General features: G+C 38.6%; 57 protein-coding genes, 2 pseudogenes and 1 riboswitch (1 of these 60 running past the window's edge). Of the genes and pseudogenes, 39 read left to right on the top strand and 20 right to left on the bottom strand.

Annotated elements, in window-relative coordinates:
* Both ACINWC141_RS05515 and ACINWC141_RS05510 read left to right on the top strand, forming a co-directional pair.
* Positions 1 to 816, top strand: partial view of a catalase family peroxidase gene (locus ACINWC141_RS05515; RefSeq protein ID WP_009389036.1) — the 3' portion only. The gene continues 249 nt to the left of window position 1, outside the view; the window shows 816 of its 1065 coding nt (coding positions 250-1065); its start codon lies off the left edge, out of view; it ends in the stop codon at positions 814 to 816.
* Between the two features lie 12 nt (positions 817 to 828).
* Complete coding sequence (locus tag ACINWC141_RS05510; RefSeq protein WP_009389086.1) at positions 829 to 1419, top strand: cytochrome b; 591 nt, start codon at positions 829 to 831, stop codon at positions 1417 to 1419.
* A 93-nt stretch (positions 1420 to 1512) separates the two neighbouring features.
* On the opposite strand, the gene cuyB is transcribed toward ACINWC141_RS05510, so the two are convergent.
* The 6 genes from cuyB to ACINWC141_RS05480 form a co-directional block, all read right to left on the bottom strand.
* Positions 1513 to 2238 carry a cysteate racemase gene (gene cuyB, locus ACINWC141_RS05505; protein WP_009388762.1) on the bottom strand — a complete coding sequence of 242 codons (726 nt, stop codon included), beginning with the start codon at positions 2236 to 2238 and terminating at the stop codon, positions 1513 to 1515.
* A 1-nt stretch (position 2239) separates the two neighbouring features.
* Positions 2240 to 3262 (bottom strand): D-cysteate sulfo-lyase, encoded by a 1023-nt coding sequence (gene cuyA, locus ACINWC141_RS05500; protein WP_009389113.1) that lies wholly within the window; start codon positions 3260 to 3262, stop codon positions 2240 to 2242.
* Positions 3263 to 3279: 17 nt separating this feature from the next.
* Positions 3280 to 4071, bottom strand: coding sequence for an ABC transporter ATP-binding protein (locus ACINWC141_RS05495; protein WP_009388980.1), 792 nt, complete (start codon positions 4069 to 4071; stop codon positions 3280 to 3282).
* Complete coding sequence (locus tag ACINWC141_RS05490) at positions 4071 to 4850, bottom strand: ABC transporter permease (protein ID WP_009389095.1); 780 nt, start codon at positions 4848 to 4850, stop codon at positions 4071 to 4073. Before ACINWC141_RS05490 ends, ACINWC141_RS05495 begins: the two co-directional genes overlap by 1 nt.
* Positions 4851 to 4859: 9 nt before the next feature.
* Entirely contained in the window at positions 4860 to 5939 is a 1080-nt protein-coding gene (locus ACINWC141_RS05485) for a taurine ABC transporter substrate-binding protein (RefSeq protein ID WP_009388825.1), read from the bottom strand.
* A gap of 277 nt (positions 5940 to 6216) precedes the next feature.
* A complete protein-coding gene (locus ACINWC141_RS05480) occupies positions 6217 to 6654 on the bottom strand; it encodes a DUF2147 domain-containing protein (protein WP_034677780.1) in 438 nt (145 codons plus the stop codon).
* Between the two features lie 511 nt (positions 6655 to 7165).
* On the opposite strand from ACINWC141_RS05480, the gene ACINWC141_RS05475 reads away from it, so the two are divergent.
* Positions 7166 to 7636 (top strand): Csu type fimbrial protein, encoded by a 471-nt coding sequence (locus tag ACINWC141_RS05475; protein WP_009388794.1) that lies wholly within the window; start codon positions 7166 to 7168, stop codon positions 7634 to 7636.
* 129 nt (positions 7637 to 7765) lie between these two features.
* Here ACINWC141_RS05475 and ACINWC141_RS05470 read toward each other — a convergent pair whose 3' ends face one another.
* From ACINWC141_RS05470 to ACINWC141_RS19395, 3 genes and pseudogenes are all read right to left on the bottom strand, one after another.
* A complete protein-coding gene (locus tag ACINWC141_RS05470; protein ID WP_009388808.1) occupies positions 7766 to 8794 on the bottom strand; it encodes a MerR family transcriptional regulator in 1029 nt (342 codons plus the stop codon).
* A gap of 140 nt (positions 8795 to 8934) precedes the next feature.
* Positions 8935 to 9633, bottom strand: coding sequence for a DUF1826 domain-containing protein (locus tag ACINWC141_RS05465; RefSeq protein WP_034677749.1), 699 nt, complete (start codon positions 9631 to 9633; stop codon positions 8935 to 8937).
* A 48-nt stretch (positions 9634 to 9681) separates the two neighbouring features.
* Positions 9682 to 9867: pseudogene (locus tag ACINWC141_RS19395) on the bottom strand (hypothetical protein); the annotation flags it as partial.
* Positions 9868 to 10190: 323 nt separating this feature from the next.
* On the opposite strand from ACINWC141_RS19395, the gene ACINWC141_RS05460 reads away from it, so the two are divergent.
* Entirely contained in the window at positions 10191 to 11561 is a 1371-nt protein-coding gene (locus ACINWC141_RS05460) for an EAL domain-containing protein (RefSeq protein WP_034677747.1), read from the top strand.
* A 78-nt stretch (positions 11562 to 11639) separates the two neighbouring features.
* Here the strand turns inward: ACINWC141_RS05460 and ACINWC141_RS19390 are convergent.
* Both ACINWC141_RS19390 and ACINWC141_RS05455 read right to left on the bottom strand, forming a co-directional pair.
* Positions 11640 to 11818: pseudogene (locus tag ACINWC141_RS19390) on the bottom strand (NUDIX hydrolase); the annotation flags it as partial.
* Between the two features lie 67 nt (positions 11819 to 11885).
* Positions 11886 to 12455 (bottom strand): HD domain-containing protein, encoded by a 570-nt coding sequence (locus tag ACINWC141_RS05455; RefSeq protein WP_009388806.1) that lies wholly within the window; start codon positions 12453 to 12455, stop codon positions 11886 to 11888.
* Between the two features lie 811 nt (positions 12456 to 13266).
* Between ACINWC141_RS05455 and ACINWC141_RS05450 the strand changes: the two genes are divergently transcribed.
* The 18 genes from ACINWC141_RS05450 to ACINWC141_RS05370 all read left to right on the top strand — a co-directional run bounded on the left by ACINWC141_RS05450 (position 13267) and on the right by ACINWC141_RS05370 (position 30218).
* Positions 13267 to 13821, top strand: coding sequence for a TetR/AcrR family transcriptional regulator (locus ACINWC141_RS05450; protein WP_009389016.1), 555 nt, complete (start codon positions 13267 to 13269; stop codon positions 13819 to 13821).
* Between the two features lie 92 nt (positions 13822 to 13913).
* Positions 13914 to 14471 (top strand): hypothetical protein, encoded by a 558-nt coding sequence (locus ACINWC141_RS05445; RefSeq protein ID WP_034677745.1) that lies wholly within the window; start codon positions 13914 to 13916, stop codon positions 14469 to 14471.
* A 2-nt stretch (positions 14472 to 14473) separates the two neighbouring features.
* Positions 14474 to 15166 carry a hypothetical protein gene (locus tag ACINWC141_RS05440; protein WP_009388974.1) on the top strand — a complete coding sequence of 231 codons (693 nt, stop codon included), beginning with the start codon at positions 14474 to 14476 and terminating at the stop codon, positions 15164 to 15166.
* Between the two features lie 159 nt (positions 15167 to 15325).
* Entirely contained in the window at positions 15326 to 15643 is a 318-nt protein-coding gene (locus ACINWC141_RS05435) for a hypothetical protein (RefSeq protein ID WP_009388789.1), read from the top strand.
* A 187-nt stretch (positions 15644 to 15830) separates the two neighbouring features.
* On the top strand, positions 15831 to 16025 hold the full coding sequence (locus ACINWC141_RS19380; protein ID WP_009388782.1) for a hypothetical protein: 195 nt from the start codon (positions 15831 to 15833) through the stop codon (positions 16023 to 16025).
* Positions 16026 to 16273: 248 nt separating this feature from the next.
* Positions 16274 to 16732: a hypothetical protein gene (locus ACINWC141_RS05430; RefSeq protein WP_009389037.1), complete on the top strand. Its 459-nt coding sequence runs from the start codon at positions 16274 to 16276 to the stop codon at positions 16730 to 16732.
* Positions 16733 to 17043: 311 nt separating this feature from the next.
* Complete coding sequence (locus tag ACINWC141_RS05425) at positions 17044 to 17388, top strand: hypothetical protein (RefSeq protein ID WP_009388836.1); 345 nt, start codon at positions 17044 to 17046, stop codon at positions 17386 to 17388.
* Positions 17389 to 17576: 188 nt separating this feature from the next.
* Complete coding sequence (locus ACINWC141_RS05420; RefSeq protein WP_034677742.1) at positions 17577 to 18521, top strand: DUF4424 family protein; 945 nt, start codon at positions 17577 to 17579, stop codon at positions 18519 to 18521.
* Positions 18522 to 18613: 92 nt separating this feature from the next.
* Positions 18614 to 19411, top strand: coding sequence for an SDR family NAD(P)-dependent oxidoreductase (locus tag ACINWC141_RS05415; protein ID WP_009388815.1), 798 nt, complete (start codon positions 18614 to 18616; stop codon positions 19409 to 19411).
* A gap of 126 nt (positions 19412 to 19537) precedes the next feature.
* Positions 19538 to 20449, top strand: a complete 912-nt coding sequence (gene mumR / locus ACINWC141_RS05410; protein WP_009388805.1) for a LysR family transcriptional regulator MumR — start codon at positions 19538 to 19540, stop codon at positions 20447 to 20449.
* A gap of 343 nt (positions 20450 to 20792) precedes the next feature.
* Positions 20793 to 22046, top strand: a complete 1254-nt coding sequence (locus ACINWC141_RS05405) for an NRAMP family divalent metal transporter (RefSeq protein WP_081399177.1) — start codon at positions 20793 to 20795, stop codon at positions 22044 to 22046.
* A 34-nt stretch (positions 22047 to 22080) separates the two neighbouring features.
* Positions 22081 to 22845: a LamB/YcsF family protein gene (locus ACINWC141_RS05400; RefSeq protein ID WP_009389012.1), complete on the top strand. Its 765-nt coding sequence runs from the start codon at positions 22081 to 22083 to the stop codon at positions 22843 to 22845.
* Positions 22846 to 22847: 2 nt separating this feature from the next.
* A complete protein-coding gene (locus ACINWC141_RS05395; RefSeq protein ID WP_081400030.1) occupies positions 22848 to 23663 on the top strand; it encodes a putative hydro-lyase in 816 nt (271 codons plus the stop codon).
* 32 nt (positions 23664 to 23695) lie between these two features.
* On the top strand, positions 23696 to 25279 hold the full coding sequence (locus ACINWC141_RS05390) for a 5-oxoprolinase subunit B/C family protein (RefSeq protein WP_009389094.1): 1584 nt from the start codon (positions 23696 to 23698) through the stop codon (positions 25277 to 25279).
* Positions 25279 to 26997 carry an acetyl/propionyl/methylcrotonyl-CoA carboxylase subunit alpha gene (locus tag ACINWC141_RS05385; protein WP_034677739.1) on the top strand — a complete coding sequence of 573 codons (1719 nt, stop codon included), beginning with the start codon at positions 25279 to 25281 and terminating at the stop codon, positions 26995 to 26997. Before ACINWC141_RS05390 ends, ACINWC141_RS05385 begins: the two co-directional genes overlap by 1 nt.
* A gap of 302 nt (positions 26998 to 27299) precedes the next feature.
* Positions 27300 to 28520 carry a chloride channel protein gene (locus ACINWC141_RS05380; protein ID WP_009389069.1) on the top strand — a complete coding sequence of 407 codons (1221 nt, stop codon included), beginning with the start codon at positions 27300 to 27302 and terminating at the stop codon, positions 28518 to 28520.
* Between the two features lie 207 nt (positions 28521 to 28727).
* Complete coding sequence (locus ACINWC141_RS05375; protein ID WP_034677737.1) at positions 28728 to 29036, top strand: hypothetical protein; 309 nt, start codon at positions 28728 to 28730, stop codon at positions 29034 to 29036.
* Between the two features lie 627 nt (positions 29037 to 29663).
* A complete protein-coding gene (locus ACINWC141_RS05370) occupies positions 29664 to 30218 on the top strand; it encodes a TetR/AcrR family transcriptional regulator (protein WP_009389038.1) in 555 nt (184 codons plus the stop codon).
* A gap of 54 nt (positions 30219 to 30272) precedes the next feature.
* Here the strand turns inward: ACINWC141_RS05370 and ACINWC141_RS20375 are convergent, their stop codons facing one another.
* The 3 genes from ACINWC141_RS20375 to yddG form a co-directional block, all read right to left on the bottom strand.
* Positions 30273 to 30506: a hypothetical protein gene (locus ACINWC141_RS20375; RefSeq protein ID WP_034677735.1), complete on the bottom strand. Its 234-nt coding sequence runs from the start codon at positions 30504 to 30506 to the stop codon at positions 30273 to 30275.
* A gap of 349 nt (positions 30507 to 30855) precedes the next feature.
* Entirely contained in the window at positions 30856 to 31287 is a 432-nt protein-coding gene (locus ACINWC141_RS05360; protein WP_009389103.1) for an SRPBCC family protein, read from the bottom strand.
* Positions 31288 to 31416: 129 nt separating this feature from the next.
* Positions 31417 to 32349 carry an aromatic amino acid DMT transporter YddG gene (gene yddG, locus ACINWC141_RS05355; RefSeq protein WP_009388830.1) on the bottom strand — a complete coding sequence of 311 codons (933 nt, stop codon included), beginning with the start codon at positions 32347 to 32349 and terminating at the stop codon, positions 31417 to 31419.
* 203 nt (positions 32350 to 32552) lie between these two features.
* On the opposite strand from yddG, the gene ACINWC141_RS05350 reads away from it, so the two are divergent.
* From ACINWC141_RS05350 to uca, 5 genes are all read left to right on the top strand, one after another.
* Positions 32553 to 33503: a 3-hydroxyacyl-CoA dehydrogenase NAD-binding domain-containing protein gene (locus tag ACINWC141_RS05350; RefSeq protein ID WP_009389005.1), complete on the top strand. Its 951-nt coding sequence runs from the start codon at positions 32553 to 32555 to the stop codon at positions 33501 to 33503.
* Between the two features lie 237 nt (positions 33504 to 33740).
* On the top strand, positions 33741 to 34904 hold the full coding sequence (locus ACINWC141_RS05345; RefSeq protein ID WP_009388756.1) for a zinc-dependent alcohol dehydrogenase: 1164 nt from the start codon (positions 33741 to 33743) through the stop codon (positions 34902 to 34904).
* A gap of 189 nt (positions 34905 to 35093) precedes the next feature.
* Positions 35094 to 35189: riboswitch (guanidine-I (ykkC/yxkD leader) on the top strand.
* A 28-nt stretch (positions 35190 to 35217) separates the two neighbouring features.
* Positions 35218 to 35958, top strand: a complete 741-nt coding sequence (locus ACINWC141_RS05340; protein WP_009389089.1) for an urea amidolyase associated protein UAAP1 — start codon at positions 35218 to 35220, stop codon at positions 35956 to 35958.
* Positions 35959 to 35973: 15 nt separating this feature from the next.
* Complete coding sequence (locus ACINWC141_RS05335; protein ID WP_009388760.1) at positions 35974 to 36627, top strand: urea amidolyase associated protein UAAP2; 654 nt, start codon at positions 35974 to 35976, stop codon at positions 36625 to 36627.
* Positions 36628 to 36629: 2 nt separating this feature from the next.
* Complete coding sequence (gene uca, locus ACINWC141_RS05330) at positions 36630 to 40235, top strand: urea carboxylase (protein WP_009388813.1); 3606 nt, start codon at positions 36630 to 36632, stop codon at positions 40233 to 40235.
* 41 nt (positions 40236 to 40276) lie between these two features.
* Here the strand turns inward: uca and ACINWC141_RS05325 are convergent, their stop codons facing one another.
* A complete protein-coding gene (locus tag ACINWC141_RS05325; RefSeq protein WP_009388792.1) occupies positions 40277 to 40813 on the bottom strand; it encodes an NAD(P)H-dependent oxidoreductase in 537 nt (178 codons plus the stop codon).
* Positions 40814 to 40906: 93 nt separating this feature from the next.
* Here ACINWC141_RS05325 and ACINWC141_RS05320 point away from each other — a divergent pair, with 93 nt between their 5' ends.
* The 6 genes from ACINWC141_RS05320 to ACINWC141_RS05300 all read left to right on the top strand — a co-directional run bounded on the left by ACINWC141_RS05320 (position 40907) and on the right by ACINWC141_RS05300 (position 45461).
* Entirely contained in the window at positions 40907 to 41266 is a 360-nt protein-coding gene (locus ACINWC141_RS05320; RefSeq protein WP_009389115.1) for a winged helix-turn-helix transcriptional regulator, read from the top strand.
* A gap of 76 nt (positions 41267 to 41342) precedes the next feature.
* A complete protein-coding gene (locus ACINWC141_RS05315) occupies positions 41343 to 41882 on the top strand; it encodes a hypothetical protein (protein ID WP_009388986.1) in 540 nt (179 codons plus the stop codon).
* Between the two features lie 171 nt (positions 41883 to 42053).
* A complete protein-coding gene (locus ACINWC141_RS19370; protein ID WP_001000625.1) occupies positions 42054 to 42179 on the top strand; it encodes a hypothetical protein in 126 nt (41 codons plus the stop codon).
* A 4-nt stretch (positions 42180 to 42183) separates the two neighbouring features.
* Positions 42184 to 42618, top strand: coding sequence for a CopG family ribbon-helix-helix protein (locus ACINWC141_RS05310; protein ID WP_001118705.1), 435 nt, complete (start codon positions 42184 to 42186; stop codon positions 42616 to 42618).
* Positions 42619 to 42630: 12 nt separating this feature from the next.
* Positions 42631 to 44442, top strand: a complete 1812-nt coding sequence (gene atzF, locus ACINWC141_RS05305) for an allophanate hydrolase (protein WP_009388833.1) — start codon at positions 42631 to 42633, stop codon at positions 44440 to 44442.
* Entirely contained in the window at positions 44439 to 45461 is a 1023-nt protein-coding gene (locus tag ACINWC141_RS05300; protein ID WP_009389067.1) for an ABC transporter substrate-binding protein, read from the top strand. Before atzF ends, ACINWC141_RS05300 begins: the two co-directional genes overlap by 4 nt.
* 51 nt (positions 45462 to 45512) lie before the next feature.
* On the opposite strand, the gene ACINWC141_RS05295 is transcribed toward ACINWC141_RS05300, so the two are convergent.
* The 4 genes from ACINWC141_RS05295 to ACINWC141_RS05280 all read right to left on the bottom strand — a co-directional run bounded on the left by ACINWC141_RS05295 (position 45513) and on the right by ACINWC141_RS05280 (position 49167).
* The gene (locus ACINWC141_RS05295) at positions 45513 to 46394 is read right to left on the bottom strand and encodes an ABC transporter ATP-binding protein (RefSeq protein WP_001000088.1); all 882 of its coding nucleotides are present in this window, start codon (positions 46392 to 46394) and stop codon (positions 45513 to 45515) included.
* The gene (locus tag ACINWC141_RS05290; RefSeq protein WP_009389057.1) at positions 46394 to 47338 is read right to left on the bottom strand and encodes an ABC transporter permease; all 945 of its coding nucleotides are present in this window, start codon (positions 47336 to 47338) and stop codon (positions 46394 to 46396) included. Before ACINWC141_RS05290 ends, ACINWC141_RS05295 begins: the two co-directional genes overlap by 1 nt.
* A 94-nt stretch (positions 47339 to 47432) precedes the next feature.
* Positions 47433 to 47834, bottom strand: a complete 402-nt coding sequence (locus ACINWC141_RS05285; RefSeq protein ID WP_009388975.1) for a hypothetical protein — start codon at positions 47832 to 47834, stop codon at positions 47433 to 47435.
* A complete protein-coding gene (locus tag ACINWC141_RS05280) occupies positions 47827 to 49167 on the bottom strand; it encodes an MFS transporter (RefSeq protein WP_009388788.1) in 1341 nt (446 codons plus the stop codon). The genes ACINWC141_RS05285 and ACINWC141_RS05280 overlap by 8 nt, the downstream gene beginning before the upstream one ends.
* A gap of 98 nt (positions 49168 to 49265) precedes the next feature.
* Here ACINWC141_RS05280 and ACINWC141_RS05275 point away from each other — a divergent pair, with 98 nt between their 5' ends.
* From ACINWC141_RS05275 to ACINWC141_RS20470, 6 genes are all read left to right on the top strand, one after another.
* A complete protein-coding gene (locus ACINWC141_RS05275; RefSeq protein WP_009389032.1) occupies positions 49266 to 50162 on the top strand; it encodes a LysR family transcriptional regulator in 897 nt (298 codons plus the stop codon).
* A gap of 103 nt (positions 50163 to 50265) precedes the next feature.
* Positions 50266 to 53133 carry a type VI secretion system Vgr family protein gene (locus ACINWC141_RS05270; protein WP_009388827.1) on the top strand — a complete coding sequence of 956 codons (2868 nt, stop codon included), beginning with the start codon at positions 50266 to 50268 and terminating at the stop codon, positions 53131 to 53133.
* Positions 53134 to 53135: 2 nt separating this feature from the next.
* Positions 53136 to 54815: a polymorphic toxin type 15 domain-containing protein gene (locus ACINWC141_RS05265; protein ID WP_009389059.1), complete on the top strand. Its 1680-nt coding sequence runs from the start codon at positions 53136 to 53138 to the stop codon at positions 54813 to 54815.
* On the top strand, positions 54812 to 55498 hold the full coding sequence (locus ACINWC141_RS05260; protein ID WP_009388771.1) for a GAD-like domain-containing protein: 687 nt from the start codon (positions 54812 to 54814) through the stop codon (positions 55496 to 55498). The genes ACINWC141_RS05265 and ACINWC141_RS05260 overlap by 4 nt, the downstream gene beginning before the upstream one ends.
* 84 nt (positions 55499 to 55582) lie before the next feature.
* The gene (locus tag ACINWC141_RS05255) at positions 55583 to 56287 is read left to right on the top strand and encodes a hypothetical protein (protein WP_009389023.1); all 705 of its coding nucleotides are present in this window, start codon (positions 55583 to 55585) and stop codon (positions 56285 to 56287) included.
* Entirely contained in the window at positions 56235 to 56624 is a 390-nt protein-coding gene (locus ACINWC141_RS20470) for a hypothetical protein (RefSeq protein WP_081400029.1), read from the top strand. Before ACINWC141_RS05255 ends, ACINWC141_RS20470 begins: the two co-directional genes overlap by 53 nt.
* Positions 56625 to 56662: 38 nt before the next feature.
* Here ACINWC141_RS20470 and ACINWC141_RS05250 read toward each other — a convergent pair.
* Positions 56663 to 57671, bottom strand: a protein-coding gene (locus ACINWC141_RS05250) for an IS3 family transposase (RefSeq protein WP_155757872.1) whose coding sequence is annotated in 2 segments (ribosomal slippage) — positions 56663 to 57486 and positions 57486 to 57671 — 1010 coding nt annotated over the 2 segments. Because the reading frame shifts where the segments join, the coding sequence is not laid out codon by codon here. This gene is flagged as partial in the annotation.

The raw sequence follows: 57671 nt of genomic DNA, 5'->3' as shown, positions 1-57671 counted from the left end.
GCCACTGTATTTGCCAAGTCTGATATACCAGCAATTGGCCGATTTTCTATTGGAACCGGTAACCCGCATGCGGCAGATAATTCGACAGCAACAGTGAGTATGGCTTTATTACTTTCCGCAGCTGATCATTCGCAGTGGCGCATGAAATTAAACAACTTTCCCTATTTCCCTACGCGTAATGCTGAAGGTTTTTTGGCGCAGCAAAAAGCATTTAAACCAGTTCCAGCTACTGGCAAACCTGATCCAGCCCTTGTTGAGGCTTTTTTAAAAGAATATCCCGAAGCGCGTAAGTCTATTGAGCAAAAGGCAAAAATGCCATTAACGGGTAGTTTTAGCGGTGCAGAATTTTATGTCGTAAATGCCTTTATATTGCGGGCAGCCAGTGGACAAGAACAGCCAGTCCGTTGGTCTATGCGTCCTCATTCAAAATTTATTAGTCTGACCAAAGAACAACGTGATCAAGCTGATCATGATTTCTTATTTAAAGACATCAAAAAACGTTTGGCTGAAGGGCCGCTCTATTGGGACTTAGTTTTGCAACTTGCCGAGCCGGGAGATCCAGTGAATGACCCATCTCAGCCTTGGCCAAAAGACCGTAAAGAAGTTATAGCCGGAACATTAGAAGTTAAAAATGTGACTGAACAGGTAAATGGCGCTTGTCGTGATATTAACTTTGACCCAACACTAGTTCCATCAGGAATTGAGTTATCAGATGATCCGGTACTCGCCGCACGAGCAAGCATCTATTCACAATCTTACAATGCTCGATTACGTGAAATTGGATTTGGCAAAGCAACGGATGCCGTGGGCAAATAGGAGAGATGAACAATGCAAAATAAATCTAACGATAATGCTCCACGTCATTTTAATTTAACTGCGCGAATACTACATTGGGCTATGGCAGTAGCGATTTTGGCCATGCTATTTATTGGAGTAGGAATGACCACTTCAATCACTTGGCGTCCGTGGTTAATCGATATCCACCGTCCTTTAGGAATCGCAATCTTATTATTGGTCATCATAAGATTAATAAATCGACTCTGTTATCCAATTCCACCTTTGCCGCCGACTGTACCACGCTGGCAGGCGTTTCTTGCCCATGCATCACATTGGCTACTTTATATTTTGATGTTTAGTTTGCCATTGCTCGGATGGGCAACGTTATCGGCAGGTAATTGGCCTGTCACTTTATTTCCGGGTTGGGACCTTCCGCCTATAGCACCAACCAGCTCTACGCTTTACGCTTGGTTTCGTACTCTACATGGAATTTTGGCTTGGCTGCTATTTGCTGTCGTTATTGGTCATCTGTCCGCTGCATTATTACATGCATGGATTTATCGCGATGGCGTATTTTCGAGTATGGCTTTGGGGTCTTCTGCTGAGTCAAATAAACATAATGAAAAAGAGGGTGCTGATTGAGAGGGAAGTTATTCGACTTTAGAGTTTGAAGCACTCACTCAGAATATATAGACAGTGTATTAGCCAGATTAGAAGCAGTGTTGGAACATCTTTTTAGCGCTGCGTATTTCGATAAAACCAATTTACACAAGCATCTGCCAAAATTTGTGTGGTATCAAAGCTCACATTTAAAATTAGAGACTGGATTGCATGTAATCCAATCGGAATTTCTGTACAAGCTAAAATAATCGAACCAGCACCTTTATCTATGAGTTTTTGGCTTAACTCTTGAAAAACGATACCCGCTTTAGCCGACTCATTACGTTTTACAGCATAAACAGCGGGCATAAATTCCTGTTCAATTTCTTCATCCGAATTAGTGACAAAAGGAATGTTATGCTTGCTTAACTCACGTTGATATAGCTGAGTAGAAAGGGCACCTTTGGTTGCCAATATTCCGACTTTATCACCAGATTGATAATTTTTTAAAATCTGTTGCACCGTAATTTCAACCATATTTAATATTTCAATAGGGGTGTGTTGCTGTAAATCAGAATGCCAAAAGTGTGCGGTATTACATGGAATGGCTATTTTAGAAACACCACTACGCTCTAAAATTTTTAGTCCATGTAACATGGCATTTAAAGGGCTTTCACCTAGGTTTTTAAGTGCAAGTTGTCGGTCAGGAATACCGCCGTGATTCCAAACGATCGTGGGAATATGTTCCTGATCTTTGGTTGCAGGGCTTGCATCGAGCAGGCGCTGTTGAAAATCAACAGCAGCACCCGGTCCCATACCACCCAAAATTCCAAGGGTGGGGAGTTCTGAAAATTCTGTCATCTTACAAACGGTATGCATCTTTGTTAGAGAAAGTTTTACGATAACCGAATAAGCCTACGGCACCGCCTGTATGAAGGAAGATCACTTTGTCATCTTTAGTGAAATGACCTTGACGAATAAGGTCTACTAAACCCGCAAAACCTTTACCCGAGTAAACAGGGTCAAGCAAAATACCTTCAGTTCGAGCCAGAAGTTCAACTGCTTCAACCATGCTATCAGTTGGAATACCGTAGCCATCGCCAACATAGTCACTATTGGCAATCACTTTTTCACGGGCAATAAGATCTGCGCTTAAACCTAAATGTTCTAAAGTTGCACGAGTAAGTTTATAGACGTTTTCTTCTTGTTTAGATTTTTCAGCACGAACGCTAATCCCGAGTACTGGTAAGTTTGAGTGAGTTACCGCAATACCTGCTAAAAGGCCAGCTTGAGTACCCGTGCTACCTGTTGCATGTACAAGATGAGTCGGAGCCAGTTGAATCTGGTTAAGTTGGTTAATTAACTCAATTGCTGTTGAGACATAACCTAAAGCACCAATAGCGTTTGAGCCACCGCCCGGAATAATGTACGGACGTTCACCTTGTAGTTCTAATTCTTTTGCTTTGGCTTCTAAAGCCGCCACCATATCTGTGCCACCCGGAACAACCTCAATTGATGTTGCACCTAAAATCTCGTCGAGTAATAAGTTTCCATTGTTGTAATATTCATCTGCACCATCACTAACACGTTGTTCGAGTAAAACAGATGCCTTTAAACCAAATTTATTAGCTGCTGCAATCGTTTGACGAACATGGTTAGATTGAGTTGCACCTTGAGTGAGTACATGTGTGGCACCTTTTGCAAGCGCATCACCAATTAAAAACTCTAGTTTACGGGTTTTATTGCCTCCTGTAGCCAGACCCGTAGCATCGTCTCGTTTGATGTAAATCTGGGGACCATTTAACGCTTTAGTTAAGTTAGGTAAAAACTCTAGAGGAGTAGGTGCATGAACCAGTTGAACGCGCGGTAAATGACTTAATAACATAATAGTGTCCTAAAAATTTAATGTATGTAATCAATCATGCGACTTACTTCTTTGCGCATAATTTCTAAAATGTGTTTTTTGGTTTCAATAAATTCCTGCTGTGGCGCAATATTTTCAATGGTGCGGGCACGAGATAAATTCACTTGAATATCTTCAGCAATACGCCCGGGATGGCCTGCCATTAAAATAATGCGATCTGCTAAAAGTAGAGATTCATCAATATCGTGAGTCACAAATAAAACGGTAGTTTTATTGTCTTGCCAAAGCTGTATCAGTGTTTCCTGCATCAAAATACGTGTTTGCGCATCTAAAGCCCCGAAAGGCTCATCCATCAATAAAATCTTTGGCTTCATAACCCACGCTCGGGCAAGGGCAACACGTTGTTTCATACCACCTGAGATTTGCCAAATTCGATGATTTTCAAACTTCTTTAAACCCGTTTTTTCTAAATAATATTCAGTTTGTTTAGCAATATATTGAGGTTCAGCCTTTGATTGCCTAAGTGGAAATTGAATATTTTCTTTTACTGTAAGCCAAGGAAATAATTGAGCTTGTTGGAATACAACAGCTCGGTCAATGCCCGGTGCTGAGATGGTTTGACCATCTACATAAATCTCACCTAAAGTTGGTTTTTCAAAACCAGCAAGTAAGTTCAAAATAGTTGATTTACCACAGCCAGAAGGCCCAAGTAAGCAAACAAACTGACCTTCAGGAATTTTCAGATTAATATCTTCTAAGACCGTATTTTCCGTTTTGTTTTGTTTAAATATTTTCTGAACATTATTTAGCTCAATAAATGGTTGAGTCATTATGCTTTTCCTGTCCAAGGGGCCCATTTTTGCTGTGCTTTCACAATGAGCCAATCTAAAATAAAGCCAATTGTTCCAAGTAAAATAATCCCGACAATCACAACATCTGTACGTAAATAAGAACCTGCATTAATAATCATCCAGCCCAAACCCGAAGTTGCTGCAACCATTTCTGCTGCAATTAATGATGTCCAGCCAATACCAATAGATAAACGGATGGTGGTGAAAATTTCAGGAAGTGAAGAGGGTAAAATGACACGGAATAAGATTGCTGTTTTTCCTAAGCCCATGGTTTGTGCTGCTTGAATCAAACCATATGGAATGTTTTGGCTTGCTGCTGTTGCACCCACAATGACACTAAGTAAAGTCGCAATAAAAATAAGGAAAAATTTAGATTCCTCACCAATCCCTAACCACACAACCACCAATGGAATGAGGGCAATTTTAGGAATTGGACGTAAGAATTGTACAAATGGATCTAAAACGGCATTAAGTACAGGACTACGGCCCATTAATAATCCCAAAGGCACACCAATAATGATTGCAACGAAGAATGCAAAGAAGGCACGCGCCGTGCTGACTAAAATGTGCTGATAAAAAGGAGCATCTCGGTAACCGTTTTTAAATAAATCTAAAACTGTATCTAAAATCTGTAGAGGAGAGGGCAACAAAATTGGTGAGACAAGTTTAAATGTACACACAAGCTGCCAAATAATCACAAAAGTGATTAGTGATAATGTACTAATCACTTTTACTTTAAACGGGTTCAACTGAATCATCTCACAACCTTATTTTGTCGCTTCAATAAGGTATTTACTGTTGATATTAGGCGCATAGCTTTTTGGAACATCAGATTGTTTCAACTCGCCAATACTGACCAAAAACTTAGCAATATCTTGAGTTGCTTTAGCCAAACCTGAGTTTTCATCGTTTGATGTCGCACCTAAATATTTTTCAGAGACTTGATCTTTTAGTGGAATATATTCGATACCCGCAAGTGTGGTTTCGACTTGGTCATATGGAAGACTTAAGTATTTAGAAATTTTTTCAGAAGCCGCTTTAGGATCACGTTTATATTCATCAACTTGATCTTGGTAAGCCTTCAAGAATTTAATTACAAGGTCAGGGTGTTTTTCTGCAAACTCTTTACGGACCGCGAAGTTGTTATAAACCAAAATACCTTTTTCATTCAGCGTCGTTGTACGATAAATTTCTTTACCGCCTTCTTTCTCTAGCTGTTGAGTAAATGGTCCCCAAACATAGGCTGCATCAATATCACCACGAGTCCATGCAGAAACAATTTCAGCAGGCTTAAGTGGGATTAATTTGATTTTTGTTTTATCAATTTTATTTAATGCAAGCGCTTGTTCTAAAGCATATTGCGCGGTGGAGTTGGCAGGGAAGGCAACTTTTTTACCAACTAGATCTTGTAGGTTTTTAATATCAGGACGAACAATTAAACGTTCTGCACCAGAAATTAGACCTTCCAAGCCAATAATTTCAATTGGTAATCCGCGAGTAATACCTGCAACAGCTGGACTTGAGCCAAAACGAGCAATATCAATTTCATTTGCGGCGAAGTAATTAATTACATCTGCACCCGAAGCAAATTCGACCCACTTAATTTTTGTACCTAAAGCTTTTTCAAAATCTCCATCAGCTTTACCAAGAACCCAAACTCGTGGGCCGCCACCCCAAGCAAAACGTACTTCTTTAGGCAGTTCAGCGGCAGGCGCCGTTTGGGAAGCTTCTGCCTTAGTTTCATTATTTTGCTGTGAATTATTTCCACAACCCGTTAAAAGTGCAAAGCTGAGAACCCCTACTGATAAGACAGCATTTTTTAAGTGAAAATGTGTTGCAAACAACATTATATTTCCAGTAATTTTCGAAATTTATTCGATCTTAGTGAAAATTTATGATTAATAAAAATATGAAAAAGTGGAATGGATATATGCAAAGCTGAGTTTATGTTTATGAATAAAAACGAATTATTTATCACTTAAAATTGGTAGTTACACTTTGAGTTAAAATTGGTGCTTAAATAGAGTTATAAATATTTTCAGAAAATTGCATGGCCATTGAGATAAATTAATTACATCAAAACCATGCAATTTATAAAATAAAAAGTTTTAAAGCTCTCGAAGCTTATTTAATTCGATACCATGTTTGGTTCCGACCAATTGCAGAAATACCAATGTATCCACGAGCGGTAAGTTTTTCGCCATCTGGTGATACGGTTACACTAAATTTATAAGTCTTATCTGACTGTGGGTCGAGGATAGATCCTTTGTCATATTTGTTTTGGCCGACACTTTTTAAGTTTTTGACGATGGTTAAACCAATTAAAGATTTGTTTTTATAAGTACCTTCACACATCGTACATTTGTTGGCTTCACTTGGAACGAGTATTTTTTCGATGTTGGCAGAGAGGTTACCGTTTTTATCTTCGCTGAATTTTACCAGTGCTCTTGGTTGATTGGTGGCGTCATCAATTGTTTTCCAAACACTGCCATGGAGTTTGTCCGAAGCAAATGAATGCATCGAATAAAAGCTGAGTAAAAGTAAGAGTAAATATTTTTTCATATCAATCATTTCTCAAATTAAAAATGGATGGTTTTAAAGGTCTGAATTATTCATTTTAAATTTAACTTCACAGTTTTCTTAGCATTGAATCTATAAGCTAAACAATATGTAAAATTATAATCTATTTGTATGGATATTATTTTGAACAATATATTTATGCAATTGCGAGAAAGGACAGAATTATCAAATACGGTATTAAAATCTAATGATTAGAATTATCAACAACTGTTAAATGTAGAGACCTGTTAAATAGATATACAGGCGGGGGAAGTGATAAAAAATATGTGCATAACCGAAATAAAATGATTAAATATTTTTTAAATTAGTTAGATTGTGTGTTACTCATCACAAATTATAAAAATAATATGGAAATCATGTGATTAGTGTTGATTGACAGTGGGCAATATTAAGTTTTATAACTAAAAGAACCTGAAGCTGTTTCTTTAACTAGAACAGAAAAAACACAATATAAAGATGAATAGACATTAGAACAAAAAGTTAAGGAGAAGAAATGAAAGTCCTTAAATACACTTTATTTTCTCTTGTGGGAATGCTGATAATAAATAGCGCAGATGCTGGAAATACATCTACCTCATTAAGGGTCAGTTTAACCATTATAGAAAGTTGTGAAGTTTCAACACAAGGAACTTTAGATTTTGGCGCAGTTGTACGTTCTCAACCCGTTGCTCCTGCAACAACGAATGTATCTGTTCAATGCACCCAAAATACACCCTATCAATTGGCTGTCACTTCAGACAATAACTTTGAGCTTAAATCTGCTGCAAGCCCAGCATCTGTTGCATATGTACTATTTCAAGATGCGAGCCATACTCAAATTTGGGGAGGTTCAGGAAGTAAAGTAGACTCAAGAATCGCAACGGGAATGAAAGAAAATATTCCTATTCATGGCGCAATTACATCAAGTACCAATGTTCAGGCCACTAAGTATGAAGATTGGGTGCGGGTGAATGTCGTATATTAATAGTGAAAAAAGGATAATAATAAATATCAAAAACTTAATTTAGAAAAAGAAAAATCTTTTTTTATGGATGATTAGAATATTTTTAAAAAGCTACACCAAATTATGGTGTAGCCAGCTGCTTCGATAAAATTAAGCATCACGCATTAATGCTGCTACTGCTTTCTCTAGAAATTGTAGTGTAACTGGCTTTAGCCAAGTTCCGTCAGCAAGGCTTGGTTCATTTTGCATTGCAGTACGGATTTTTCCTTGAGTACTTGGATTTTTGCCAGCATAGCCTTGTAGCATAGAAAGCCATTGTTGTGCCAAACGCTTTGCTCCTTCACTATCTGGTGGGACCTCAGCATCAATCAATTTTTCAATATCGACCAATAATTGAGGCCATTTTTTCATCTCACGAATGTAATTTTCTTTTAGAAAAGCAAACTCATCGTCAGATAAATAACGGGCAAAAATACTCAACTTACTCTCAGAAAAGGCTTTAAGTAAAAACTCAACAACTTCTGGCGTTACCCCCAATTTTTCCTGAAATTCAGGCTCGGCTGAATTTATGGTATTTAATTTAACCAGCCATTCAGGGTTAGCTCGCGTATTGTGCTCAAGAGTTTTCATCCACTTTCGAGCCAAGTCTTGAACGGCTTCGCTGGCAGATGATTCGCCAGCATTAAATAGTGCATTTGCTGCTTGAGTTAACTCTTGCCATTCTTGGTGACTTTTACTGCCTGTTTGTAAGAAAGTCAGTTTTTCAAGCTCTTCTTTTGTAAAGTATTTCTCATACATTGCTATAAGCTCCAGCGTTTTTAGCCAATCCTCCAAACCAAGCTCTTCACTATTTATGATCTGAGATTTAATTTTGCTGAGCTGATTTCGCAATTTCTTTTGCTCTGTCAGCCTTTGATCAATTGCTTGAATCTGCTGATCAATAATCGGTAAAAGTGCAAGATTTGGGTCTTCAAGAACCGTATGGATTTCGGCTAACGACATTCCCAGTCCTCGTAATGCTTGAATCTGATGCAAACGAGTAATGTCTTTACGGGTATATAGTCGATAACCAGCATCGGAACGGACCGAAGGCTGAAGTAAACCGATATCGTCATAGTGATGAAGAGCACGGACAGTAAGTCCAGTTTGCTTAGCCAATTCACCAACTTTTAACAGCATCTTTTTAGCTCCTTATTCCTTAGGCGTGTTTTATGCTAGAGGCTTACGTTACGTGAGGGTCAACTACTTTAAATCATAATTTTTTATTATTTTTGCTTTAGTAAATATTCAAATTTATTCCATTCATTGGGGGAATATATTTAACAAATCAACAGCAACCGATACTCGCCATCCTTTTCAACAGGTGCTCGATGGACACAAGGTAAAACCGTTTGAGTTGGATGATCTACTGCCAAGCGCCACAAATGTCCTGTGCCTAAATTTACAGGTTGAGCGTTAGATTTAGGCTGATAATGCAAATCAAAAAAATACTCTGCCAAGAAGGCTTCAAATTCAGCATCTGAGCCATCATGTAATTCTTTGAGTTTTTCTCTAATTTCTGGGATTAAAACTTTTTGTTCAACCTGATCATTGGGCACAATATCGCTAGCAATGCCGTGATAAGTACATAAGAATGTATCAGTTTCAATTGGGGAACGATCAACATGAAACGAATAGACATCTGTTGAAATGAAATCTAGCTCGTCATCACGTTCGTAATATTTAAGTAAATTCAGTACGGGTGATGCACCGAAATCAGATAATTGCTGGATATCTTCTAAAATAGTTTCCCTTGCCAGATTGCCTTGTTCTGAGAGCTGTAGCGCTAAAAGGTCTTCAACAGTAACTTCTGTAATATTTTCTTTTAAATGAAGTTTATTCACAATTTCTTTAAAGTCACCAGTCAAATTTCTGTGCCAACACATCGCATTTGCCTCTCCTTGGAACTTTGTACTTATAAGTTCGGAGAAACTAGAAACTTGTCTAATTTGATTGCTGTCAGAAAACGGATTCTTCATTTAAGAATTAAATAAATAATAGAGCATGTCTAATATTATAGCCTGAGCTTAGGCGAAAATATTCCATGCTAAATGATAATTCTCATTAAATAAATTATTAAGATGAAAGTTGAGCATAAGATTATTGTTCACCTTATAACGTGCCATTAAGTCGACTAAAGCGTAACTTTCTTGAGTAAATCGACCCGTTGCAGAAACTGCATTTTTCTCGTAAATCTCACTTTGCCAACGGCACAGAGTTAAAATATTCTTAATATAGTAATGATAATTATGAGTATTAATAATGAAAAATATATTCTAAAAATTTTGATACGCTAATTTTTCACGATTTAACGCTTGTACCTTAGTCGCAGAGGCATGTATCGTTAGGGGTGACACTTTAAAATTATAGAGGCCATTGAAAAGTGATGTTTTTTAACCACATTTATTAAACAAACGGACTTTGCTAGCAATAGTGAAAAAACACCTAATCTAAAAATAATAATATAAATAACAAAGGTGTAAGACATTAAATTTTATTGATTGGATCCTGAAATGGATAATCAATATGGGGGACTATCAAGAAATATTTTACGGTTGATTTTATGATTGCTTTGTCTTACTTAAAAAAACACAAGAAAAACTACCGTGCCATAAAGGACCAACAACTTACAATTGCTGCTAAAGCAAATATATTTATTTGTATTATTTTTTGCTTGTTTTGGACCATATATTTCGCATTTGCACAAATGTGGCTGATTGTTTATATGGATGTGTTTTTTACACTAGTATCCATATTTAGTCTTTTTTTAATTTATATACGTCGAATTTCAGCTGGTATTCTTCTATCACAAATTGTTCTTTTGGCTTTTCCTGTGGTTTTTTGCCTAATTTTTGATGTAGCCACATTGGATCGTCCTCGGGTAGCTCATTTGTTTTTACCCGCTGGAGCCATATTAGGATATTTAAATTACCGCAGAGATCCGAGCTTTTTACAAATCGTTTTAATTATCTTATCGATCGCGTGCTTTATATTTTTTAGTGGAAGTTCTTTTACGCTCGATAGTGCAATACCTTTATCAGAAAATATTCGTGACCATGGCGGGTGGATCGCGACATGTGTTGCTACCCTCATGATTTGTATTTCAATTTATGCCATGCAATTAGAGATACAAACAGAAAACACCATGGTGCAAGACTTACGCTTAGCACTGGCTAAAGAACAATTTGAGCTTTTTTATCAACCGCAAATGAATTCTTCTGAAAAAATTATTGGGGCAGAAGTCTTGTTGCGCTGGCATCATCCAGTTTTGGGATATGTACCTACAAAAGATTTTATTCCGGCTGCTGAAACTTTTGATTTAATGCCTGAAATTGGGGAATGGGTATTGGTTCAGGGGGTTAAAGTATTACAAGATTGGAGTGAAAAAGAAGCGACGAAAGATCTCACACTTTCTATTAATATTAGTGCTGATCATTTCATGCAACCAAACTTTGAGCAGACTGTGATTGCCATGGTACAAAAATATGAAGTTAATCCAGCTCAACTCATATTAGAAATAACCGAAAGTATTGCTTTAAATAATTGTGTGAGCGTCATCGAAAAAATGCATTTCTTGTCTAAACATGGAATTCAGCTTTCTCTTGATGATTTTGGTACGGGGTATTCATCTTTAAGCTATTTACAAAAAATGCCCATTAGACAAATCAAGATTGATCGTAGCTTTGTGCAAGCAGCTTTGGATGATAAACGTAGTAATAAATTAGTCACTGGTATTATTAAAATTGGACTAGATTTGAACCTTCAAGTGTTAGTAGAAGGGATTGAAACTGCTGAACAGTTTAGCGCTTTTAAAAACAATGGCTGCACAGAGTTTCAAGGCTATTTATGGGGATGCCCGATGCCATTAAATGATTTTCTGAAGCAATTGTCACATTTCAATCAATAGGCAAAAGGGTAATTTGACAATCTTAATGTTGTGGCAGAACTCCAAATATAAGAGATCTGCCTTACAGTGAGTTCTTAATTAATCAAATTGAGTAACGTCTGGTATTACTCTCAATAATCAAAAAATTGCTGTATTTGTTCTTCTGTTACTCGTGCTGTAGAAATAGGCGGTAACTCATCTCTACCAAAGAAACCAACTTCGGGCGTTTCAATACTTGGTGTCAGTTCACCATCAATAATTTCACACCCGAAGAAAGATTAGACTAGCGATTTATATAGTAATTTTTACTATGCATCCTCTTAACAGAATGCACGGTAAACTAATTTATTGTTTATTAGCTCTTTGTAGAGTTTCTTCATTCAAAATTGCTCTAATACTCTTAAATAATGGGTGCTTATCTGTGTATTTTTCACCATAGGTAAGATTAAACTCATAATTAAAGTCTTCTGGATTAATACCTTGATTATGTTGCAGAATTGTCTCTAGTTTATCTAAAGCTTTTACAGCAATAGCTTCTTGAGTTTGTCCTGCTTCATATTCTTCCCATAGTCCTAATAGGTCACTTCTAAGTGGTTCGTCCAAGGAACTGGTAAGAATGATTAAATCATTACGTTCCTGAATATCTTTATTAGGATAATTTTGCTTTTCGATTGCAGGTACGTCTCCGCTCAGTGTTTCACCAAGATCATGTACAAGACACATCTTTAGAACACGTGAGAAGTCGAGATACTTAAGCTCATCTTCAAAAACTAAAGCAAGTAAAGCGAGTCTCCATGTATGTTCTGCGGTACTTTCATTTCTTCCACTTGAAGTATGAGAACTGCGCATAACATTTTTTAGATTTTCTGCTTCTTTTAAGAAGAGTAGACGACCTTTAATAGTGTTGGTATTCATTAAGATTTCCTATTAGCATCAAAATTTAAGAATTTTTTGACTGAGAAATAGAATTCTGTACTTTTAATATGCTTGGAAGGGCAAAAAATACTAACAAATTTTCTATTTTACTAAAAGGTTTAATTCTTATTAGTTAAGGGTGCCTTTTAATACAGTGGGTTTACGGTTTCTTATCTTTGGCATTAAAAGCTAAAAGTTTATATAAATAATGTTTTATAAACCCCAATTTAACAATAAATTTTAATTATTTATCCTTACTTTTTAATGATCTATTTTAATACGATTGTCATTTTGTATGCTTGACTGAAAGAGGCTTGAATATTATTCTTCGCATGCTGGCCTACATTGCCAGTCGGTTTTAGCAGACCGTTTTAGACCACATCAGGATTATTTCTTCTGAGGAATAGTCTTGTGTGAGCATCTCGTTCCCTCCCGTAGCGGTAGGACGGGAGAGGGACACCCTCGGGTGTGCTGGAGTCTAACCAGTCTGCTAACCCTCTTTCGTTCTGCCACCATAATTTTAAATGTCTGGCAGAACTCCAAATAAAAAGGAGTTGGCTTTGCACATTCATTATTTCTTGGCAGACATTGCCAAAGTCTATAACGACACAACATAAATTTTTAAAGTAGTTTGATTGCCCATAGGTTTTCAGACTTTAAATCGTTTTTACTCAAAACTTAGCAACAATAAAACTTGAGATGTGCCAAGCACAGTCTTTATGGGCTTTGCTATGCCTTTTTTCTCCCATAAAAGGTGGCGGTTTTTATATCTCATTTATATACAACAATAATTTTTTATAACGGTAAAACTATGCCACATTCAGATCTGCCATTTCGTGCTTTAGGTGTGCTTCATACGGCAAGATTTCTATTTAATAAATACGGCTTTCACAACGTTGGAATAGACCGAATTATTGAGTCGGCAAACATCCCAAAAGCCACTTTTTATAACTACTTTCACTCAAAAGAACGTCTCATTGAAATGAGCTTAACCTTTCAAAAAGATGGACTGAAACAAGAGGTACTTTCAATCATCTATGTCCAAAAAGACTTAACTCTAATTGAAAAGCTTCGCAAGATTTACTTTTTGCATGCTGATCTAGATGGGCTTTACCATTTGCCTTTTAAAGCTATTTTTGAAATTTCGAAGGCACATCCAAAGGCGTATCAGGTCGTCATTGATTATCGAAATTGGCTGATTAATGAAATCTATAAACTGCTTTTAACGACTAATGAAAATGCTTCAAAACAAGATGCGCACATGTTTTTGTTTGTGATTGATGGCGCGATGGTTCAGCTTTTAGACCCGAATAAACCTGATGAAAGAAAGCGATTGCTTGAGTATTTTTTGTTGGGGTTTGGGTGAGGGGAAGGAGGCTGAGTTACAATTTTTTGATTTAATCTAAAACACGAAGTAAAGTTGCCTCACAAGATATTAAATAAAATGAATGGTTTGTTATGAATATTATAAAAGGTACTAATTTCTGGAGACTACTTTCTATTATATTAATCTTTATAATTTTTCTTGGATTATATTATTTTTTCATTATATATCCTAAAGATACTGAGCAAGCTAGAGAGCGATTTTCAGAGGAGGTCATGGCTTCCTTTTTTTGGATGGACTTATCTGATGAAGTGGAAATGAAAAGTGTTATTTTAAAGCAGGGCTTAGAATTAAACCCAATTAATGATGAGATATACATTAATGATTTAAATGGATTAAGCTCATTTTATGCTTGGAATGGTGAACATAAAGAAATGAAATATGTCTTAAATAAATATGTAGACTATTCATATTTTGGTAATAAGGGCATTCGTGGATTATGTTTAAAGCTTATGTTTGTACAACAATATAATCAAAAAATTCAGCAGAAAAATTATTCTTCAGCAAGGCTGTTGGCATCAAAAAATATCAATCAACGTAATCTAGAAATTATATCTCCATGGTTAAGTGACATGAAGGCTTTTGACGAGTTTTATAAAGCTAAACACATGATTCCAAATTGTAAGATATAGATATGGCCTCTAAAAACTTTCTGTCTACTATTGTACTGAAAAGTAAGGAGAACAAAGGAAATATAGCTATATGTTTCATTCTTTTTATTATTCCTTTATTTGTATTTCCTGCTTATCCTAAAAATGAATGGCAGTACGAGCTATATCAATACATCACACAAACTATGCATGTGACTGTTGGTACGAAAGGCCCATTACCGTTTTTTACGATTCTTTATAGCATTTACATAACTATAGTCATGTTCTTTGTTGGTTGTGTTATCTGCTATTTTTTTATTAAAAAATATGGAGTTAATAAATCTTATCAAGAGGAAATTTATAAAATATTTTTTAAAGCCGAATTTGAATCTTCAAAAAAATACCCTTGGTTAGAAAAGCCTCTAATTAAAAAGACCTTAGTCTCAAGTACATTTGCAATATGTTTGATTATGGGAATTTTTCACTTTATTGATGATGATATTTCTCAGCACAGACCTAGACGTAAAGGTGGACTTATAGCATTTAGTTATAACTATAAAGTAGGGGTTATGTTCTGGGAAATAGCAGTTAGCTTATTTAGTATATTTCCTATTTTTTATTTTGGCCTTTTATTCTTATATATCATTAATTATTTTTTCCGTGGATTAGGTACAGGTAAGGTGGTTATTCCTTTAGAAGTGCCAAGCAAAAAACGAAAGAGAACTAGGAAGGTCTGATATTTTCCTTTTGAATTGATGAAATACACTTCACTTAACCTATCAATAAATGTGACAGAATCTAACTTTTTATATCGTGTAAATACCGTTATTTTGATTGGGCTTGAACACAACATCTTAAAGTTTTCCTCTTTTAGTTAGATTTTAGGTATTTAAAAAATGAATAAAATGCATGTAACTTTAGCGGTAATCGTTGGCTTAATTGTTGGTGGAGTATTTGGTGCTCTAGCTTACTCTAAAACCGCTGCACGTTATGACGCCATGACCACAGCATGTGTAATGGTCAATCAAGCGGTTGAACATGAAATCTTGAAACCTGAACAGGTAAAAGAGCTAGGTGAGTTAACAGGCCAAACCCTTAAAAAAGATTATGAGTCTGTTGCAGCTAAATTCAAATTTTCTGAAAAGCAATTAGGCAATGCATCTGAAGGTTCTAATTGTAGTCAGTTTATTGTTGGGGTGAATGCCGCAAAATAACATTTAGGAAGCCCACAGTTTGTGGGCTTTTTTATGGAGTCTATTTAAGAGACGATGAAGATAAACGACAATATCAACTGAACATATGATCCACGGGCTGCTATAATAATGATCACCACAAAATCTTAGATATAAGCTTGCTCTATCGGCAGGCTTCTTTTGTTTGCAAACAAATCTGCTAGGAACTATGAAACGTTATTTAAAACAAATTGAGTCAACGACTTCTCATTGGACAACAGAACAAGACTGTTTCTTGATAGAAAATAATTCCCTCCTAATTCATGAACTCACAGAACATTTGCCATTTTCTGAGGAAGAAATAAGAGTACGTAGATCTATTCTTGGTTTAGTTCGACGCGATAAGCAGATGAAAACATTTTAATTTTACCAAATGGTAAAATAAATATGAAAGAAAATGTTTCAAATGATCTCTATTCAACCATTCATTTTGTGGATGAGTTATCAAAACCATAATTTTTTTAGGTGTTTTTTTGGTGCAATTTACACAAAGCGCTAACTAATTACACTTGACTCCAATAAGATTACTTTTGCTTACACTTCTTTCAGCATAATCAAAGTCATAAGATATTCATAGATCAGCACTTTATAACAATATACGGAGAGAGGTTAATGCCAAAGTATTTAGCTGTAGCCGAAAAGGTTTATAAAAATATTAAAAAAGATAGCTTATTCACTGATGACATTACTCAGAACCTTAACTGTTTAATTAGTCAAATTCGAAAAGCTATCAAGGGAACTGAGTTTAAGCTCAAGTTCAACTATATAGACTTTGAAGAAAACTTAACTAAACCGTTGAGTGAGTGCAAAGTTCAAATTGATTTGAGCGTCATGCCAAAATTTGCAAATGAAGGAGAATATCTTCTTTGGCTAGCTGGTTTTATTGAACGAATTACGGAAGGTGGAAAACCTAAATTGCCACCAATTTCCCAATTTCTTCCACCAGGTTTTAAAATGTCGAAAGATGCGTTTCCTGTATCTATCGCTCCTGCAAAAGAAGAGCATGCCGACATGATTATCAATTATTTTAAATCTGAGGATTTTATAAAAACCAATAAAAATCCTTCATAAAAGAATATAGAAGTGGAGGTCCACCACGCTTCTATATACTGCTGGTTTTAACTCAGCGACCGCCTTCTGGGGCGGTTTTTTTTGTTTTAGACTTCATCATAACTAACTTTTTAAATTATCTACATTCAGATTTTAGGCAATATTAAATGTATGCAAATGTGCAGATATCTATTGAATAATAATAAATAACAACAAGTTAGTTATATCTTCTGGTAAAGATAAATATACATTTTTCACAGAAGTAACGTGTCAAGTAACGCAATTAAACATTTAGCTGTTCATAATCTTTAAAAAAGGGGAAGATAGATGATATGAACGAAAATGCGGAGCTAATAAAATACATCGACGTTGCTGAAAACGTATATGAGCGTATTTATGAAAATAACCAAGTTTCAAATAACTTGATTGTTAACCTTAATCGAATTATGGCGGAAATTAAAAAGCAAGCCGAAGAAAAAGATCTAAAGTTAAAATATAACTCTATCGACTTTGAGTATTGCTTGAGTTTGCCTTTGGCGGATAGAGATATAAAAGTTGATCTAAGCTTGATTCCTCATTTTGAACATCGTGATGAATGCATTTTATGGCTGACTAACTTTATTGGAAAAATTAGTGTGCAAAAAAAGATGACGAAGCAAAAAATAAATTTTCATTAAAATTTAAATAGATTTTAAATGTATGAATGAACCGTCTTTAGGCGGTTTTTTTGATTGTAATATATAAACATTTGACTATATTGCTCATCTCTCATAAAGGAAAAGATTAACAGCTTTTATGCTTTAACAGCTATGATTTACCTTAGATTGACAGTCCATAATTAGAAAATGACATAGAGCACTTCAAAATGAAAAAGCTTGTAATAACCTTTGCTGTTTTGGTCCAACTATCGACCTATAGTCTAGCCAATGATTCTACGGGTTACGTGGGTACGGGTGGGATTCAATATCTTAAAAATTCGCAGATTGCCATGCAAAGCGAAGAGCTATTTATTAGTAAAAAACTCATTAAAGTCGACTATCTCTATAAAAACTTAAGCAATAAGGATGTCACTGAAACTATTTTATTTCCCTTACCGCGTATTGATAATTTCTTTGAGTCTGATTTTGCTCATACAGAAGAACTTTTAAAAAGTTTCAAGATTGTGGTTGATGGTAAAAATATAAAACCAGACATACATGTCAGAACGTTTATTCAGAAAGATGAAAAATCGCCACTTATTGATGTAACAGACGAGTTTAAGCAGTGTGGTTTTAGTCAAAAGGATATGTTAAACCCATGGGCACGTAACAATTATGATTATGACTATTATGTAGATAAGCTAAAACAATGTAAGACACCGAACATACAGAAAATTTTAGCCAAGTTTAAAAAAGATGATGTAATCCCATGGTCATCTCAAGTGATCTATAGTTGGAAGCAAACTTTTAAAGCTAATGGTTTGACTAAAATTCACCATGAATATAAACCCTTGGTGGGCGGCTCAGTTGCTCTATATCCAGATGAATATAATCAACAATTTTGTATGGACAAACAATTTAAGCAAGGCTTAAAAAAAGCGAGTGCTGAAAACTCTCCGTTTAGTGCTTTGGGCTATATTTTGACAACAGGTGCAAATTGGGCCAAGCCCATTGAAAACTTTAAGCTAACCATTGAGCGTGATAAAAATGAGCTGGTTTCATTTTGTTGGGATGGCAAAGTCAACAAAATAAGCCCAACGCAATTTCAAATGACCAAAACTAAATTTGTACCAAAACGAGATTTAGACATTATCTTTGTTCATGTCCGATAAGCACATATAAACTTTAAATTGTATAAAATTGCATCACATTTGATTGTGTGTCATAACTTCATGATGGCACATAATAACAAGAGGATGCCGCAATGTTGCTTAAGGGAAAAGTGGCTGTCATCTTTGGAGGCAGTGGAGCAATTGGTACTGCCATTGCGAAGGTTTTTATTCGTGAAGGCGCAGATGTCTATTTATGCGCAAGAGATTTAAATAAACTTCAAAATATTGCGGCACAACTTCAGCAACTTGAAAGCGTAGTTCATATTGCCAGCGTTGATGTGTTAGACAGTCAGTCAATAAATAATACCGTGGCTCAAATTGCTCAAGAGACAGGTGGTCTAGATTTAGTCATCAATGCGACCAGTTTTATACATAATCAAGGCAAAGAAATTTCGGAATTAAATCTTGATGAGTTTGTCGGGGGAATCAATCCATTTCTTACTGCTCAGTTTAATATATCTAAAGCTGTAGTTCCTTATATGGGCGGCGATCGTGGCGGAACAATGATTTCAATTGTGGCACCTTCAGCTCGGATGGCGATCCCGGGACATCTGGGGCATATTGTGGGCTGTGCCGGAATAGAGGCCTTTATTAAAGCACTTGCTAGTGAGCTAGGGCTTAAAAACATACGTGTATTGGGTGTGCGCTCACATGCAATTAGTGATGCTGTTCAAGCGGGTTCTTACACGCGTGAACTATTTGAGACCAAAGCACATGCCATGGGGCTCAGCATTGGACAATGGCTGGAAGGTGCTGCCCAGAGCACTATGCTAAAACGGCTACCCACACTTTCTCAGGTTGCAGAAACGGTTGCTTTTCTTGCTTCGGAACATGCGAACTCAATGACAGCCACCGTGGTAAACATGACCGCTGGGGCAATAATTGATTAGAAGAGAGTTTCGTAATAATGATAAAGAATTAAATCGATTCGAATAAAAATGAATAAATGGGTAGCCTAATGACTTAAAAAACTCCCATACTATAAAAGTAAAGGAGTTTTTAAGACAGGATGAAACGTGAATTTAAAGAATCTTGAAGCATTTTATTGGGTTGTGACTTTAAATAGCTTCAATAAGGCTGCGACTAAATTACAAACGACTCAGCCTGCGGTCTCTCAAAAAATCACAGCTCTTGAAAATGAATTAGGTTTTAAAATTTTAGATCGAAGCTTTCGTCAGCTTAAACCGACTCATAAAGGCTTAACTTTATTTAAATATGCTGAAAAATTTATGCGCCTCGAAACAGATTTGGTGGCTGAACTGACTGAAAATCAGCATCTGACTGGCACCATTCGTTTAGGCGTTTCCGAAACCATTGTTTATACGTGGCTAGTTGAATATATCGAAAAGGTTCAACAAGAGTTCCCAAAAATTTCAGTAGAAATTGTGGTGGACCTTACCCCCAATTTACAAGAAGGGGTGCGGACAGGGGATTTGGACATGGCCTTTTTACTTGGGCCAACTTTGGCTTTTGAATGTATTGAACAGGCACTGTGCGATTTTGAGCTGAGTTTTTTAGCTTCACCTTCGTTTAAAGGCGTAGTTGCACAGATGTCATTGAAAACCTTGATGTCTCATACGATTTTAACTTATCCAAAAATTACCTATCCCTATAAAGAATTGAAAGCCAGAATGAAAGAACAAGGGATTGATGAACCACTTTCAATTACCAGTTATTCACTTGCAACTTTATTGCGTTTAGCTGAACAGGGCTTAGGCATTGCTGTCGTGCCGACCTTAACGGCGTTAAAAGAAATTACCGATGGCCGACTAGAAATATTAAATACCCCCATTCAGCTAAAGACCTTTCATTTCACCTCGATCTATATTCAGGGGAATGACGTTGCCTTGAAAGAAAAACTAACCGAAGTCGCTGTTAAAGTATCGGAATGTGCGATGCAACAACTGAATGAGCAAATTAAAAAATAAGCTCGGTTTTTTTATTTCTCATCAATATTTTTTCTTATTTAAAAAAGCTGTTTTGTATGTAAAACCATAAAAGCAGCTTATGTACTTCGATAAGTAAAATTTATCCTGATTTTTTAATATCAATAAAAATATTTAAAATCAAATGCTTGGGTTTTTAATTTTATGTAGAAAGTCTTATTGTTCGTAGGGATTAGCTATGTTTTTATTCTAAATACAAGATTTGATCACCGATTGTGTTGATTGGGGAACAGGGAATCTTTGTCATTTAAAAGGATTAAAGAATATCGTTTGGGAAAGAAATGGTGTTCTTGGTTCAACTTGAAAATAGCGTTGTTAAGCTCAAATGGATGAGGAACGCATTAATATGTCTTTACTGAAATCTTCTTTTTTATCAGATCGCCAATGGGCCATTGTTGCCTCAATCTTTATGATGGCGACCTCTGCAATGGGGCCAGGATTTTTAACCCAAACTGCTGTATTTACAGTTAAGTTAGGTGCTGCATTTGGCTTTGCCATTTTAGTTTCCATTCTAATTGATTATGTAGTTCAACAAAATATTTGGCGTGTGGTCACACTCACTCAAATGCGTGCATCAGACATTGCCAATAAAGCATTACCAGGTAGTGGTTATTTACTGGCGTTTCTGGTGATTTTGGGTGGTTTTTTCTTTAGTGTCGGTAACATTGCAGGTGCAGCTTTAGGTTTAAATGCGCTTTTTGGCCTAGACACAAAGTGGGGCGGTATTTTAAGTGGTGCGTTAGCTATTTTGATTTTTGCATCAAGAAAAGCAACGCTTGCCATGGATAAAAGCATGATCGTGTTGGGATTGCTTAAAATTCTGCTGATTATTATTGTTGCCGTCATTGTGATGCCACCAGTTGGACAAGCTGTACATCAAACCTTTGCTCCAGATCAAATCGACTTTGCCATTATTACCACCATTGTTGGCGGTACAGTTGGTGGTTATATCTGTTATGCAGGTGCCCACCGTTTACTCGATAAAGGTGCTGTTGGCCCTGAAAATATTGATGAAGTTGCTAAAGCTGCGACCAAGGGCATTATTGTCGTCGGCATCATGCGCTACGTATTGTTTTTAGCGTTTTTAGGTGTAGTGGTAAGCGGTGCAACAATTGATTTAGCCAGCCATGACGCTAATCCGGCAGCTCAAGCATTCCAATATGCAGCGGGTACATTTGGCTTTAAATTATTTGGTTTAATTTTCTGGGCAGCCGGCATTAGTAGCACCATTGGCGCAGCATATACTTCAGTTTCATTCTTTACCGCGTTTAAAAAGAACTTAACGCCAAAACAAACCAACTATACGACCATTACCTTTATCGCATTGGCTTTATTACTCTATGTGTTATTGGGCGCAACTCCGGCAGGTCTACTCATTTTTGTGGGTGGTTTTAACGGATTGGTGTTGCCAATTGGCCTTACAATTTTTGTGTATGTGGCTGCGTGCCGTAAAGATTTAATGGGTAATTATAACTATCCAAAGTGGTTACTTATTTTGGGTGGATTAACATGTCTGTTGACATGGTGGATGGGTTATATGTCGTTTACGACAGTGTTTAACTATTTGACCAAGCTTTAAGCCAGACTTTGTTACGTAATAAAGGAATAATGCCATGTTTGTAGATTTAAATAGTGATTTGGGTGAGAGCTTTGGCTCATGGAAAATGGGTAATGATGACCAGATTTTACCTGTCGTGACCAGTGCCAATATTGCTTGTGGCTTCCATGCTGGCGACCCGCTCGGCATTTTAAAAACGGTTCGTAAAGCAGTTGAGCTTGGTGTGACCATTGGTGCTCATGTGTCTTATCCAGACTTGGTTGGTTTTGGCCGCCGTAATATGGATTTGTCACGTGACGAACTAATTGCGGATGTGCTTTATCAAATTTCTGCACTCGATGGTTTGGCAAAAGTAGCAGGCTCAAAAGTGCAATATGTTAAACCGCATGGCGCACTTTATAACACCATTGCCCACGACCAAGCTCAGGCAGCAGCCGTGATTGACGCTATTAAAATGTATAACCCTGAACTAGTTTTAGTGGCTTTGGCTGGCTCGAACTTAGTTGAGCAAGCACGTGCTGCTGGTTTAAAAGTCGTCTCTGAAGCATTTGCAGACCGAGCTTATAACAGTGATGGCTCACTGGTGTCTCGTCGTCTCGAAGGTGCAGTTTTACATGACTCGGCATTTGTTGCCAGCCGTGTGGTGTCTATGCTTAAAAATGGTGGAGTAGAGTCAATTGATGGTGTATTTACCCCAATTCAAGCTGACACCATTTGTCTACATGGCGATACCGAAGGTGCACTAGAAATGTCGGCTGCCATTAAAGCCGAGCTTGTAAAAAACAATATTGAAATTCGCCCGTTTGTAAACAAAGCATAAGGATGAGCACCATGTATAAGGATATTAAAGTCGACCCAGCTCAGCTTGAAGCTGCATTAGATGCGCGTTTGAAAATCCGTGCAGGTTTTGATAAACCGACAGCAGGCATGGCGGCTGGCATGACGCAGGTCAACATGATTTCGGTGCCAAAAGAGTGGGCATATGACTTTTTACTCTATGCACATCGCAACCCGCAAAGCTGTCCGGTACTTGATGTGCTCGAAGAAGGCATCTATGTAACCAAGCTTGCAGCAGACTCAGACATCCGAACTGACTTTCCACGCTATCGCGTTTGGAAAGACGGTGAAATGGTCGATGAAGTAACAGATGCAAGAGAGATTTATAACGCTCATCCTGATTTGGTGACTTTCTTAATTGGTTGTAGTTTTTCTTTTGAAACGGCTTTGCAAGAAGCGGGCATTGAAGTTCGCCATATTCATGACGACACCAATGTGCCGATGTATTTGAGCAATATTCAATGTGAACCAGCAGGGCGTATTTCAGGAAATATGGTGGTTTCCATGCGACCAATTCCATCGCATCAAATTAGTGAAGCGGTAAAAATTACAGCACGTATGCCAAGTGTGCATGGTGCGCCTGTGCATATTGGTCACCCTGAAAGCTTAGGAATTTTGGATGTAAATAAGCCTGATTTTGGTGATGCTTCTCGCATTGAAGCGGGTGAAATTCCAGTGTTTTGGGCATGTGGCGTGACACCGCAAGCCGCCGTCATGAACTCGAAAATTCCTTTTGCCATTAGCCATGCACCAGGCTACATGTTTATTACCGATATTCCTGACCGTGCTTGGATAGGCTAATTGGGCTAAAGAAGAATTAAAAGGATAAGCAAATGCGTTTTTTATCGGTAAACGCCGATTGTTTTCTGATTGAGCTTGCGAGCTTAGAGGAAACTTTGGCGTTGTACAATAAATTGCAAAATACGCAATTGAATGGAATTAAAGACTTAGTCCCTGCGGCAAAAACAATTTTGGTTTTTTTTAACGAGATCGAAACCAATTTTAAAACGTTGGTTGCCTCAATTCAGAGTCTCAAAGTTGATTCTGGATTTGAGCGTAGCAGCCAAGAAGTGATTATTCCGATTCGTTATGATGGCGAAGACCTTGCTCAGGTTGCCGAGTTACAAGGGCTGTCGGTGGCTGATGTGATTAGAAAACATCACCAAAGCGTGTGGAATGTGGCTTTTATTGGTTTTGCGCCGGGCTTTGCATATATGAGCAGTCCTGACCGACCGTTTACCGATATTCCACGCTTAACGGTTCCGCGTAAAAAAATACCGTCAGGCTCTTTAGGCTTGGCTGGAAAATACTCTGGTATTTACCCAAAAGACAGTCCGGGTGGCTGGCAGCTGATTGGTACTACCTCAGAAAAAATGTGGGATTTAGAACGAAAAAATCCGGCATTACTTTTACCGGGCATGACCGTACATTTTGAGGATGTCACGCATCAGCCTACAACCGTAAATGTACCGCAGCAAATCACTCGTACGGTTGAGCCGAAACAATCTGTGCCACTGTTTAAGATTACCGCGCCAAGTTTACAGATGTTGATTCAAGATGAAGGACGCTTAAATCAGACCAATATTGGCGTTGGTGTTGCAGGTGCAATGGATGTGTCTGCCATGCACAGTGCTAACCGTATTGTCGGGAACCCAACCGACACACCTGTCATTGAAGTTTTAAATGGCGGCTTAAAAGCCAAAATGCAACATGCGGGTGTTATTGCGATGGCTGGGGCCATCTCAACCATTCCTGTGAAATTTGCCGATGGGCAAACCACAGACTTTACAAGCTATCAACCGATTGATCTGGATGAAGGCGATGAATTTCAAATTCAGCCACCGACAGCAGGGCTTCGAAATTATTTGGCAGTTCGAGGTGGTATAGACGTTGAACCTGTTCTGAATAGTGCCTCGTTTGACAGCTTGGCAGTGTTAGGCCCAGAGCCTTTAAAGCTTGGAGATATCATTTATAAAGGGCAGGTGCAGGCAGCCAACATTAGTGTAAATGAAGTTGGCAAAAGTGACTTGCCGCAAGCTGGCGAGTTGGTCGAGTTAGACATTGTAATGGGTCCACGTACAGACTGGTTCGAGCAAGACAGTATTGAACTGCTGTGTCAGCAAGAATGGCTGGTAACCAATGAAAGTAACCGAGTCGGACTCAGACTTTCAGGTGAACAACCTTTAACTCGCAAAATTACCCATGAATTGGAAAGTGAAGGTACATGTATTGGTGCTTTACAGATTCCACCGAGTGGTCAACCCGTTTTGTTTATGAATGATCACCCTTTAACGGGCGGATATCCGGTTATTGGCTCTGTTGCTAAACACCATTGGGACTTGGTGGCACAGATACCAGCAGGTTGCCGCATCAAATTTAAAAAAATTGCCGAATTTATAGATTTTGAGAATGAATGATGAATACAGAAAAATTATTGATTGCTAACCGTGGTGAAATTGCCGTTCGTATTATTCATGCTTGCCGTGACATGGGAATTGCTTCGGTCGCGTTATATGCAGATGACGACATTGGCAGCATGCACGTCGAACTTGCAGATGAAGCATGGGGCTTGGCTGGTACGACTGCCAGTGAAACCTATTTAAATATTCCTGCCATTATCGAAATTGCGAAAAAATCAAAAGCAACTATGGTTCATCCGGGATATGGCTTTTTATCTGAGCGCGCCGAATTTGCCCAAGCGGTCATTGACGCTGGTTTAAAATGGGTAGGGCCGTCACCAAGTGCCATTGAAAAACTAGGCGATAAAATTGAAGCACGTAAAATTGCTGCTTCGGTTGGTGCGCCATTGGTTCAAGGTACGCAAGATCCACTTAATAATGCAGATGAAGCTTTAGAATTTGCTAAGCAATTTGGTTTACCGATTGCCATTAAAGCTGCGTTTGGTGGCGGTGGCCGCGGCTTAAAAGTTGCGTGGAAACTCGAAGAAGTTCAAGAGCTTTATGAGTCGGCAGTACGTGAAGCAAAAGCTGCCTTTGGTCGTGGTGAATGTTTTGTCGAGCAATATTTAGATAAACCGCGCCATGTAGAAGCACAAGTGATTGCTGACCAACATGGCAACATTGTGGTGCTTGGCACACGTGATTGTTCATTGCAACGCCGTAACCAAAAGTTAGTTGAAGAAGCGCCAGCGCCATTTATTAGCGATGAAATTTACCAACAAATTTTAACCTCGGCAAAAAACGTTTGTCAGGCTGCAAACTATGTGGGTGCGGGCACAGTTGAATACTTACTGAGTCGTGATGGCAAGCTTTCATTTTTAGAAGTAAACACACGTTTGCAAGTCGAGCATCCAGTGACCGAAGAAACCTCAAAAGTCGATTTGGTGGTTGAGCAAATTCGTGTTGCACAAGGTGAAGTGCTTTCTATTAAAGAAACACCAAAAGCACAAGGCCATGCCATTGAGTTTCGTATTAATGCCGAAGATCCAGCTCGTGGTTTTATTCCGGCGTTTGGTGTGTTGAGTTTATTTGAAGCGCCGTTTGGTAACGGGGTACGCGTCGACACAGGAGTTCGCACGGGTTCCTTGGTGTCTAGTCATTTTGACTCACTCATGGCAAAACTGATTGTGACGGGTCCAACCCGTGAAATTGCAATTGCTCGCGCTAAACGTGCATTAAAGCAATTTAAAATTGAAGGCGTAGCTTCGGTTTTAGATTTTCACCGCGCGGTACTTAATGAACCTGATTTTACAGATGAGTTTAATGTACATACGCGTTGGATCGAAAATGACTTTAAACAAGAGTTAAAACTAACCAAACGTGGCATTCCAAACCATCAACAACCGATGTTGCTCAGCTACATTGAAATTGATGGCAAGTTACACCGTTTAGGTCTACCTGCAGGCATGTTTGCGCAAGGCCCTGTAACGGCAAATCAAGCACAATCTGCCGAGCCAGAAGTTAGTGCTGAGCATTTACTCGCGCCAATTAATGGTGTGATTAGCGCTTGGAAAGTTGAAAATGGTGAGCAAGTGACAGAAGGTCAAGTAGTCGCAATTATGGAAGCCATGAAAATGGAAGTGCAGGTACTGGCACACCGTAGTGGCACTATTCAGATTAGCGCAGAGAAGGGCGCGACCTGTCATGCTGACACCGTAATGGGTAGCATTAATTGAGTTTTGAACACATGATTTGGCCTGATTGAGTATTCGTTTTGTCAGGCTAGATCAGTTGCTCATTTATCAGCTCTGTCAGCTATTTTCACAATACTCATTAACCATTTTCAACTTGAAAGCAAGGACAGGTTGTGAGATATTTATCACAATTTAGTGATATCAAAATTAATCACTGTATTGAAAGCTCGCTTATGCGGGCTTTAATTTTTAGCCCAGTTTAAGCATTTCTCACTTAATGAGCTGGCCGAATAAAAAAAATTGAGAATTTATCATCCATTTTAAAGGCTAATTGAAGAACGCGAATGAAAATTCTACCTTCATCTGAATATGATCAAATTCTAAAATACAGTGTCTATTGGCTCGTCATCTCGATTGTGATTGGGGTCGTAGCGGGGCTGGCCTCGACTTTAATTTTTGTGGCCTTTGATATTTCTAATAAAGTAAGAAGCCTGCATCACTGGCTCATTTACTTCTTGCCTTTTGTGGGTTTTGGTATTGGTTATCTCATTAAAAAATATGGATCACCGATTGAGCGGGGAACCCATTTACTCATTGATGAAATTCACCAGCCTAAATCGTTTATTCCAAAACGAATGAGCCCCATCATTTTTATCACCTCAATTTTAACGCAGTTGTTTGGTGGTTCGGCAGGACGTGAGGCGCCAGCGGTTCAGCTTTCGGGCGCCTTAATTGACCACTTGAGTCATATTTTAAAAATCTCTGAAGATAACCGAAAAATCTGTTTAATTGCTAGTATTGGTGCTGGCTTTGCTGGGGTGTTTGGCTTGCCTCTGGCAGGTGCAATCTATGGTTTAGAAATTACTGCTTTAGGTAATTTAAGATACTCAGCTATTTTTCCATGTTTTGTGTCGGCGCTTATCGCATCAACCATCCCTGAGCTATTCGATATTGTTCATCCGCATATTTTTTATGTGATTAGTGAGTTTCCAGCCATTCATTTTGGCACGCTCATGAGCTTAATTGCGGCAGGGCTAGTCTTTGGTCTGGCTGCACGTTTCTTTATTGCTGCTATTCATTTTGCGAGTGACGTCTTTTATAAATATGTGCATTATTTACCATTAAGAACCATGGTGGGTGGTATTGTTATTATGCTACTTACGTTGTTCACCGCGCATCAGCAATACAATGGTTTGGGCACAGATAAAATCATTGCATCTTTTTATGTGCCGATTGAGTTTTACGACTTTTTTAATAAGACTGTTTTTACTGCCATTACTCTAGGTTCGGGCTTTAAAGGTGGTGAAATTACGCCGTTGTTCTATGTTGGCGCGACATTAGGTAATGCTTTAGGGGCAGTTTTAAATCTGCCGATTTCATTGCTTGCAGGCTTAGGTTTGGTAAGTCTATTTTCTGGGGCAAGTAAGGCGCCGTTAACCTCTATTATTTTAGCTATTGAGCTATTTGGAATGAATGTCGCCACTTACGCTATTATTACGTGTTTGCTGGCAGCGCTATTTTCTGGAAATTGTGGGTTATATCGCCGTAAAAAGTTGATGGATTGATTAAGGCTATGTAAGGAGTGGAGTGGTTTCAAATTGCTTAACTCCTATTAAATCTTATTTTTTAATAACAATAATAAAAATTGGCATATTAAATGCTTAATAAAAACTGATAAGCAAATGAAAAGAAATGAAGTTCTATGTCTTGTTGGGAACTATAATGAGAAATAGAAAATTATTTTAATATTAGAAAAAGGATTAACTTAAACTGTGTCAATATTTATTCTAATACTTACTTTTTTTGTGGGTTCACTTGTTGGCCGATATACTATATTTTTAATTGAAAAGTCTTTATCTATTTTTTTATATGTTGTTAATAAATTTTTAAATAAATATTTTGTTCTTTTATTATCAATTATTTTTTGCTTTCTCTTTTTCTCTATTTATTTAACAGGAGGATTGATGTTGTGGCACACTCTTAGTGGTGGAATAACAGAACTAGGTAAGCTTATATATTTTATGGGATGGGTAGTCGGAGCAATATTTTTTGGATTTCATCCAGAAAATAATAAATTTTAAAATTTAATTGTATTAATAATTGTAGAGATCGGAAATGATACTTTTAATATTCCCATTTCTTTTTAATGATTTATTTTAATACGATTGTCATTTCCCACGCTTGACGCCAACAAGAGTGAATACTATCCTTTGCGTGCTGGCCTACATTGCCAGTCGATTTTGACAGATCGATATAACACACAAGACATCAAAAAGTTCTCTTTTTGGTGGCGAACTCGTTCGTCCCCCTTCGTAGCGGTAGGGCGAGGGAGGGACGCCTTGTGCGTGCTGATTCTTGTGTGTCAGTCTGTCAACCTTCTCTCGTTCTACCACCATCATTTGACAGTGATTGGGTAGAACTCCTTTACACACAAGGAGTCCGCACATGCGTACTATTTCTTATTTATTGGCCTTTGCCAAAATCTCTCTATTTGCACCTTTTAAGCACTCTATAAATTGGTTTAACCGACTCTAGGTTTTCTACAACCTTAGTTCGTTACGACTAAAAAATCATAGCAACAATAAAACCGAGATAGGCGAGCACACCTTTAGTGCCGCTTTTGCATGTCTGTTTTTAGCACTCATTTTAAGAGTGACGGCATTTCTATCTCTTTTAGATACAACAAAAAATTATTTTAAGCGGTATACATGAACAATTTAGAACCTTCATTTAGAGCACTACGAGTGCTGCACACGGCAAAAGATTTATTTACTCAAGATGGGTTTAACACGGTGGGGGTTGACCGAATTATTGCTGAGGCCAAAATTCCCAAAGCGACTTTCTATAACATCTTTCATTCAAAAGCACGACTCATCGAGATGTGTTTAACCTTTCAAACGGATGCGCTCAAAGTAAAAGTCCTTTCAATTATCAATTCATATAGCGAACTTATGGTGTTCGATAAACTCAAGCAAATTTATTTTTTACATGCCAATTTAGAAGGGTTTTACCGTTTGCCATTTAAAGCAATTTTTGAAATTGAAAAGTGCTATGCAACGGCTTATCGGGTGGTTGTTGATTATAGAAACTGGTTTATAAATGAGATTTATAAGTTACTTCTTACTGTCAAAACTACCGCTTCAATAAAAGATGCGCACATGTTTGTATTTGCAATTGATGGGGCAATGGTGCAGCTGTTAAGTAAAAATAGTGTAGATGAGCGAGACAAGCTACTCGAGTATTTTTTAATCATGCTGTCTTAGCGATAAATTCAAACACATTCTAAAAGGAAAAAAGCCCGTAATTGGGCTTTTTATTTATTCAAGTTCAAGTTGATCGTCATCTTTAGTGACTTTAATTTTCAACTTTTTATATTTACGTTTGTTTGGATCTAAAGCAGAGTTTGTCACTTCATCAGCAAATTTTGGATTCTGCATGAGTTTTGCATAGGCTTTGTAACCTATGCGAATTCGAGTAGGCGGACAATCTGTTCTTTTGGAATAATATTCAATAAGCGAATTTAATTCCTTTAACAAACTCTGATGTTCCATTGCGTGAGGCATTTTCTATTATTAGGTCATTTCAGCATACTGAACTTTAGAAAATTACAAAAGATGTAATTGATATGCATCGTCTCTGATAAATATTAATTGAGTAATATTAATAATATAAAGCGTGAAAATAATTTTCTTTTATCTCAAATTTCTTTTTAATCAATTAGTCATAATTAAGGGTTAAATTAATTTTAGAAAAAGAAAATAGATAGAAGATTGCCACGAACAACAACTATTTAAGCAATTTTCTCAAACTGTAGTATTCAGCTGACTTTAACGAGTCGGCTTTTGTTTTTGTGGACAAATAAAAAGCCCTTTATCGGGCCTTTTATTTTATATATCTAAATCAAAACTTGAGTTTTTTAAGCCCACGACTTACGCCATTTTGTAGGGCAGCTTTAATGATCGGGCCTATAAAAGGTACTCGGCCTTTAAAGCTAATGGTGTAATTCAAGCGAGTACGGTTGTTGCCCAAGTCAGTAAATTTCATTACACCACGGTGGCCCTTAATTGGGCTAATGCCGCTCGTAATTGCATATTCGATCAGTTCATTTTCTTTATAGATTAAATTAGTTTCTACAAATGAAGGGGTGAGTGGAATAGACATTTTACGAGCAGAGCCCACACCATTACGCGCGTCTTTGCCGTCGCTAATGCGAGTGACTTTAGCAGGAGCGAAAAGTTTACTTAAATTTTCATGCTCACTTAAGGTTGCAAAGACCTTGTCTACGGGTGCATCAAATTCTTGTACGATGTTGATTTTTTGAGTTTTTAACATCTTATTCCCTCTAGAAATTATTTTGACATTGGTAATTGTCAGAATCTGGATATTAGCACGCTTTGAGTAATGGGGGAATTCTTCTTCGTCGGAGTTATCTTAAGTCCGAAAAAAAGCACTGCGATAAATTTACAATGCTTTTTGGCCTTTTCTTAATTTTTTAAAGAAGGGTTGAATCACAGACCAATTCGTTGAAACCCAGCAAATAAAGGAACCAGCCGTCACCATTGCTGTTCCTTGCCAAAAGCTCATTGAAAGTTGAGTTTGTAAAACCAACATCGCCAAAATAGATGAAATAATTGGGGTGAAATAAGAGGCCACCACAAGCACGGTAATGTTTCCATGAATGATGCCAATGTTCCAAGCAGCATAACCAAAACCCATGGCAGCGGATGCCACTAAAAGAGTGGTTACAGTTGGAATATCCATTGAAGGGATGGCAAATTGTCCCGACACAAGCAGCTTGAACCATAAAGTGAGCGCGACACCAACAAAGAAAATGGAAATTGGATTTTGCCCATTACTCATTTTTTTGGTGATTACACAGTAAAAAGCCCAAATGATGGCACCTGTAAATGCCAAAATATAGCTCAGTGGGTTGCTATGAAAATTATCGACAAGACTATTTAGACTAAAATCACCGCTTCCAGTTTGAATAAAAATAATGCCAGAAATTGAAATAAGTAAGCCGAGAATAATAAGAAAATTAAACTTTAATTCCTTAAAAATAACGAAAGCTAAAACCGTTAAACTCGGCCATAGATAGTTAACAATACTAATTTCAATTGCTTGTCGCGCTGTCTGAGAGTAAGCAATCGCAAATGAAAAACAAAGCTCGTAAGCCACGAACAGAATAGTGCCAAATATTAAGTATTTTTTAGAGATCTGCTTAAAGTCTGGAACTTTAAAAATGGCAAGCAACAGTAGTGCACTTAAAGAATAAATAAAGGTAACACCTAGCTCTGGTCCAATGGCGGCACTGACTTGCTTCATCAGACCTACCAGAGATGCCCACATGAGAATGGCACTTAAACCAATCAATGTTGCTAGATTTTTTGACATAAAATTCAGTAAATAACGGTTAAAAAATGGTAAAAGATTAAGTTGTACTAATGAAAGGAATCAATTTTCAAGCTAAGGAATATAGGACAAATTATATAAAATATAAACAATTAAATATATTGATTGGTTGAATCTGCTATGTTTATTTAGCATTCAATTGAGTAAAGAAATTTCGAATAAAACAACATTCTTACGAGGAAAATATGGAAGTCATTAAAACGGTTGGTGTTGTTGGAGCTGGTGTAATAGGTGCGAGTTGGACGGCCTTATTTTTATATAAAGGATTTAAAGTTAAGGTTTACGACCCTTATCCTATAGATGAAGCAGTCTTTAAAAATAGAATATCTACAAATTTAAATGATTTATTGGCTTTAGATCAGAACGCTGGACACACCCATTCTTTATCAGATGTGCTACTTCATCTGGAAATTTTTAATAATTTAAAAGATGCAGTTTCAGACGTAGATTTTATTCAAGAAAATGCCCCTGAACGTCTTGATGTCAAACAACAGCTATATCAAGAAATCACAGCATATTGCCCTGAACATACTATTATTGCTTCAAGTTCATCGGGCTTAAAAGTGTCTGATTTTCAAAAAGAGGCGCAACATCCTGAACGTATTTTATTAGGTCATCCTTTTAATCCGCCTCATCTTTTACCTTTAGTCGAGATCGTTGGTGGTACTTTGACAGATCCTCAAATTTTAAAACAAGCTTCTGAGTTCTATAAACAACTGGGCAAGAATCCAATCGTTTTAAATAAAGAAGTAAAAGGGCATGTCGCAAACCGTTTGCAGGCTGCGCTATGGCGAGAAGCTTTTTCATTGGTTGAACAAGGCGTGTGCTCTGCCGAAGATGTCGATGTCGCGATTACCAGTGGCCCAGGTTTAAGATGGGCGCTATTTGGTCCCTACATTAATATGCAGCTTGCAAACCAAAAAGGCTTTAAAGAGGCAATCCATCATTTAGGCCCACCAATGACAGAATGGTGGAACGATATGCAAGCATTTCAACATTCAGACGAGACAACAGAGTTATTTGAAGCACAAACCAATCAGCTATTAACACAATATAAAGATATCGATTTATACCAAACCCGAGATAAAGGTCTGGTCGATATCTTAAAACTTAGACAGCAACTTAAACTAGATTAAGTCAAATCTTTAAGATAGAGCCAATCCTTTTATTGCAGAGATGATTGGCTTTTTTGTTGGGGCAAATAACAAAAACGTTCCTAGATGAAACAATCTTATATTCATTAAATGTTACTGAAATCTCTGTCGCGTTGCATTTGAACTATATGCCTTACGTGAAGAGTAAGAATCGTTGCAAACCGTAAAGAAACCCTCCTCATAATCAAAGGACATGATAGAAAATAGAGGAATAACAATATGCGTGCTCTTACTTACCACGGTGCAGAAGATGTTCGAGTAGAAACAGTAGCAGATCCTATTATTCAAGAACCGGATGACATTATTTTACGCGTAACTGCCACAGCGATATGTGGTTCTGACTTACATTTATATCGAGGCAAAATCCCTAGAACCGAGCAGGGCGATATCTTTGGGCACGAATTTATGGGCGTGGTTGAAGAAGTCGGTCCAGCCGTCACCGCAGTGAAAAAGGGTGATCGAGTGATTGTTCCTTTTGTGATTGCCTGTGGCGAATGTTTTTTTTGCCAACTTGACCTGACTGCTGCCTGCGAAACCACCAATACAGGGCGCGGCGCAATTATTAATAAAAAGCAGATTCCACCAGGCGCAGCTTTGTTTGGTTATAGTCATCTTTACGGCGGTGTACCGGGTGGGCAAGCAGAATATGTGCGTGTGCCAAAAGCCAATAAAGGCCCTTTTAAAGTGCCAACTTCACTGTCAGATGAAAAAGTACTTTTCTTGACTGATATTTTACCGACTGCTTGGCAGGCAGTGACCAATGCACAAGTGAAACGTGGCTCAACCGTTGCAATTTATGGTGCTGGTCCAGTCGGACTGTTAAGTGCCGCTTGTGCCAAGATGCTCGGCGCAGAAAAGATATTTATGGTCGATCACAATGACTATCGATTGAATTATGCAGCGGCAACGTACGGTGCTATTCCAGTTAATTTTGACGAAGTCGATGCTGCCGAATTTATTATTCAACATACCGACAATTACCGTGGTGTCGATGCTGTGATTGATGCGATTGGTTTTGAGGCAAAAGGCAGTGTGATTGAGACAGTTCTAACTAATTTAAAGCTTGAAGGTTCAAGTGGTGCAGCACTGCGTCAATGTATTGCCGCGGTTCGCCGTGGTGGTGTGGTCAGCGTACCGGGTGTATATGCAGGCCCGATTCATGGTTTCTTATTTGGTGATGCTTTTGATAAAGGGCTGACTTTTAAAATGGGCCAAACCCATGTGCATCAATATTTACCGCAACTCTTAGAACTGATTGAGCGTGGTGATTTATCACCAGAAACTATTATTACCCATCGAATGAAATTAGAAGATGCCGCAGAGGGTTATCGTATTTTTAATGAAAGAGAAGAGGACTGCCGTAAGGTAATTCTGCTTCCTTAAGATTCTCAATCTTATAATTTAGTTTTAAGCCTCTTAATGAAAGGGGCTTTCTTATTTTCAAGATGCACAATTTTGAGTGCAGTTTTTTATTTTTGGACTTAAACCGCACCCAAACAGCTCAAGTTTAGTATTACTTTTAATCAAAATCGTAATACTAAGCTGGCATGTCCTTTGCATAGTCATAACCAATCAAAAGTGATCTAGGGTTCCGATACTTCATGTATGACTGGACCGAGAGTTCACGGTTCCTAGCGAACTACACGGAGGGATAAAAGCCCGGGAGGAAGTCTAAAACTATCCGACAGGAGTAGCTATGAACACTGCAAGTTATCATAACAATCAGGCGATTTGGACCGAACTTTTACCCGGAGGACATCACTGGTCGGGTCGTATTCAAAAAGGAACCATTCTTAGATTTACATCGCTTGGCGCTCAGGCAAATGTTTCTTTGTTTTGTGTAAATGCTGCCGATGTGCTTGAACGTTTTAACATGCCCGACAGTTTAAAAGGACAACATACCGCTTATTTAAAAGCTTCCAATGTGTTGTATTCAGACCTAGGCCGTGTGATGGCTTCCATTGTTCATGACGATCATGGCTGGAACGACGCACTTTGTGGCCCAAGCCGACCTGAGCAAATTGAAAAGCAATTCGGCAATCGCACATTTCAAGATGCCCGAAATGATATGTACCAAAATGGCTTAGACAGTTTACTCATTGAAATGTGTAAATACGGACTTGCCAGCCAAGACCTGAGTGCTGCCATTAATCTATTTTCTAAAGTTGTGCCAGATGAAAACGGTGCTTTGTCTTATGTCAGTTCTGACAACACCGATCAAAGCATTGAACTGCGCTTTGAAATGGACTGCTTAATATTTTTATCTGCTGCACCGCATGGTTTAGACACCAGCCTAAGCTATCAACCTGCCGATATTCAACTTAGTTTATATAAAGCAAATTCTCTAACAGACAGCGATATTTGTCGTGATGCATGTTCGCAAAATCAGCGCGCGTTTCAAAACACAGCCCGCTACTACGCGCTTAGCAATATTTAAATCAGGAGAAGCATCATGACAGTTTTACAATCATTTGAAAAAGCAGTTTTAAATGAAGTTTGTCCTGCGGGTGAAGCGTGGATGTGTGAGGTTAAAAAGGGCCAATATTTTCGAATTATTGATCTCGAGGGAAACCAAGCGGTCGATACTTTGTTTATGAGCGCCGAAAACCCAACTGAGCGTTATAGCGCAATGGATACTTTGGCCATCAACCAACAAATCTATTTAGAAAAGGGCACCAAGCTCTATAGTAACTTTGGCCATCCAATTGCCGTTATTCATGATGATAACTGTGGTCGCCATGACACCATTGGCGGTGCCTGTTCATGTGAAAGTAATACAGTTCGCTATGCACATGAAACCTACCCAATGCATAGTTGCCGTAACAATTTTATGTATGCCTTGGCAAAACACCCGATTGCAAAAAAGCATGGCTTAAATGTCCGTCACATCGGCCCAAACATTAACTTCTTCATGAATGTGCCTGTTACGCCCGATGGCCAACTTAAATTTGATGACGGAATTTCAGCGCCGGGGAAATATGTCGAAGTTCGGGCCGAAATGGATTTGATTGTTTTAATTTCCAATTGTCCGCAGCTCAATAACCCATGTAACGCCTATAACCCAACGAAAATTCAACTGGTTGTCCGTGAAGCGGAAGGGGTGTAAGCATGTTTAAAAAAGTTCTAATTGCCAACCGTGGTGCAATTGCTTGTCGCGTCATTCGCACCCTTAAAAAACTCGGGATCGCTTCGGTGGCTGTTTACTCCGAAGCCGACCGTGATTCGTTACACGTGACTTTGGCCGATGAAGCTTTCTTGATTGGTTCTGCGCCTGCGCATCAAAGTTATTTAAATATTGAAAAAATCCTTGAGGTTGCAAAACAGTCGGGATCAGAAGCTATTCACCCGGGTTATGGTTTTTTGTCTGAAAATGCTGAGTTCTGTGATTTGTGCGAAAGCCAAGGCATTGCGTTTATTGGGCCAACTTCAAGCCAAATGCTCGACTTTGGTTTAAAGCATACTGCGCGTGAACTCGCTATTAAAAGCAATGTACCTTTACTTCCGGGTAGTTCTCTACTTGCCGATGAGGCCGAGGCTTTAACCGAAGCAGCCCGTATTGGTTATCCGGTCATGCTGAAAAGTACCGCGGGTGGCGGTGGTATTGGCATGCGTTTGGTTTGGAACGAAGTCGAATTAAAAGATGCCTATCAAACCGTCTCTTATTTAGCGCAGGTCAATTTTAAAGATGCAGGGTTGTACTTAGAAAAATTTGTACAACACGCGCGTCACATCGAAGTACAAATTTTTGGTGATGGGCAAGGACAAGTTTTAGCCTTGGGTGAGCGTGATTGTTCGGTGCAACGCCGTAATCAAAAGGTGATTGAAGAAACACCCGCGCCACACTTAAATGAACAGCAACGCGACTATCTGCAAAAAGTTGCGATTCAACTCATGCAGTCGGTGAACTATCGCTCGGCAGGCACGGTTGAGTTTGTCATGGACACCGAAACCCAAGAATTTTATTTCTTAGAGGTCAACACGCGTTTGCAAGTCGAGCACGGCGTGACCGAGCAAGTATTTGGTGTAGATTTAGTTGAGTGGATGGTTACTTTGGCAAGTGGTGATTGGTCAGCACCTACTGAACAGTTAGAGCCAACAGGACATTCCATTCAAGTCCGTCTTTATGCCGAAGACCCGATTAAACAGTTCCAACCAAGTGCGGGCTTACTCACCCATGTTAAATTTGACCCGCAAGCACGAGTCGAAACATGGGTAGAAACAGGGTCAACGGTGTCGTCTTTTTATGACCCAATGATTGCCAAAATCATTGTAACTGCTGCAACACGAGACCAAGCTATACAGGCAATGAGTGCTAGTCTTGCCAACACACAAGTGGCAGGCATCGAAACCAATCTGGAATATTTACAAAACATTATTGCTTGTGACGTGTTTGCGCTGGGAACTCAAACCACCCGATTTTTAAATACGTTTGAATGGAAAACTCAAAAAATTGAGGTGTTGCAGTCTGGTATTCAAACCGCCATTCAAGATGTAACGGGTCGATTAGGTTATTGGGATGTTGGAGTGCCGCCATCAGGTGCAATCGATCCACTCAGTTTAACTGTAGCAAACCAGCTTTTAGCCAATGAACCAAATACGGCAGGGCTTGAATGCACCTTGCAAGGGCCGACCTTAAAGTTTCACTGCGACAGCCAAATTGTGCTTACTGGCGGTGATATGCTTTCTAAACTTGATGGCGAACTTGTACCGATGTGGCAAACCATCAATGTAAAAAAAGGCCAAGTTTTAAAATGTGGCATCATTCGTTCAGGTTGCCGTAGCTATATTGGTGTTAAAGGTGGTTTCGATGTTCCTAACTATTTAGGGTCACAGGCGACTTTTACTTTGGGTCAGTTTGGTGGGCACGCAGGCCGTAATTTATTAATTGGCGATATGCTGCCAATTACTGAATATTCCGCTCAATCGACCACGGCCTTAGCTCAAGCACAAATTCCTAGCTTTACCCAAAACTGGGAAATTGCAGTGATGTATGGTCCACATGGTGCGCCAGATTTTTTCACCAAACAAGATATTGATACGTTCTTTGCTAATGAGTTTGAAATTCACTATAACTCAAGTCGTACAGGCATTCGCTTAATTGGACCAAAACCTGAGTGGGCACGTGAAGATGGCGGTGAGGCGGGGTTACATCCCTCCAATATTCACGACAACGCTTATGCGATTGGGGCAATTGATTTTACGGGCGATATGCCAATTATTTTGGGTCCAGATGGTCCAAGCTTAGGTGGCTTTGTTTGCCCTGCGGTAGTGATTCATTCCGAGCTTTGGAAAATCGGGCAGCTTAAAGCAGGCGATAAAGTTAAATTTGTACCTGTGAGTTACGCGCAAGCAAAAGCACTCGATCAAAAATATCATCAAAGCTTAACCGCGACTGATACAACTAATATTGATTTTAACCCAGCCATTCAAGCAGAACCCGACACTTTACAAGATGCTGTTTTAGCCATTTTAGAAGGTGAAACTGATTTACCAAGCGTGACCTATCGACCAGCTGGAAATAGCTATTTGTTGGTTGAGTACGGTGAGTTGGTACTCGATCTGAATTTGCGCTTCCGTATTCATGCGCTTATGCAATGGGTTAAAGATCAAAACATTCAGGGCATTATCGACTTAACACCGGGCATCCGTTCACTACAAATTCATTTTGATTCAATTCAACTCGATCAACTGGAGCTTTTACAAAAACTTCAGCAAGCAGAAGCCGAGTTACCCGATATTCAAAATATGCAGGTGCCTTCACGAACTGTCTATTTACCTTTAGCTTGGGAAGATTCACAAACTCAACTTGCCACCGAGCGCTACACACAAATTGTTCGACCAGATGCGCCGTGGTGCCCAGATAACGTCGAGTTTATTCGTCGTATTAATGGTTTGGCTTCTAAGCAAGCAGTTAAAGATGTGGTCTATAGCGCAAACTATTTGGTGATGGGTTTAGGTGATGTCTATTTAGGAGCACCTGTTGCAACACCGCTCGACCCACGTCAACGTTTAGTGACCACAAAATATAATCCGGCACGAACTTGGACGCCTGAAAATGCCGTCGGTATTGGCGGTGCTTATATGTGTGTGTATGGCATGGAAGGGCCAGGTGGCTACCAGTTTGTTGGCCGTACCACTCAAATGTGGAGCCGTTACCGTAAAAATGCCGACTTCGAAGATGGCAAACCGTGGTTATTACGCTTTTTTGACCAAGTTAAGTTTTATGAAGTTTCTGAGACTGAACTTTTGCAAATGCGCGAAGACTTTAAAGCAGGTCGTCTACAGCTTCGCATTGAAGATGGGGTGCTCAACTTAAAAGAATACAACGAGTTTTTAAAAACACATCAAGACAGCATTCAAGCCTTTAAAGACATGCAACAAGCCAATTTCGAAGCTGAACGTCGCCGTTGGCATGAAGCGGGCTTGCAAGAATATATTTCTGAAAGTCTAGATGCTGTTGATGAAGGCGAAACCGTGGTTATTCCTGAGGGCGGCTGTGCAGTCGAATCGCACATGCCGGGGTCAATTTGGAAAATCGAATGTGCATCGGGAGATATAGTTGAAGAAGGTGCAACCCTTGCGGTGATTGAGGCAATGAAAATTGAAATTCCGATTATTGCACCCGAACGTATGAAAGTTGAAACCATTACCATTGAAAAAGGGCAAACCGTAAAAACAGGACAAGTGCTATTTACCTTGGCACCTGTGGCTTAAATTAAAAAAGAGAGCATCGATATTGATGCTCTCTTTAAATCTTATGCTTCGGTCAAATGCTTTAATACTTTATGACCATGTTCAACTGCTTCTAATTTAATTTTCGACTCTGGGTTACCTGATAAAGGCGATACGTCATAAAGCAAGTAAGTAGCGCTTAACTGCATTTGCGTATATTGAATTGAATATTGAACTGCTTTTAAAAAGCTATCGATTAAGTTTTCTTGGTCGTTCACCATGTTGGCTTCTGTTTGGCCGACCGTCATACTAATAATGACTTTTTTGTCTTTTAATTTATCGCCCTGAGAACCATAGGCAAACTGATAAGTAAAAACTTCATCAAACCATAATTTCAAAATTGCCGGCATATTAAACCAGAACATTGGATATTGCAGGATGATCGTGTCGTGGCGTAACAAGGCTTCTTGTTCAGCACTTACATCAATTTGGTAGTCTGGATAAAGTTGGAAAATATCTCGGACTTCAAGGTCTGGATAGGTTTTTACGAGTTCATTCACAATCGTTTTATTTGCAATCGATTGAGCGTAGTAGGGATGAGCTAAAATCAGTAAAGCCATGAGAGTGCCTTTAAACTATAAAAATAATAGTCACTATAATTTTTATAGTATTGGCGTACAATAACTATCAAAGTTGATAGGTAGCGTTAAAAAATGGCAAATACTGAAAATACATGTGAAGTCACAGTAAATGGAAAAACTTATCCATGTCATATCAGTATGGCTATGGACTTGGTGGGTGGAAAATGGAAATGCGTGATTTTGTATTATTTAAAAGATAAGCCGAAACGCTTTAATGAAATCAAGCAACTCATTCCTACAATTACTGAAATGACATTAAGTCTTCAACTCAAGCAGTTAGAGCAAACCGGCTTAATCTCTAGAACGGTTTATGGTGAAAAAGCACCAATCAAAGTTGTCTATGAAATGACAGATTTTGGAAAAACGTTTAGGCCAGTTTTAGATTCTTTATATGTATGGGCGCATAGTTTGATTAGTTTATCTGAAGATTAAAAATTAAATTATTAAATAGATTAGACTGTATTAATTATATTCAATATTATACTTCAAGAATAAAAAGGAAATTATTATGAAGAGAATTTTATTACTATCATTTCTATTTTTTTATTTACTTATGCCGGCTTACGCTCAGGAAGTAAAATATAAAAATATTGTAGTTAATCTAAAAGATCAGTGGGATATTAGCAAAGGTCAAAATGAAGAGCTAATCGCAATAAAAAAATCGAGCAAACAGGCAGTTATCATTTCAATATATTATCCCAAAGGTATAGAAGAGGGTATGCAATATCTAGTTGCTTCGCTACAAATTCCGAAACAAGGATTAGTAAAAATGAAAGGGGTAACATTGGTTAATGAGGATATTAATATTCCATTGAGTAGTGGTATGAATTATCAAGCTAATGTATTTACAACTGACTTTGATAAACGTTTTCTTATCAGTGCTTCATCAGGTACTAATGCCGGAGTTATCTTAGTAACATATGAAGGTGAAGGTAATGATACAAATAAAGCGATTAATGATTTTAAAAGTTTAATAAATAATATAAAGATAGAGGCTCCTAAAGATAGATTCCTTTTTAATCAGAATGATTTATTGAAACATAACTAAGGATTAAAAGAGATAGCCCCATCCCTGTGCATGGGGCTTTTTTTTGCCCAAAAATCACTCATAAATACCCATAAAGCCCAGCAAAACGACGCTTAAAAACTGGCACATTTTCTGCATCTCTTGTCAGTAATACAAAAACTGAATTTGGTAATACCAAACTAGAGGTGCGATATGAACGATGTAAAACCTGTGGTTCAACCAAAGCCAACTTTAAAAGCCTTTTTAGTCGAATTGCTCAGCGTACGTGCAGGCGTATATATCAAGCAAAACAATCAGCCGCCTAAAACAAAAGGATAAGACTGTGGCAAAACAAAAGTTGGCTCGAATCAGTATTACCGTACCTGAAACGACACTTAACGCACTCGATCAAAAAATTGTCGAGCAGAACTATGAAAGTCGCTCGCAAGCCATTGTCGACATGATTAATAAACACTTAATTGCAGAGCAGGCGCAGGCCAATGAAGTCATGGTGGGCACCTTGACGCTGCTTTATGACGCTAGCCAAATGACCTTGCGTAATCAATTGGTCGATTTACAGCAACAGTTTTTAGCACAGGTGATTAGTTCACTTCATATTCAGCTTGACCAACAAAAGATATTGCAAGTCATGTTAATGCAAGGGGCTAGTTCTGAACTCAGACAAATTAGCCAGCAATTTATTGTGCTTAAAGGTGTGATTAAAGGGCATTTAGAACTGATGGATGCCGTCATGCCACCTATACAGCAAAATGACTAAATGAGGAGTAGCGTGTTGAAAAAATTATGGACTATCCAAGACTGGAAAACAGCATATCAAAATGGGCAAATCCATCTTGAAGATTTGATTGGCTATGTGGCAGAAATTAAAAATGATGACCATGCATGGATTGAAATTGCATCGAACGAGCAGATTCAATCGCAAATTGATGTTTTAAAGGACCAGAATATTGCTGACTTACCACTATACGGTGTGCCATTTGCAGTTAAAGACAACATTGATGTCGCTGGCTTTCACACTACTGCTGCCTGTAAAGAGGTCGAATATTTAGCGACTCAAGATGCTGCAGTAGTAGCCAAGCTAAAAAAAGCAGGGGCAATTGTGGTTGGTAAAACTAACCTTGATCAGTTTGCAACGGGACTGGTTGGCGTTCGCTCCCCATATGGTGCAGTAAAAAATAGTTTTAACCCTGAATATATCAGCGGTGGGTCAAGCTCGGGTTCGTCAGTAGTGGTTGCTAACGGCATTGTGCCTTTTAGTTTAGGGACCGACACGGCGGGATCAGGGCGTGTACCTGCAGGCCATAACAATATTGTGGGCCTTAAACCGACAAAGGGCTGGTTTTCTACTACAGGTTTAATTCCTGCATGTCGAACCATTGATGTCATTTCTATTTTTGCACTGCATGTTGATGATGCGTGGACCGTTGCCAGCTTAATGCAGGGCTACGATCAAACAGATGAATATTCACGAGCACATCCAGCCAATGTACCGACTCAATTTTCTAAACGAAAAATAGCTATTCCAGCTCAGCTTGAGTTTTATGGTGATATTGAATCTGAAAAAGCCTTTTTAGTTGCAATTGAGCGTGTAAAAAAACTGGGTTATGACGTTGAGAGTATTGATTTTAGTGCGTTTAATGAGCTTGCTGTTGCACTGTATAACGATGCTTGGGTAGCGGAAAGAACAGTCGCCATTGAACGTATGACAACACGTGAAAAGGCTCATCCAGTCATTGCTCAAATTATTGCGCAGGCAGATAAATTCAAGGCAACAGATGCACTTCAAGCTGAATATAACCGTGCCGTTTTGGCTCGAAAAATTAATGTGGCATTACAACCTTTTGATGCATTGATGGTTCCGACAGCGCCCACCATTTACACCATTGCCGAAGTTGAAGCCGACCCATTGACTAAAAATGCGTACATGGGGGCCTATACTAACTTTGTAAATTTTGCTGATCTTTCGGCTTTAGCTTTACCGAATATACTCCGTGAGGATGGTCTACCAAGTGGAGTAACCTTTATTGCACCAGCTTGGCACGATCAGGCACTCGCTAATTTTGCGCAGCTCTGGCAAGCCGAAACATCGCTGAGTTTAGGTAAATCAACTCAACATTATCAAAAAAGTATAAACATCCAATCGAATCGTTCAGTGCAGCTTGCTGTAGTGGGAGCGCACTTAACAGGCATGCCACTTAATTTTCAGCTCACTAGCCGCAATGCAACTTTGCTTAAGAAAACCCAGACAGTAGACACTTATAAGCTCTTTGCCTTAAAAAATACCACACCACCAAAACCTGGCCTGCAATGCGACGCAGCAGGGACATCAATTGAAGTCGAAGTATGGGATGTTCCTTTAGCAAATTTTGGAGCCATTGTGGCTGAAGTACCTGCACCACTTGGTATTGGTAACCTCAAATTAAAAGATGGAACATGGGTCAAAGGCTTTATTTGCGAAGCTTATGCCATTCAAGATGCAACCGATATTAGCCATTTTGGAGGCTGGCGAGCTTATATACAGTCACTCAATCAAACCGCTCAAAGTGTTGTTAGTAAAAATGTTGGGGAAGTTTCTATATGATTAAAAAAGCGTTTTTATCCGTATCTATTTTATCGGCAGTTGTATTGGGTGGGTGTGACAATACCGCTAAAGTGCCTGAGGCCAAACAAGACGCTCAGGCAGCCACAAATACAAAACCAATTACCATTGGGTATAGTGATTGGCCGGGCTGGGTGGCTTGGCAAGTGGCTATTGAAAAAGGCTGGTTAAAAGAAGCAGGCTTAAATGTAGAGTTTAAATGGTTTGATTATTCGGCTTCGCTTTCAGCCTTTTCGGCAAATCAGCTCGATGCTGTGTTGGTCACCAATGGTGATAACTTGGTAACAGCTTCGGGTGGTACGCAAGGCATGATGATCATGGCAACAGATTATTCTGCGGGTAATGATGTCATCATTGCAAAAGAGGGCATTAATACCATTCAAGACCTAAAAGGAAAATCAATTGGTGTCGAAAAAGGCTTGGTTGACCATCTTTTATTGGCAACAGCTTTAACTGACCATAACATTAAAGCGAATGAGGTGAAGTTGGTAAATTCGGCAACGAACCAATTACCTCAAGTATTTAATAGCCCCGATATTTCTGCGATTGCTGTTTGGCAACCCGTTGCAGGTCAGGCATTAAAAGCAGTAGCAGGCTCTAAAATTATCTATACCTCTAAAGACAAGCCGGGTTTAATTTATGACACCTTAACAGTCAACATGACCCACTTAACTGCTCATCAAGAGGAATGGAAAAAAATCATTCAGGTGTGGGACAAAACAGTTAAATATATTAATGACCCTACAACCCATGCCGATGCGGTTAAAATTATGGCAAACCGTTCAGGGGTTGATCCAAAGCAATATGAGTTGATGGTCAGCGGTACGCATCTATTAGATATCAATGCCAATAAAAAAGTATTTGCTAAATCTCAAGGTTTTGACTCAATTTATGGCTCTAGCTATCACGTCAATAAATTTAACGTTGAAAACGGTATTTATAAAACCGAACAAAATGTAGATGGGCTGATTTATCCAACACTCATAGAACAGCTCAAATAAGCCCAATCAATTAAAAAGCCCAAGTTCAACTTGGGCTTTTTAATGTGTTTCTTATTTTTCTGTACTGACCTGAGTCATACGCGGTATTTTTGGTAAATCTTGTAAAGCAGGGTCAAGCTCATCCTCTTCAGCGTGAACTAAATAATCTACTCGTGAACGAAGCTGTTTAAACTCAGGTGTGCTCATTAAGTCGAGTGAGCGTGGACGCGGCAAATTAACTTCAATAATTTCCTTAATTTCACCTGGGTTGGCTTTGAGTGCCACAATTCGGTCTGCCAGTAAAATGGCTTCATCCATGTCATGGGTCACAAAAATAATGGTGATATCAATGTTTTGCCATAAATCCATCAAGTGCTTTTGCATTTTTTGACGGGTGTGTGGATCGAGTGCACCAAAAGGTTCGTCCATGAGCAAAATTTTTGGTTGATTAACCAGTGCTCTAGCAATCGCAACGCGCTGTTTCATTCCGCCAGAAAGTTGGTGTGGATACTGATTTTCATATTTTTCTAAACCAATAATATTGATCCATTCACGTGCTTGCGCCTCTGCTGTCATTTGACTAGCGCCGCGCATTTGTGGACCAAACATCACGTTTTCTTTTACAGTTTTCCACGGGAAAAGAGTATAGCCCTGAAACACCATGCCGCGTTCAGGACATGGGCCAGTAATGCATTCGCCGTCTACTAAAACTTCACCACTATGGTATGGGTCTAAACCTGCGATGACACGGCTTAGCGTCGATTTACCGCAGCCAGAAGGGCCAATCACACAAATAAATTCTCTTTTATGAATTTTTAAATCGAGCTTATTTAAAACAGTGCGTTCGCTTTGACCATGCTTGAACACTTGGCTCAGTTGTTTAGCTTCTAAAATAACAGGACGTTCATAAATTTTTTGAAAGTATTCATGCGCGTTAAATGTTGAATCGTTCATTATTTTGCTCCTACTTTCCAAGTGAACATCCGCTCACCTAACTTCATTAATAGCCAGTCACAGACCAGACCAATCACCCCAATAATCAAAATAGCCGCATAGACATTGTCAAAGTTTTGATAGCGTGCCTGTTGGGTAATAAACCATGTAATACCTGAAGTCGTACCAATCAACTCGGAAACAATTAAGTAGGTCCATGCCCAGCCCAATAGCACACGTAAGTCACGGTAAATATCAGGTAAGGCAGCAGGAATCACCACATGAAATAAACTTTTGAGTTTATTGGTGCCAAGCGTATAGCCAGCTTCAATTAAGCTTCGATCTACCATTCGGGTGGTATTGGCAATAATTAGAATTTGCTGAAAGAGAGTACCAATCACAATAATGGCAATTTTAGGTGCGTCATTAATCCCTAAAATTGCTACTGCAAGTGCGCCAAAGGCGGGAGCTGGTAAGTAACGGAAAAACTCAACAAAAGGTTCCGTCAATAAGGATATACGCTTAGAAAAACCACACAAAATACCCAGTGGAATCCCAATCAAGGAAGAGATAAAAAAGGCTGAAAAAACCAGTTTGATACTGTGCCATAAACTTTGGTGAAACCACGGTGAATCAGGTTGTTCTGGTGGTGTGGTAAAGGCGGTGACCAAAGCCTTAGCGACTTCATGGGGAGCGGGTAAATAAATCGGATTGACCAAAATACCTTGTGGTGGTGCAGAATTTCGATTGACTGCATTTTGTGCTTCGAGATAGAACACATTTTTATCAATGCGACTTCCTACTTGTAAGTAAGAAACACTTCCCGAACTCGTGATTTGTACTTGAGGATGCCAAACAAAAGGTAAGTAACTGATTGCGCACCAAAGACATATTGGAATAACGAAAGAACAAATACTGAGAATCAGCTTGTTCTTTCGCGTAAATTCCTTTGCAACATAACCCATATCGAGAGCTCCCCATTTTGATCAGTATTACGATTTTCATAAAACGTAATATTGTTAAGCAAAATAGGTGCCATCTTTAAGTGCTCTAGATGAGTTAAGAAGATGAGGGAACTAAAGTTTCATGTAAATAAACCCAATAACATTTTTCACCTTCTACTTTAATGCAGGCTGTAGAGGTACGTACTGTCTCCGTTTCATCAGTTTGCTGATGTTCCTGATATTGCACCCAACAATAATTTTCAAATTCGTATAAAGCTGTACTCTTAAGAATGTCGATTTTTAAAGAAGGTTTTTTTCCGATATTTTGGCTAAATAAACTATTCACTTCTGCGAAACCAATACTGTGACCTTGAACCGTTACCATCTTAAAATTCTGATCAAAACTATCTAAAAGGGGGCTCAGACTTTGCTCTGCATTTTTTCCTGTAAATACATTTTCGATCAAAACATGTAGGTCAATGACACTTTGAATGGCTTGATCCATTTGTTTAGACATGGGTTTTCTCCTTTAAAACGGGAATGAGTGAAAGTAAGCAGAGCAAAGCTGCAATTAAAAAAGTATGTTGATAGCGAAGCAGATCGCTTGAGCCAGACATCAAGTTATATATCGAAATGAGAACGACAGTACCGACACTAAATGAAACTTGTCGATTAATATTCCAGAGCACACTTCCTTGTAATAAATCTTGGCCTGAAAAATTAATCAATGAGCTAATTTGGGCAATATTGGCACTTAGACCGCCACCCATACCCATCAATAAATAAGAAATCACTAAAAAGCTCAAAGGGCTTGTGTTTGAAATACAAAACAAAAGAAATATGCCAAGGCTATGTAGGGTTATTCCAATAATAAGAAGATACTTTTTTCCTAACCGTTGATAGAGCAGGCCGCCACTAATCATGGCTGTGAGTGCCCCGGTTGCATAGAGCAACATGAATAAACCAGTTTGTTTTGCATTAAAGCCAAAGTTAAGCTGTAAATTAAAAATATTGAGTAAATTAACGCCTGTAAAAATACCCGGAACGGCGTAATAGACAATAAATGCATTACGTAAATTTTTATTTTTTAATAACTCAAGATTAAGAACAGGGTGGGGAATTTTTTTCGCATGTCGAATATAAAAAATAAGCATTCCGACCGAAATTAGAAAACTAATTAGAGCGAATGAGGCGTTATGGTAATCACTATAAAATGAAAAGGAGAGTAATAAAGATAACAGACTTATATTAAAAATAACCAAGCCTTTTATGTCTGGTTTTTCACTCGATACATTCTCTGTTTTTTTAATCCATAACCATGCCAGAGCTGCTGCCAGTAAAGAAAAAGGAAGGTTTGATAAAAATACCCCTCTCCAATTTAATGAATCAATAATTATGCCACCAATGGCAGGTGAAAAAGCTGGTGCAATCAATGCAATTGCCATAATCATGGTAGAAATGCGTTGACGTTCTTGGTTCGGGAATAAGGCATATACGAGAGCTTGTCCGACTGGAATTAATAAGCCTCCAGCTACGCCTTGAATAAATCGCCAAAAAATTAAGCTATAAATCGATTCGCTAAAGCCAATAAAGCAAATGCTTATCGAAAATAACAGCATCGAATAACACAATAATTTTTGGTTCCCAAGTTTGGTGGCTAACCATAAACTCATGGGCATAATTAGAATGAGGCCGAGAATATAAGCATTTGTTACCCAAGCGACCATGCTTTGGCTGACTGAAAATGACGATGCAATATGAGGCAATGCAATTGCAGACATAAAAATGTTGATGCAATCAATAAAGAACCCAAGTAAAAACACTGTTGCTATTTTATATCGATAAGACATACCTACCTCCGTGCAGGCAGGGTAAGATCCAGCTCTTTTATTGTCGATGCAAGCGAAGTAAAATCATTGTTTGATAATTTTAAACAATTGGCTTAATTGTGCAAAAAAACCTCAGGCAAATTACTAGTTTTTTACAAGTCGTTGATTCTGGCTCTTTTACCAAGGCTGCTGAAATTTTAGGCTTAAGCCGATCAATGGTGAGTATTGATATAAAACAATTAGAAAAGCAGCTCAATACAAGCCTATTAATTCGCAACACCCGTAATATTTCATTAACTGAAATTGGTCAGCATTTTTATGAAGATTTTAAACAAATTCAACTTCAGATTGATGAGGCATTTGAACGAAGCCAACACTTAGGTACAAGCATTACAGGCACTTTACGGTTTTCGTCTACCAATGAATTTGGCCAACGTTTCATTCTGCCTTTACTTCCTGAGTTTTGTCGGCTTTACCCACATTTACGTTTACAGTATTCGTTTAATTCATCGCTTGATGATTTAGTGACTGAAAAATTAGATCTGGTTATTCGGCTAGGGAATTTAAAAAACTCATCTCTAAAAACTCGAAAAATCGGAGAATATCCAATTTATCTTGTCGCAACGCCACAATTTATACAAAACCACCCTATAGAAAATATATCTGATTTAGCGGATGTTCCTTGGATTGGCCACACCTTATTAAATTGGCAAGATTCACAATATATTTTGCAAAACAGTTTAGGGGAGCAATATTCATTACCTTTTATTCGAAGTCAGTATGAATCAAACTCGGTCACTGCAATTCATCAAATGGCTCTTTCATCTTTAGGTGTGGCGATTTGTCCTGCATGGTTAGTTGACGAAGATATTCAACAAAATCGCCTAATTCGGTTATTTCCTGACTTTTCATTACCGCTACAAAGTATTCAATTACTTTATCCTCATAGCTCTAATTTACCAGCCAAAATGAGAGCATTTATAGATTATTTAATAGCCAATCTTTCTTTCAGTTAAACTAAAAAATATGTAAGTCTTGGAAGATAAGCTATTTTATATAAATAGACAATTCTGTCTGTTTTTTATAAAATATCGATGATTATGACTCAGTTTTATAATAATGATGTCCCATAAAATATTTCAAATTTTAGATAGTTTAGGGTTGGTCGCACAGAACCGCGTTCTTCATGTGCAATTTTTCAACGCATCATTAAACAATCAAGTCTTCTTGCAACGCATTGAGGGCGAGCATACCCTCAACCAAGGTAGCGTTGCTGAGTTACTGTGTCTGTCGACGAACGCGCATATTGCATTAAAACAATTTATTGGCTGTCAGGTTGCCGTCGATCAGGTGACGGATACAGGCCAGTTTTTTAGAACCACAGGCATTATTACCGAAGCGAGCCAAGGACAAAGCGACGGCTCACTCACCATTTATAACCTCACCTTAAAAGATCCAACTGCACTCTGGCATAAACGCCGTAATAGCCGCGTGTTTATGAACAAAAGCGTGCGAGATATTAGCGAAATTCTATTTAAAGAATGGCAGGGCAAAAGCCCGTTATTTGCTTCAAGCTTAACGCTCGATACGGCAGGCTTAACCAAAGATTACGATGTGCGCCCATTTGTGATGCAGTCAAACGAAAGCGATTATGACTTTTTAACCCGTTTATGGCGTAGTGAAGGCATTAATTGGTTAATCGATGAATCTCAGCTTTTGATCGCTGACCCGAATGTTTCTATTGAGCCACAAGTCTTACGTTTAATTGATGATAACCAAAACTATCAAGCTCTTGAACGCCGTAGCCTCCGTTATCAACGCAGCAGTGCGACAGAACAGTTCGACACCATTACCCACGTCAAGGCAGAGCGCCGCTTACAGCCGACTTCGGTTCATGTGCAACGCTGGCAAGCCGATGCCTTGCAACAAGAAGAAGGCAGTGGCAGCGTACAAGGCACTCAAAAGCACAGTGAACATTATGACAATGCAAGCTTAAACCTTGAAGATGCATGGCACGTTAGTCCTGCGTGGATGCAAGACTTAAAAGGCGAAGACCAAGCCACAGCCTCAGGCAATAGCCAGATTGAACAGCTTAACCAGCACATTAATGCTTATCATCACCTGAGTTCTAAACAGTTTACCGTTTCAGGTAACGTTCGTGATGCGCAGGTGGGTTACTGGTTTGAACTCAATGACCATCCTGAACTCGACCAACATGACAGTGCGGACAAAGAATTTTTAATCTTAAGCAAGCACTACTATAACCAGAATAATTTACCAAAAGAATTACAACAGCAACTTGAGCGCTTGTTGCCAAAGGATAAGCTCAAGGCAGCCCAGCTCGACACACAAAACCCAGAGCAGCGCCACTTTGCTGAACTCAATGTCGTTCGACGCAACATTAAAGCTGTGCCTGAATATAGCCCGCTAGAACATCGACCAGCCGCTCACCCGCAGCGTGCTAGAGTAGTTGGGTTAGAGGGCGAAAGCATTCATGTCGATCAGTGGGGACGCATTAAAGTCCGTTTCTTGTTTACCCGAACTGACGACCATACTCATGACGGTGGAGCGGGAAGTAACGACAATGATACCGACTCGGCTTGGGTGGATGTACTCACCCCGTGGGCAGGCGCGGGTTATGGCGCACGGTTCTTACCACGTGTCGGTGAGATCGTGGTCATCGACTTCTTTGACGGCAATGTTGACCGCCCATTTGTAGTGGGACGTATTCATGAAGCTGAACGCCACCCAACCCAGTTCGACCAGAAAGGGCAGTTACCTGATACTAAAAAACTCAGTGGCATCCGCTCAGAAGAAGTTGATGGTAAAGGTTTTAACCAGCTACGTTTTGATGACACCACAGGGCAAATCAGTGCCCAGCTACAAAGTAGCCATGCGGCCAGCCAACTCAACTTGGGTAACTTAAGCCATCCAAAAGACAAGGCGGAAAGTGATGGACGAGGTGAAGGTTTCGAACTCAGAACTGACCAGTGGGGCGCGGTTCGAGCAGGCAGTGGCTTACTCGTTAGTACCCATAAACAGGACCAAGCTCAAGGCGTACACCTTGATGCAAATGAGGCCAAACAACAAATAGAAGGCGGTCTGAACAATGCCAAGGCACTCAGCGAAGTTGCTAAAAATCAGCAAACTGATCCATTGGAAGTGCTCGAGAACTTAAAAACGTTCATAGAGCAAATTGAAGAAAAAGATCAAGACAAAGCTGCTGCTTTTAAGCAAGCCTTGATGATATTAACCGCACCCAACAGTATTGCTCTAGCCAGTAATGAAGACATACACCTCAGCGCCGATGCTCAGTTAAGTCAAACTGCTGGTGATAGCATTAACCTGACTACGCAAAAGAATTTAATCGCCCATGCCCAAAATAAAATTAGTCTTTTTGCAGCGCAACAAGGGGCAAGGCTCTATGCAGGCAAAGGTAAAGTTGAGATACAAGCACAAGATGACGGAGCAGATTTAATTGCCCGTAAAGCTGTTCAGGTGATTTCAACAGAAGACAAAATTGAAATTAGTGCTTCTAAAGAAATTGTGATCACAGCGGGCGGATCTCAAATTAAGATTAATGGCTCGGGAATTTTCCCTGTCACTGGCGGTAAGTTTGAGGTAAAAGCTGGGCAGCATTTATTTATGGGGGGGAGTTCGTCAACACAGAACTTACCAATTTTACCTGCTTTCTCGATACCTAAGAAACAGCTTGAATTTAGAAAGGTATATGCGGATGGCACGCCTAGTCCAAATATTCCTTATACAATTCATTTGCCTGATGGAACTACACAAAAGGGTAAAACTGATTCGAATGGTATGGCGTTTTATAATGACCAGAAAAATGGACGTGCTGTCATTGAATATGGGGAAGATCGAAACCTATTAGGTTCAGCGTTAGAAATGAGGTTCGAACAAGAAATAGATAACTTATTTAAAACTGAAATTTTTGTACTCCCACTTGCAGATGATCAAGCAGAAGATTAATTATGGATATGTTACAGACATTTAGTGGTTATCAAAGACAGCTCCAGAAAAGTTTTAATCAATCTGTCAGTAGTTTGCAATCCAATTTGAATCAGACAGCAACATGGATAGAGAAAGAGCTTAATGAGCTTATTGCAGAATATAGTAAGTCTTTAGACGGTGCTCAAAGTTGGGTTAAAAGTTTTATTTATGGGGAATTCAATACGGATGAGCGTCCTGTTTCTGTGATTGTCACAGAAATGCTTGCAGGTTTTGTTCCCGGGACGGTTCTTGTATTTAGTGCTCGTGATGCGGTTGCAGTTATTATGAGAATGCTAAATGAGCCCAAGAAACAAGATGATGTACAGGAATGGATGTTATTAGCTGTTTACTTGCTTCCATTTGTTTTAGTTGGTGTAACTGCTACGACTGGTGCTGCAACCGGTGGAGCAGGTGGGGCTGTTTTTGGTGGTGTTGGTGCAGCTCCCGGAGCCGGTGTAGGCGGACTTATTGGTGGGGCTGTTGGTAGTGAAATCGGAAATGTAGTTAAATGTGTTGGATTATTCCTTATTAAAAGAACACCTCATTTAGCGACAATAGTCTCTAAACTAAACGGTTTTATGAAAGGAAATATTATTCCAACTCTGAAAAGGATAAAGTATTCAGATTATGCTAGCTCTGTTACTAACATTATCACGTCAATACTTAATCAATTATTAGGTTTGGTAAAACGTGTTAAGTCATTGGTAAGCTATGGAGCTAAAATTAATTGGATGGGTTTAGGATGGGCTAAATCTATTTATGTAAGAATGGAGAGATTTGAGGCTGCTTTAGTTTCAATGATCCAAAAATCAGCCATAAAAATTAAACAAGGCTTTAAAGAATTTGATGAGCATTTGCAAAACTTATTAAAGCAATCAGTTAAATATGAGCCTGCTTATGCTACTGTGGGTACAAAAGTGAAGCCTGTTCCTGTGCCTGCTCAAACAGTTAGACCATCTTTCCCTCAAACTGCTCAGGCAAATGCTGCACATAGTGCAGGCACAGCTTCGAGTGCTGGGAGAAAAATCCCTGAAAATGTCCATCAGCCAAAAGTAAAAGAACCTGTCACTAAAAAAATGAAGGAAACAAAGGTAAACTGTTTCAACCCTGTAAATACAGATAGTGCAAGAAAAAATGCAGCTAAAATGATTAAAGAGGATTATCCCAAAGGCAGTAAGAATTTAACAGTTGATGAATACTTAAAAAAAGAGACCGACTGGCAATTGGCGAATCAACAAAAAGGCCTCAATGAAATGAGCGTGGAGGATTATCTTGAGGGGCGCAAAGCCTTTGATGATAAAGGAAGAGGTGGTGGTGGACCAGCAGCTGAAGCACGAGATAAATATGAAGAAACATTAATTAGAAAATATCAAAAAGAATATGAAAAACAAGGTATAGGGCCGAGAGAGGCGAAGAAACTAGCCTCTGGTAAATCCAGTCGTATTATGAATGAAATGGCAGCATTGCATAATCCAGACCAAATTGTAGGTGGGAAGAACAAAGTAGCATCAGATGCTATAGGTTTAAAAAATACTAATTCTTCAATTGGTAGCCAATGGAAAACGAGGGTTGAGGTATTAGATGATGCTGCGGAAAAAGTTCCTGTAAGTGAAAGAAGTAAAACAGGTATGAATGCAAAATTGGAAAGGTGTAAAAAATGAGTGAATTTATGATGGATGAAAATTTTGAAATTTTCTATCAGGATGAAGGTTTTGGTCCATCCATTTTTTCAGAAAAAGTTTCTGAGGAAACTATAAAAAAATATCAAGGGAAATTACCCAATCAATTACTTGAATACTGGAAAGCCTATGGTTTTTCAGGATGGGGCAATGGATTATTCTGGCTCGTAAATCCAGAGGATTATCAAGATGTTTTAGATGCTTGGTTAGAGCATGTTGAACTCCCTCCTCACGAAGAATATTTTGTGATTGCTCGAACAGCTTTTGGTGATTTAAGTGTTTGGGGGACTATACATGGGCAATGCTTTACTATTTCGCCACTTATGAATCAAATATTTCCAAGTATGGAAGTTATGGAAAAAGATGAGGGGGATTTATTAATAAGAATTTTTATGTCTTCTAAAGAAAAAAGATTTATAGATATAAAAGACTATAAAAACAAACCTTTATTTGATCGAGCAGTAAAAAAATATGGAGAATTAAATAAAAATGAAATGCTTGGTTTTGAACCCGCTTTAATTTTAGGGGGTGAAGCTAAACTGGAAAATGTTCGCAAGTTACCGATTATTTCACATTTGCAATTTTTAGCTTCTCTTGATACACCACGAATGATGCTCGATATTGGAAAGTTTGTGGACGAACAAGGCCTAGGTATGGATGATTAAAGCCCGTAAGGGCTTTTTTTATTCTATTTTGTATTTTCTAAAGATATGAATGCAAAACTAGAAAATAAGTGAAGTTATTAGAATATGAAAAAAGCATCTATTACTTTTAATTCAGGATGTGCTATTAGTAATAACAACTATTATCTTTCTGCTAGTATTGATGAATTAGATTCATGGGATGCTTTTAGCAGAGTATTTATTTATCGTCATCAATCAGATACAAATTGGTCTAGTCATGATTTAGATGGCTGGAAAGTTATTTCAGTGGCTTACGCGAATTTATTAAATAATAGATCTCTAATCTCGCTTGATAAAGAGGGAAATGTAGAGATTTTTCAGCAGGCTGGTGAAAAGTACCAACAAATATGTCCTGTTACTAATGAGCAGTTTATATATGGACAATTTAATCGTTTATGTGTAATTCAAGATAGGATTTATGCTTGTGGAGATGGTGCAAAAATCTATATTTATGAAGATGAAAACTGGAAAAGTATCGCCAATAACTTAGAAGAGAAACCTCTAGAAATTCCTAAAAATGATGATTTTTTTCTAAATAATGATAAAGATTTATCTTTCAAAAAAAATCTTTATGATATAAATGGTTTTGATAAAAATAATGTTTATGTATGTGGAACACAAAATGATGAAGGCTTTATTGCATTTTTTAATGGCTTAAAATGGCTCGAAGTTAAACGTATAACGCCATCTGCACTGTATGCAATAGTTCCTTGTCCTGATGGAAAAAAACATTCTGGTCCTGGGTCAATATGGAACACTTTTAAGAGGTAATATTGATAATGGATTTAAGAATTTAAAAGATATAAGTATTAATTCTACATTTTATAACGCTGCTTTTTATAATAATAAAATTTATATAGCTTCTGAACAAGGGCTTTATCTGTATGAGGAGGGGAAATATTCCATAGTCTCAGAGTTAGAAGCAGTTCAAGGAGTAATATCAGTTGAAGTTAAAGAAAATATTCTTTGGGTGCTAACATATAAAAAACTTATACGCTATGACGGAAATGTTTGGGAGATAATTAGCCATCCTGATAACGATGAGTTAGATAGACAGTTATTAAAGTGTGAGGCTGGAGATGTTTGTCCATACTCTGGAGATTGGTAGGTAATCCTCCCATAAATAACCGAAGTTAAAAGTAGAGGTTAAGCAGCCATTAGAGGTGGCTTTCCTTTGTTAGCTTGATGTGGTCTTTCATGGTTGTAATGCCACAACCAGTTTGTTGCATAATCTTGTACTTCATCCAAAGTATCAAATAAATGCTTGCTCAGCCAACTATAACGTATGGTCCGATTATAGCGTTCAATATACGCATTCTGCTGTGGCTTACCCGGTTGAATATATTCAATACGAATACCGTGCTCAGTAGCCCAGCGCACAAATTCGTGACTGATAAATTCGGGACCATTATCGCATCGGATCACTAACGGTTTTTCTCTCCACTCCAGCAATTGATTCAACGTACGAATAACCCTGATTGTGGGCAATGAGAACCCTGCTTCAATGGCTAGGCCTTCGCGGCGGTAATCATCAATCACATTCAATAATCGAAACTTGCGACCATCGGAAAGCTGATCATGCATAAAATCTAATGACCAAACCTGATTTTCTCGGATTGGTTCTTTCAATGGTTCAGGCGCATGCCGTTTTAGTCTTCTTCTCGGTTTAATACGCAGATTCAGTGCCAACTCACAGTAAATGCGGTAAACCCGCTTGTGATTCCAGCAGCAACTCTCAACATGCCGTAAATACGAGAAGCACAAACCAAAGCCCCAATCGGAATTTTCCTCAGTGAGTTCAATGAGCTGTTCAGCAATGAGTGCATTGTCATCGCTGAGTTTGGCTTGATAGCGGTAGCAGGTTTCACTAATGCCAAATGCTTTACAAGCCAAACGAATACTAATGGCATGCTGGGCAACTGCCTGTTGTGCCATCTTACGCCGGCAAGATGGCTTTACCACTTTTTTGCCATCGCTTCCTGGATGATTTCGGCCTTTAATCGCTCTTCCGCATACATCTTTTTAAGTCTGGTATTTTCGGCTTCTAGCTCTTTCAGTCGAGCCATTAATGATGTATCCATACCACCATATTTGGCACGCCATTTATAAAAGGTAGCATTACTCATGCCGTGTTCACGGCAAAGGGTCGCTACAG

Source organism: Acinetobacter sp. WC-141 (assembly GCF_000313935.1).
Taxonomy (GTDB): domain Bacteria; phylum Pseudomonadota; class Gammaproteobacteria; order Pseudomonadales; family Moraxellaceae; genus Acinetobacter.
Note: the sequence above shows the minus strand (reverse complement) of the source record. Positions and strands in the feature narration are given on the sequence as shown.

Coding starts and splice junctions, on each gene's coding strand:
- ACINWC141_RS05345 (WP_009388756.1), top strand. CDS start 33,741: ATGCGTGCTCTTACTTACCACGGTGCAGAAGATGTTCGAGTAGAAACA.
- ACINWC141_RS05360 (WP_009389103.1), bottom strand. CDS start 31,287: ATGTTAAAAACTCAAAAAATCAACATCGTACAAGAATTTGATGCACCC.
- uca (WP_009388813.1), top strand. CDS start 36,630: ATGTTTAAAAAAGTTCTAATTGCCAACCGTGGTGCAATTGCTTGTCGC.
- ACINWC141_RS05270 (WP_009388827.1), top strand. CDS start 50,266: ATGATGTCCCATAAAATATTTCAAATTTTAGATAGTTTAGGGTTGGTC.
- ACINWC141_RS05455 (WP_009388806.1), bottom strand. CDS start 12,455: ATGAATACCAACACTATTAAAGGTCGTCTACTCTTCTTAAAAGAAGCA.
- ACINWC141_RS05415 (WP_009388815.1), top strand. CDS start 18,614: ATGTTGCTTAAGGGAAAAGTGGCTGTCATCTTTGGAGGCAGTGGAGCA.
- ACINWC141_RS05325 (WP_009388792.1), bottom strand. CDS start 40,813: ATGGCTTTACTGATTTTAGCTCATCCCTACTACGCTCAATCGATTGCA.
- ACINWC141_RS05485 (WP_009388825.1), bottom strand. CDS start 5,939: ATGTTGTTTGCAACACATTTTCACTTAAAAAATGCTGTCTTATCAGTA.
- ACINWC141_RS05480 (WP_034677780.1), bottom strand. CDS start 6,654: ATGAAAAAATATTTACTCTTACTTTTACTCAGCTTTTATTCGATGCAT.
- ACINWC141_RS05385 (WP_034677739.1), top strand. CDS start 25,279: ATGAATACAGAAAAATTATTGATTGCTAACCGTGGTGAAATTGCCGTT.
- ACINWC141_RS20375 (WP_034677735.1), bottom strand. CDS start 30,506: ATGGAACATCAGAGTTTGTTAAAGGAATTAAATTCGCTTATTGAATAT.
- ACINWC141_RS05370 (WP_009389038.1), top strand. CDS start 29,664: ATGAACAATTTAGAACCTTCATTTAGAGCACTACGAGTGCTGCACACG.
- ACINWC141_RS05465 (WP_034677749.1), bottom strand. CDS start 9,633: ATGAAGAATCCGTTTTCTGACAGCAATCAAATTAGACAAGTTTCTAGT.
- ACINWC141_RS05395 (WP_081400030.1), top strand. CDS start 22,848: ATGAGCACCATGTATAAGGATATTAAAGTCGACCCAGCTCAGCTTGAA.
- cuyA (WP_009389113.1), bottom strand. CDS start 3,262: ATGTTATTAAGTCATTTACCGCGCGTTCAACTGGTTCATGCACCTACT.
- ACINWC141_RS05420 (WP_034677742.1), top strand. CDS start 17,577: ATGAAAAAGCTTGTAATAACCTTTGCTGTTTTGGTCCAACTATCGACC.
- ACINWC141_RS20470 (WP_081400029.1), top strand. CDS start 56,235: ATGGAAAAAAACATTCTGGTCCTGGGTCAATATGGAACACTTTTAAGA.
- ACINWC141_RS05315 (WP_009388986.1), top strand. CDS start 41,343: ATGAAGAGAATTTTATTACTATCATTTCTATTTTTTTATTTACTTATG.
- ACINWC141_RS05445 (WP_034677745.1), top strand. CDS start 13,914: ATGAATATTATAAAAGGTACTAATTTCTGGAGACTACTTTCTATTATA.
- ACINWC141_RS05510 (WP_009389086.1), top strand. CDS start 829: ATGCAAAATAAATCTAACGATAATGCTCCACGTCATTTTAATTTAACT.
- ACINWC141_RS05285 (WP_009388975.1), bottom strand. CDS start 47,834: ATGTCTAAACAAATGGATCAAGCCATTCAAAGTGTCATTGACCTACAT.
- ACINWC141_RS05265 (WP_009389059.1), top strand. CDS start 53,136: ATGGATATGTTACAGACATTTAGTGGTTATCAAAGACAGCTCCAGAAA.
- ACINWC141_RS05255 (WP_009389023.1), top strand. CDS start 55,583: ATGAAAAAAGCATCTATTACTTTTAATTCAGGATGTGCTATTAGTAAT.
- ACINWC141_RS19370 (WP_001000625.1), top strand. CDS start 42,054: ATGAACGATGTAAAACCTGTGGTTCAACCAAAGCCAACTTTAAAAGCC.
- ACINWC141_RS05295 (WP_001000088.1), bottom strand. CDS start 46,394: ATGAACGATTCAACATTTAACGCGCATGAATACTTTCAAAAAATTTAT.
- ACINWC141_RS19380 (WP_009388782.1), top strand. CDS start 15,831: ATGAAACGTTATTTAAAACAAATTGAGTCAACGACTTCTCATTGGACA.
- ACINWC141_RS05495 (WP_009388980.1), bottom strand. CDS start 4,071: ATGACTCAACCATTTATTGAGCTAAATAATGTTCAGAAAATATTTAAA.
- ACINWC141_RS05470 (WP_009388808.1), bottom strand. CDS start 8,794: ATGCTGTTAAAAGTTGGTGAATTGGCTAAGCAAACTGGACTTACTGTC.
- ACINWC141_RS05425 (WP_009388836.1), top strand. CDS start 17,044: ATGAACGAAAATGCGGAGCTAATAAAATACATCGACGTTGCTGAAAAC.
- ACINWC141_RS05430 (WP_009389037.1), top strand. CDS start 16,274: ATGCCAAAGTATTTAGCTGTAGCCGAAAAGGTTTATAAAAATATTAAA.
- ACINWC141_RS05405 (WP_081399177.1), top strand. CDS start 20,793: ATGGATGAGGAACGCATTAATATGTCTTTACTGAAATCTTCTTTTTTA.
- ACINWC141_RS05335 (WP_009388760.1), top strand. CDS start 35,974: ATGACAGTTTTACAATCATTTGAAAAAGCAGTTTTAAATGAAGTTTGT.
- ACINWC141_RS05390 (WP_009389094.1), top strand. CDS start 23,696: ATGCGTTTTTTATCGGTAAACGCCGATTGTTTTCTGATTGAGCTTGCG.
- ACINWC141_RS05440 (WP_009388974.1), top strand. CDS start 14,474: ATGGCCTCTAAAAACTTTCTGTCTACTATTGTACTGAAAAGTAAGGAG.
- ACINWC141_RS05435 (WP_009388789.1), top strand. CDS start 15,326: ATGAATAAAATGCATGTAACTTTAGCGGTAATCGTTGGCTTAATTGTT.
- ACINWC141_RS05350 (WP_009389005.1), top strand. CDS start 32,553: ATGGAAGTCATTAAAACGGTTGGTGTTGTTGGAGCTGGTGTAATAGGT.
- ACINWC141_RS05380 (WP_009389069.1), top strand. CDS start 27,300: ATGAAAATTCTACCTTCATCTGAATATGATCAAATTCTAAAATACAGT.
- yddG (WP_009388830.1), bottom strand. CDS start 32,349: ATGTCAAAAAATCTAGCAACATTGATTGGTTTAAGTGCCATTCTCATG.
- ACINWC141_RS05400 (WP_009389012.1), top strand. CDS start 22,081: ATGTTTGTAGATTTAAATAGTGATTTGGGTGAGAGCTTTGGCTCATGG.
- ACINWC141_RS05300 (WP_009389067.1), top strand. CDS start 44,439: ATGATTAAAAAAGCGTTTTTATCCGTATCTATTTTATCGGCAGTTGTA.
- cuyB (WP_009388762.1), bottom strand. CDS start 2,238: ATGACAGAATTTTCAGAACTCCCCACCCTTGGAATTTTGGGTGGTATG.
- ACINWC141_RS05280 (WP_009388788.1), bottom strand. CDS start 49,167: ATGTCTTATCGATATAAAATAGCAACAGTGTTTTTACTTGGGTTCTTT.
- ACINWC141_RS05340 (WP_009389089.1), top strand. CDS start 35,218: ATGAACACTGCAAGTTATCATAACAATCAGGCGATTTGGACCGAACTT.
- ACINWC141_RS05320 (WP_009389115.1), top strand. CDS start 40,907: ATGGCAAATACTGAAAATACATGTGAAGTCACAGTAAATGGAAAAACT.
- ACINWC141_RS05260 (WP_009388771.1), top strand. CDS start 54,812: ATGAGTGAATTTATGATGGATGAAAATTTTGAAATTTTCTATCAGGAT.
- ACINWC141_RS05290 (WP_009389057.1), bottom strand. CDS start 47,338: ATGGGTTATGTTGCAAAGGAATTTACGCGAAAGAACAAGCTGATTCTC.
- ACINWC141_RS05490 (WP_009389095.1), bottom strand. CDS start 4,850: ATGATTCAGTTGAACCCGTTTAAAGTAAAAGTGATTAGTACATTATCA.
- ACINWC141_RS05450 (WP_009389016.1), top strand. CDS start 13,267: ATGCCACATTCAGATCTGCCATTTCGTGCTTTAGGTGTGCTTCATACG.
- ACINWC141_RS05475 (WP_009388794.1), top strand. CDS start 7,166: ATGAAAGTCCTTAAATACACTTTATTTTCTCTTGTGGGAATGCTGATA.